The sequence below is a fragment of the Dactylosporangium sp. CA-233914 genome (genome assembly GCF_050942935.1).
Lineage (GTDB): Bacteria > Actinomycetota > Actinomycetes > Mycobacteriales > Micromonosporaceae > Dactylosporangium.
The window spans coordinates 919,324-974,008 of sequence record NZ_CP192030.1 but is presented as its reverse complement, the minus strand read 5'-3'; the positions used below and the strand labels follow the sequence as shown (position 1 = coordinate 974,008).

At 72.1% G+C, this 54,685-nt stretch carries 58 protein-coding genes, 1 pseudogene and 1 riboswitch (2 of these 60 running past the window's edge); of the genes and pseudogenes, 30 read left to right on the top strand and 29 right to left on the bottom strand.

Going from position 1 to position 54,685, the window contains the following annotated elements; all coding sequences use genetic code 11:
• The 3 genes in view from ACQPY0_RS04465 to ACQPY0_RS04455 are tightly spaced (at most 15 nt apart) and all read right to left on the bottom strand, a layout consistent with a single transcriptional unit that may run on beyond the window.
• Window positions 1–683: the 5' portion of an EI24 domain-containing protein gene (locus ACQPY0_RS04465; RefSeq protein WP_432985059.1), read on the bottom strand. It extends 112 nt beyond the left edge of the window; only the first 683 of its 795 coding nucleotides appear in the window; the start codon lies at window positions 681–683; its stop codon lies off the left edge, out of view.
• 15 nt (window positions 684–698) lie between these two features.
• The gene (locus tag ACQPY0_RS04460) at window positions 699–1,340 is read right to left on the bottom strand and encodes a response regulator (RefSeq protein WP_432985056.1); all 642 of its coding nucleotides are present in this window, start codon (window positions 1,338–1,340) and stop codon (window positions 699–701) included.
• On the bottom strand, window positions 1,337–2,497 hold the full coding sequence (locus ACQPY0_RS04455) for a sensor histidine kinase (RefSeq protein ID WP_432985053.1): 1,161 nt from the start codon (window positions 2,495–2,497) through the stop codon (window positions 1,337–1,339). Before ACQPY0_RS04455 ends, ACQPY0_RS04460 begins: the two co-directional genes overlap by 4 nt.
• Window positions 2,498–2,609: 112 nt before the next feature.
• On the opposite strand from ACQPY0_RS04455, the gene ACQPY0_RS04450 reads away from it, so the two are divergent.
• Window positions 2,610–2,948: a hypothetical protein gene (locus ACQPY0_RS04450; protein WP_432985050.1), complete on the top strand. Its 339-nt coding sequence runs from the start codon at window positions 2,610–2,612 to the stop codon at window positions 2,946–2,948.
• Here ACQPY0_RS04450 and ACQPY0_RS04445 read toward each other — a convergent pair.
• The gene (locus tag ACQPY0_RS04445) at window positions 2,925–4,883 is read right to left on the bottom strand and encodes an ATP-dependent DNA helicase (RefSeq protein WP_432994999.1); all 1,959 of its coding nucleotides are present in this window, start codon (window positions 4,881–4,883) and stop codon (window positions 2,925–2,927) included. The two genes, ACQPY0_RS04450 and ACQPY0_RS04445, sit on opposite strands and share 24 nt — an antisense overlap.
• 158 nt (window positions 4,884–5,041) lie before the next feature.
• On the opposite strand from ACQPY0_RS04445, the gene ACQPY0_RS04440 reads away from it, so the two are divergent.
• The 4 genes from ACQPY0_RS04440 (at window position 5,042) to ACQPY0_RS04425 (ending at window position 8,342) form a co-directional block, all read left to right on the top strand.
• Window positions 5,042–5,551: a DUF402 domain-containing protein gene (locus tag ACQPY0_RS04440; protein ID WP_432994997.1), complete on the top strand. Its 510-nt coding sequence runs from the start codon at window positions 5,042–5,044 to the stop codon at window positions 5,549–5,551.
• 73 nt (window positions 5,552–5,624) lie between these two features.
• Window positions 5,625–6,593, top strand: a complete 969-nt coding sequence (locus tag ACQPY0_RS04435) for a hypothetical protein (protein ID WP_432985047.1) — start codon at window positions 5,625–5,627, stop codon at window positions 6,591–6,593.
• A gap of 106 nt (window positions 6,594–6,699) precedes the next feature.
• On the top strand, window positions 6,700–7,326 hold the full coding sequence (locus ACQPY0_RS04430; RefSeq protein WP_432985044.1) for a DUF47 domain-containing protein: 627 nt from the start codon (window positions 6,700–6,702) through the stop codon (window positions 7,324–7,326).
• A 2-nt stretch (window positions 7,327–7,328) separates the two neighbouring features.
• Entirely contained in the window at window positions 7,329–8,342 is a 1,014-nt protein-coding gene (locus tag ACQPY0_RS04425) for an anion permease (RefSeq protein ID WP_432994995.1), read from the top strand.
• A 3-nt stretch (window positions 8,343–8,345) separates the two neighbouring features.
• On the opposite strand, the gene ACQPY0_RS04420 is transcribed toward ACQPY0_RS04425, so the two are convergent.
• Genes ACQPY0_RS04420 through ACQPY0_RS04410 form a run of 3 tightly spaced genes read right to left on the bottom strand, consistent with a single transcriptional unit; the run spans window position 8,346 to window position 11,804 of the window.
• The gene (locus tag ACQPY0_RS04420; protein ID WP_432985041.1) at window positions 8,346–10,454 is read right to left on the bottom strand and encodes a M91 family zinc metallopeptidase; all 2,109 of its coding nucleotides are present in this window, start codon (window positions 10,452–10,454) and stop codon (window positions 8,346–8,348) included.
• Entirely contained in the window at window positions 10,451–10,777 is a 327-nt protein-coding gene (locus tag ACQPY0_RS04415) for a hypothetical protein (RefSeq protein WP_432985038.1), read from the bottom strand. The genes ACQPY0_RS04420 and ACQPY0_RS04415 overlap by 4 nt, the downstream gene beginning before the upstream one ends.
• 49 nt (window positions 10,778–10,826) lie before the next feature.
• Window positions 10,827–11,804, bottom strand: coding sequence for a Gfo/Idh/MocA family protein (locus tag ACQPY0_RS04410; protein WP_432985035.1), 978 nt, complete (start codon window positions 11,802–11,804; stop codon window positions 10,827–10,829).
• Window positions 11,805–11,822: 18 nt separating this feature from the next.
• Between ACQPY0_RS04410 and ACQPY0_RS04405 the strand changes: the two genes are divergently transcribed.
• Both ACQPY0_RS04405 and ACQPY0_RS04400 read left to right on the top strand, forming a co-directional pair.
• Window positions 11,823–12,263 (top strand): hypothetical protein, encoded by a 441-nt coding sequence (locus ACQPY0_RS04405; protein WP_432985032.1) that lies wholly within the window; start codon window positions 11,823–11,825, stop codon window positions 12,261–12,263.
• Between the two features lie 22 nt (window positions 12,264–12,285).
• On the top strand, window positions 12,286–13,050 hold the full coding sequence (locus tag ACQPY0_RS04400; protein WP_432985029.1) for an NUDIX hydrolase: 765 nt from the start codon (window positions 12,286–12,288) through the stop codon (window positions 13,048–13,050).
• Window positions 13,051–13,054: 4 nt separating this feature from the next.
• On the opposite strand, the gene pstB is transcribed toward ACQPY0_RS04400, so the two are convergent.
• The 6 genes from pstB to ACQPY0_RS04370 form a co-directional block, all read right to left on the bottom strand.
• Window positions 13,055–13,831 (bottom strand): phosphate ABC transporter ATP-binding protein PstB, encoded by a 777-nt coding sequence (gene pstB, locus ACQPY0_RS04395; RefSeq protein ID WP_432985026.1) that lies wholly within the window; start codon window positions 13,829–13,831, stop codon window positions 13,055–13,057.
• A gap of 16 nt (window positions 13,832–13,847) precedes the next feature.
• The gene (gene pstA / locus ACQPY0_RS04390; RefSeq protein ID WP_432985023.1) at window positions 13,848–14,930 is read right to left on the bottom strand and encodes a phosphate ABC transporter permease PstA; all 1,083 of its coding nucleotides are present in this window, start codon (window positions 14,928–14,930) and stop codon (window positions 13,848–13,850) included.
• The gene (pstC, locus tag ACQPY0_RS04385) at window positions 14,930–15,835 is read right to left on the bottom strand and encodes a phosphate ABC transporter permease subunit PstC (protein WP_432994993.1); all 906 of its coding nucleotides are present in this window, start codon (window positions 15,833–15,835) and stop codon (window positions 14,930–14,932) included. Before pstC ends, pstA begins: the two co-directional genes overlap by 1 nt.
• Window positions 15,836–15,934: 99 nt before the next feature.
• Complete coding sequence (gene pstS / locus ACQPY0_RS04380; RefSeq protein WP_432985020.1) at window positions 15,935–17,056, bottom strand: phosphate ABC transporter substrate-binding protein PstS; 1,122 nt, start codon at window positions 17,054–17,056, stop codon at window positions 15,935–15,937.
• 256 nt (window positions 17,057–17,312) lie between these two features.
• Window positions 17,313–18,245, bottom strand: a complete 933-nt coding sequence (gene mshD / locus ACQPY0_RS04375) for a mycothiol synthase (protein ID WP_432985017.1) — start codon at window positions 18,243–18,245, stop codon at window positions 17,313–17,315.
• A gap of 41 nt (window positions 18,246–18,286) precedes the next feature.
• The gene (locus ACQPY0_RS04370) at window positions 18,287–18,988 is read right to left on the bottom strand and encodes a winged-helix domain-containing protein (protein ID WP_395899571.1); all 702 of its coding nucleotides are present in this window, start codon (window positions 18,986–18,988) and stop codon (window positions 18,287–18,289) included.
• A 361-nt stretch (window positions 18,989–19,349) separates the two neighbouring features.
• On the opposite strand from ACQPY0_RS04370, the gene ACQPY0_RS04365 reads away from it, so the two are divergent.
• The 6 genes from ACQPY0_RS04365 to ACQPY0_RS04340 all read left to right on the top strand — a co-directional run bounded on the left by ACQPY0_RS04365 (window position 19,350) and on the right by ACQPY0_RS04340 (window position 24,726).
• Window positions 19,350–20,300, top strand: coding sequence for a hypothetical protein (locus tag ACQPY0_RS04365; protein ID WP_432985014.1), 951 nt, complete (start codon window positions 19,350–19,352; stop codon window positions 20,298–20,300).
• A 1,274-nt stretch (window positions 20,301–21,574) separates the two neighbouring features.
• Window positions 21,575–22,345: an LmeA family phospholipid-binding protein gene (locus tag ACQPY0_RS04360; protein ID WP_432985011.1), complete on the top strand. Its 771-nt coding sequence runs from the start codon at window positions 21,575–21,577 to the stop codon at window positions 22,343–22,345.
• A gap of 31 nt (window positions 22,346–22,376) precedes the next feature.
• Complete coding sequence (locus ACQPY0_RS04355; RefSeq protein WP_432985008.1) at window positions 22,377–22,469, top strand: putative leader peptide; 93 nt, start codon at window positions 22,377–22,379, stop codon at window positions 22,467–22,469.
• Between the two features lie 208 nt (window positions 22,470–22,677).
• Window positions 22,678–23,529 carry a sulfurtransferase gene (locus ACQPY0_RS04350; protein ID WP_432985005.1) on the top strand — a complete coding sequence of 284 codons (852 nt, stop codon included), beginning with the start codon at window positions 22,678–22,680 and terminating at the stop codon, window positions 23,527–23,529.
• A gap of 20 nt (window positions 23,530–23,549) precedes the next feature.
• Complete coding sequence (locus tag ACQPY0_RS04345; RefSeq protein WP_432985002.1) at window positions 23,550–23,861, top strand: DUF1416 domain-containing protein; 312 nt, start codon at window positions 23,550–23,552, stop codon at window positions 23,859–23,861.
• A gap of 79 nt (window positions 23,862–23,940) precedes the next feature.
• Complete coding sequence (locus tag ACQPY0_RS04340) at window positions 23,941–24,726, top strand: hypothetical protein (protein WP_432984999.1); 786 nt, start codon at window positions 23,941–23,943, stop codon at window positions 24,724–24,726.
• A 64-nt stretch (window positions 24,727–24,790) separates the two neighbouring features.
• On the opposite strand, the gene ACQPY0_RS04335 is transcribed toward ACQPY0_RS04340, so the two are convergent.
• Window positions 24,791–25,165, bottom strand: a complete 375-nt coding sequence (locus tag ACQPY0_RS04335) for a DsrE family protein (protein WP_432984996.1) — start codon at window positions 25,163–25,165, stop codon at window positions 24,791–24,793.
• Window positions 25,166–25,177: 12 nt separating this feature from the next.
• Here ACQPY0_RS04335 and mtfM point away from each other — a divergent pair, with 12 nt between their 5' ends.
• The 12 genes and pseudogenes from mtfM to ACQPY0_RS04275 all read left to right on the top strand — a co-directional run bounded on the left by mtfM (window position 25,178) and on the right by ACQPY0_RS04275 (window position 32,847).
• Window positions 25,178–25,282, top strand: coding sequence for a small membrane protein MtfM (mtfM, locus tag ACQPY0_RS04330; RefSeq protein ID WP_268241736.1), 105 nt, complete (start codon window positions 25,178–25,180; stop codon window positions 25,280–25,282).
• Window positions 25,279–25,866, top strand: coding sequence for an FABP family protein (locus ACQPY0_RS04325; protein WP_432984993.1), 588 nt, complete (start codon window positions 25,279–25,281; stop codon window positions 25,864–25,866). Before mtfM ends, ACQPY0_RS04325 begins: the two co-directional genes overlap by 4 nt.
• A gap of 25 nt (window positions 25,867–25,891) precedes the next feature.
• On the top strand, window positions 25,892–26,308 hold the full coding sequence (locus ACQPY0_RS04320) for a Fur family transcriptional regulator (protein ID WP_432994991.1): 417 nt from the start codon (window positions 25,892–25,894) through the stop codon (window positions 26,306–26,308).
• Complete coding sequence (locus ACQPY0_RS04315; RefSeq protein ID WP_432984990.1) at window positions 26,305–27,369, top strand: YgfZ/GcvT domain-containing protein; 1,065 nt, start codon at window positions 26,305–26,307, stop codon at window positions 27,367–27,369. The genes ACQPY0_RS04320 and ACQPY0_RS04315 overlap by 4 nt, the downstream gene beginning before the upstream one ends.
• Before the next feature lie 31 nt (window positions 27,370–27,400).
• The gene (locus ACQPY0_RS04310) at window positions 27,401–28,234 is read left to right on the top strand and encodes a 3-keto-5-aminohexanoate cleavage protein (protein ID WP_432984987.1); all 834 of its coding nucleotides are present in this window, start codon (window positions 27,401–27,403) and stop codon (window positions 28,232–28,234) included.
• The gene (locus ACQPY0_RS04305; protein ID WP_432984984.1) at window positions 28,227–29,294 is read left to right on the top strand and encodes an asparaginase; all 1,068 of its coding nucleotides are present in this window, start codon (window positions 28,227–28,229) and stop codon (window positions 29,292–29,294) included. Before ACQPY0_RS04310 ends, ACQPY0_RS04305 begins: the two co-directional genes overlap by 8 nt.
• 85 nt (window positions 29,295–29,379) lie before the next feature.
• Window positions 29,380–29,736 (top strand): annotated as a pseudogene (locus ACQPY0_RS04300) (helix-turn-helix domain-containing protein); the annotation flags it as partial.
• A gap of 59 nt (window positions 29,737–29,795) precedes the next feature.
• On the top strand, window positions 29,796–30,275 hold the full coding sequence (locus ACQPY0_RS04295) for a hypothetical protein (protein ID WP_432984981.1): 480 nt from the start codon (window positions 29,796–29,798) through the stop codon (window positions 30,273–30,275).
• Window positions 30,276–30,343: 68 nt separating this feature from the next.
• On the top strand, window positions 30,344–30,673 hold the full coding sequence (locus tag ACQPY0_RS04290) for a DUF2516 family protein (RefSeq protein WP_432984978.1): 330 nt from the start codon (window positions 30,344–30,346) through the stop codon (window positions 30,671–30,673).
• 7 nt (window positions 30,674–30,680) lie between these two features.
• Window positions 30,681–31,571: an alpha/beta fold hydrolase gene (locus ACQPY0_RS04285; RefSeq protein ID WP_432984975.1), complete on the top strand. Its 891-nt coding sequence runs from the start codon at window positions 30,681–30,683 to the stop codon at window positions 31,569–31,571.
• Between the two features lie 153 nt (window positions 31,572–31,724).
• A complete protein-coding gene (locus ACQPY0_RS04280) occupies window positions 31,725–32,018 on the top strand; it encodes a hypothetical protein (RefSeq protein ID WP_432984973.1) in 294 nt (97 codons plus the stop codon).
• Window positions 32,019–32,109: 91 nt separating this feature from the next.
• Entirely contained in the window at window positions 32,110–32,847 is a 738-nt protein-coding gene (locus ACQPY0_RS04275) for an alanyl-tRNA editing protein (protein ID WP_432984970.1), read from the top strand.
• A gap of 26 nt (window positions 32,848–32,873) precedes the next feature.
• Here the strand turns inward: ACQPY0_RS04275 and ACQPY0_RS04270 are convergent, their stop codons facing one another.
• Entirely contained in the window at window positions 32,874–34,118 is a 1,245-nt protein-coding gene (locus ACQPY0_RS04270) for an AI-2E family transporter (RefSeq protein ID WP_432984967.1), read from the bottom strand.
• A 141-nt stretch (window positions 34,119–34,259) separates the two neighbouring features.
• Here ACQPY0_RS04270 and ACQPY0_RS04265 point away from each other — a divergent pair, with 141 nt between their 5' ends.
• Window positions 34,260–34,598, top strand: a complete 339-nt coding sequence (locus ACQPY0_RS04265; RefSeq protein ID WP_432994989.1) for a GroES family chaperonin — start codon at window positions 34,260–34,262, stop codon at window positions 34,596–34,598.
• On the opposite strand, the gene ACQPY0_RS04260 is transcribed toward ACQPY0_RS04265, so the two are convergent.
• Together ACQPY0_RS04260 and ACQPY0_RS04255 are read right to left on the bottom strand one after the other, a co-directional pair.
• A complete protein-coding gene (locus ACQPY0_RS04260; RefSeq protein ID WP_432984964.1) occupies window positions 34,589–35,974 on the bottom strand; it encodes a PrsW family intramembrane metalloprotease in 1,386 nt (461 codons plus the stop codon). The two genes, ACQPY0_RS04265 and ACQPY0_RS04260, sit on opposite strands and share 10 nt — an antisense overlap.
• A 646-nt stretch (window positions 35,975–36,620) precedes the next feature.
• Window positions 36,621–36,857: a hypothetical protein gene (locus ACQPY0_RS04255; RefSeq protein WP_432984961.1), complete on the bottom strand. Its 237-nt coding sequence runs from the start codon at window positions 36,855–36,857 to the stop codon at window positions 36,621–36,623.
• Window positions 36,858–37,323: 466 nt separating this feature from the next.
• A riboswitch (SAM riboswitch) is annotated at window positions 37,324–37,441 on the top strand.
• An 18-nt stretch (window positions 37,442–37,459) separates the two neighbouring features.
• Between ACQPY0_RS04255 and ACQPY0_RS04250 the strand changes: the two genes are divergently transcribed.
• Window positions 37,460–38,701, top strand: a complete 1,242-nt coding sequence (locus tag ACQPY0_RS04250; RefSeq protein ID WP_432984958.1) for an aminotransferase class V-fold PLP-dependent enzyme — start codon at window positions 37,460–37,462, stop codon at window positions 38,699–38,701.
• Here ACQPY0_RS04250 and ligD (ACQPY0_RS04245) read toward each other — a convergent pair.
• Window positions 38,681–39,568, bottom strand: coding sequence for a non-homologous end-joining DNA ligase (gene ligD / locus ACQPY0_RS04245; RefSeq protein WP_432984955.1), 888 nt, complete (start codon window positions 39,566–39,568; stop codon window positions 38,681–38,683). The genes ACQPY0_RS04250 and ligD (ACQPY0_RS04245) overlap by 21 nt on opposite strands.
• Window positions 39,561–40,490, bottom strand: a complete 930-nt coding sequence (gene ligD, locus ACQPY0_RS04240; RefSeq protein WP_432984952.1) for a non-homologous end-joining DNA ligase — start codon at window positions 40,488–40,490, stop codon at window positions 39,561–39,563. The genes ligD (ACQPY0_RS04245) and ligD (ACQPY0_RS04240) overlap by 8 nt, the downstream gene beginning before the upstream one ends.
• A 96-nt stretch (window positions 40,491–40,586) precedes the next feature.
• Between ligD (ACQPY0_RS04240) and ACQPY0_RS04235 the strand changes: the two genes are divergently transcribed.
• Window positions 40,587–41,534 (top strand): Ku protein, encoded by a 948-nt coding sequence (locus ACQPY0_RS04235; protein ID WP_432984949.1) that lies wholly within the window; start codon window positions 40,587–40,589, stop codon window positions 41,532–41,534.
• Here the strand turns inward: ACQPY0_RS04235 and ACQPY0_RS04230 are convergent.
• The 5 genes from ACQPY0_RS04230 to ACQPY0_RS04210 all read right to left on the bottom strand — a co-directional run bounded on the left by ACQPY0_RS04230 (window position 41,428) and on the right by ACQPY0_RS04210 (window position 46,502).
• A complete protein-coding gene (locus ACQPY0_RS04230; protein ID WP_432984946.1) occupies window positions 41,428–41,979 on the bottom strand; it encodes a hypothetical protein in 552 nt (183 codons plus the stop codon). The two genes, ACQPY0_RS04235 and ACQPY0_RS04230, sit on opposite strands and share 107 nt — an antisense overlap.
• Complete coding sequence (locus ACQPY0_RS04225; RefSeq protein ID WP_432994987.1) at window positions 41,976–43,595, bottom strand: long-chain fatty acid--CoA ligase; 1,620 nt, start codon at window positions 43,593–43,595, stop codon at window positions 41,976–41,978. The genes ACQPY0_RS04230 and ACQPY0_RS04225 overlap by 4 nt, the downstream gene beginning before the upstream one ends.
• A 337-nt stretch (window positions 43,596–43,932) precedes the next feature.
• Entirely contained in the window at window positions 43,933–45,507 is a 1,575-nt protein-coding gene (locus tag ACQPY0_RS04220) for an MDR family MFS transporter (protein WP_432984943.1), read from the bottom strand.
• Window positions 45,504–45,995: a MarR family winged helix-turn-helix transcriptional regulator gene (locus ACQPY0_RS04215; protein WP_432984940.1), complete on the bottom strand. Its 492-nt coding sequence runs from the start codon at window positions 45,993–45,995 to the stop codon at window positions 45,504–45,506. Before ACQPY0_RS04215 ends, ACQPY0_RS04220 begins: the two co-directional genes overlap by 4 nt.
• A 114-nt stretch (window positions 45,996–46,109) precedes the next feature.
• Window positions 46,110–46,502, bottom strand: coding sequence for a winged helix-turn-helix domain-containing protein (locus tag ACQPY0_RS04210; protein WP_432984937.1), 393 nt, complete (start codon window positions 46,500–46,502; stop codon window positions 46,110–46,112).
• Window positions 46,503–46,703: 201 nt separating this feature from the next.
• Between ACQPY0_RS04210 and ACQPY0_RS04205 the strand changes: the two genes are divergently transcribed.
• Window positions 46,704–46,940 carry a hypothetical protein gene (locus ACQPY0_RS04205; RefSeq protein WP_432984934.1) on the top strand — a complete coding sequence of 79 codons (237 nt, stop codon included), beginning with the start codon at window positions 46,704–46,706 and terminating at the stop codon, window positions 46,938–46,940.
• A 155-nt stretch (window positions 46,941–47,095) separates the two neighbouring features.
• Here the strand turns inward: ACQPY0_RS04205 and ACQPY0_RS04200 are convergent, their stop codons facing one another.
• The gene (locus ACQPY0_RS04200; RefSeq protein WP_432984931.1) at window positions 47,096–48,580 is read right to left on the bottom strand and encodes a hypothetical protein; all 1,485 of its coding nucleotides are present in this window, start codon (window positions 48,578–48,580) and stop codon (window positions 47,096–47,098) included.
• Window positions 48,581–48,882: 302 nt separating this feature from the next.
• On the opposite strand from ACQPY0_RS04200, the gene ACQPY0_RS04195 reads away from it, so the two are divergent.
• A complete protein-coding gene (locus tag ACQPY0_RS04195) occupies window positions 48,883–49,719 on the top strand; it encodes a PSP1 domain-containing protein (RefSeq protein ID WP_432994985.1) in 837 nt (278 codons plus the stop codon).
• 175 nt (window positions 49,720–49,894) lie between these two features.
• On the opposite strand, the gene ACQPY0_RS04190 is transcribed toward ACQPY0_RS04195, so the two are convergent.
• The 4 genes from ACQPY0_RS04190 to ACQPY0_RS04175 all read right to left on the bottom strand — a co-directional run.
• Window positions 49,895–51,289 carry a cellulose binding domain-containing protein gene (locus ACQPY0_RS04190; RefSeq protein WP_432984928.1) on the bottom strand — a complete coding sequence of 465 codons (1,395 nt, stop codon included), beginning with the start codon at window positions 51,287–51,289 and terminating at the stop codon, window positions 49,895–49,897.
• Between the two features lie 13 nt (window positions 51,290–51,302).
• A complete protein-coding gene (locus ACQPY0_RS04185) occupies window positions 51,303–52,520 on the bottom strand; it encodes a putative bifunctional diguanylate cyclase/phosphodiesterase (RefSeq protein ID WP_432984925.1) in 1,218 nt (405 codons plus the stop codon).
• Window positions 52,521–52,770: 250 nt separating this feature from the next.
• The gene (locus tag ACQPY0_RS04180) at window positions 52,771–53,982 is read right to left on the bottom strand and encodes a cytochrome P450 (RefSeq protein WP_432984922.1); all 1,212 of its coding nucleotides are present in this window, start codon (window positions 53,980–53,982) and stop codon (window positions 52,771–52,773) included.
• Between the two features lie 131 nt (window positions 53,983–54,113).
• Window positions 54,114–54,685, bottom strand: partial view of a hypothetical protein gene (locus tag ACQPY0_RS04175; RefSeq protein ID WP_432984919.1) — the 3' portion only. It continues 736 nt past the right edge of the window; the window shows 572 of its 1,308 coding nt (coding positions 737–1,308); its start codon lies beyond the right edge, outside the window; the stop codon is at window positions 54,114–54,116.

Genomic DNA, 54,685 nt, shown 5'->3' with positions numbered 1-54,685 from the left:
GGGACCAGCAGGACGAGGAAGACCGGGATGCCGAAGCCGAGCGCCATGGCCCGGTTGGCCCGCAGCAGCTTACGCCGGTCGGCCAGGCGCAGGCCGCGGCGGTTGAACGGGATGCCGGTCAGCTCGACGGTGATGAGCCAGCCGCCGACGATCGCGTTGAGCACCGGCACGACCGTCTGCCCGATCACCGGGACGAACCCGAGCAGGAACAGCGGGATCGCCAGCACGATGCCCAGGGCGATCAGGCGGACGGAGTCCACGAGGTTGGGCCAGAGGGTGCGGTACCACGGAAGGTCCACGGCCCCCGGGGTGCCGCCGAGCCCCTCCTCGATCCTCTCCGAGATGACCTCGTAGAACGGGTCGCCGATGAGCAGCGTGATCGCGGTGAACGTCAGCGCCGAGATGAGCGCCGCCACCACCAGGATCCCGGCCCCGGCGCCGAACTCGACCAGCCCGCGCCAGAAGTCCGACCAGTCGTCGGCGAACCAGGTGACAGCCGAGGCGATCTCGTCGATGTAGATGATGAGGAAGATCCAGGCGGTCACGAACAATGCGCACGTGATGACCGCCGGGATCGCCCCGAGCAGCAGGAGCCGGGGGTTCCGGCCGTATCGCGCGAAGCCCCTGCCCAGCAGCCGCAGCCCCAGCAGGAACTCGGACCCGGTCGTCTTCAGCTGACCCACGGCATTGCAGCCTACTCAGGCGCCGCCAGCCAGGCCGTGCCGGTACGCGTACGCCACCGCCTGCGCCCGGTCCCGGGCATCGATCTTGGCGAACAGGTGGTTGACGTGGCTCTTCACCGTGCCCTCGCTGATGTACAGCCGCCGCGCGATCTCGCCGTTGGACAGCCCGGCCGCGATCAGCTTGAGCACCTCGGCCTCCCGCGGGGTCAGCACGTCCGGCGCCTCCTGCGGCGGCCCGGTCTCGGTCAGCGCGTTGAGCACGTGGTGCTGCACGGCCGGGTCGATCGCCGCGCCGTCCTGCAGCACCCGCCGCATGGCCTCGCGGATCTGCTCGCCGCCGGCGTCCTTGGTGAGGTATCCCCTGGCCCCGGCCCGCAGCGCCTCCAGCACCGAGCGGTCGTCCGAGTACGTCGTGAGCGCGATCACCCGCACGTCCGGCGCCCGCTGCCGAAGCCGCCGCGTCGCCTCGACGCCGTCGCACCGCGGCATGCGCAGGTCCATCAGCACGACGTCGGGGCGCAGCCGCTCGGCGAGCTCGACCGCCTCGGCCCCGTCGCCCGCCGCGCCGACGACATCGATGCCGGGCAGCAGCCCGAGCACGAGCGCGAGCCCTTCCCGCACGACCCGCTGGTCGTCCGCGACCAGGACCCGGATCACGCCGGCAGCTCCAGGGCCACGCGGAAGCCCGTCGGGGCCGGCCCGGCGCGCAGCGCCCCGCCCAGCAGCTCGGCCCGCTCGCGCATCCCGGTCAGCCCGTAGCCCACGCCTTCGTTCGGGATCGTCGTGCCATCGTTTTCGATGATCAGCTCGACGGTGGCCGGCTGGTACGACAGGTGGACCGCGACGCGGGTCGGCGCGGCGTGCTTGGCGGCGTTGGTGAGGGCCTCCTGCGCGACCCGGTACACGGCCAGGCGCTGCGGGGACGGAAGCGGCCGCTCGTCGCCCTCGACGCTGAGCTCGCACGGGATGCCGTGGTCGCGGGCGAACGCCTCGGTCAGCTCGGCCAGGCTCGGCAGCTCGTCGTCGCGCAGCAGGCCGATCGCGCGGCGGGCCTCGTCCAGGCCGGCCCGGCCGAGCTGCTGGGCGCGCTCCAGGGCGGCGGGCAGGCGCGGGTCGTCCGGGGTGCGCACGGCGAGCATGCGGGCGCCCTCCAGCTGCAGCATCAGGCCCGACAGCGAGTGGGCCAGCACGTCGTGCATCTCGCGGGCCAGGCGCTGCCGTTCGCCGAGCCGCGCCGCCTCGGCCTGGGCGGCGCGGCCCCGCTCGAGCTCCTCGACGAGCTGCTCGGCCTGCTCATTGGCCTCGCCCAGGCGGATCGCGAAGACCAGCATGCCGTAGAAGGCGCCGACCATGACCGCGTCGAGGAGCGCGTCGGTCAGCGGCCCGTTGCGGGCCGACGTCACGGCCACGGCGAGCAGGATCAGGGCCACGACGGTGATCGGGATCGACACGTGCCCGCGCAGCAGCGGGGCCAGGAACGACACGCCCACGAAGATGCCCGCGACCGCGGCGCCGTCCGGCTGCAGCCACACCAGCCCGGCCGCCGCGCCGAGCAGGCCGGCCACGACGACGATGTGCGCCCTGGTGCACTGGCGGCCGAGTGTCACCAGGGCACCCACGCCGAAGATGACGAACGCGGCCAGGGCCAGCGCCACCGGGCGCCCCTCGCCGGACAGCGCCGGGCGCGGGTGCGTGGTGCACGCCGACCAGACCACCACGGCCATGATCAGCGGGGCCAGGGGGCGCAGCCAGCGCACGACGGCGGCGCGCTGGGCGCGGCCCGCGTCCAGGGTGGCCAGCGCATTCGTGCTCACACCGCCTATTGAACCCGCATCGGGCGCCGCTTTCATCTAACCGTGGGTGGAGATCGCGGCTCTACCCGCGCGCCGATGCACTCGTTGGGGGTCGGCGAACAGGCTGGGCACCATGACACGTACACCACGAGTGCTCGCCGGCGTCTATCTCGCCCTGAGCGTGCTGACCCTCTTCGCCGCGTTCGCGCTGCGCCGTCACGCCACGCTCGTGAGCGACGCGGTGTGGGTCCGCGGCACAATCGTCGTGGCCAGCGCGATCCTCACCAACGTGTTCGCGGCCCGCGGCGACGTGCGGCGGCTGCGAATCGTCGCGATCGTCATGACGGTGGCGATCGCCGTCATCGTCTCCGTGCCGGGGTTGTTCCCGCTCTGGATGAAGCTCGAGCAGGGGGTCTGCGGCCTGCTGCTGCTCGGCGTGGTTGTGAGCCTACGTCGTCGCCAGGCGGCGTAGGGCGCCTCGGACGACCTCGGGCTTGGTCGTATACCAGAACGGGGGGAGCGACTTGCGCAGGAACGGGCCGTAGCTCGTGGCGTGCTCCAGGCGCGAGTCGAGCACCGCGACCACGCCCTTGTCGCCGCGGGAGCGGATCAGGCGGCCGACGCCCTGGGCCAGGCGCACGGCGGCGATCGGGACGCTCACCGCGGCGAAGCCCGAGCCGCCGACGGCCTGCACCGCGTCGGAGCGGGCCGCCGACAGCGGCTCGTCGGGGCGCGGGAAGGGCAGGCGGTCGATGATGACGAGCTGGCAGGCGTCGCCGGGCACATCCACGCCCTGCCACAGCGACATGACGCCGAGCAGGCAGCTGTTGCGGTCCTCGCGGAACTTGCGGACCAGGATCGGCAGCGACTCCTCGCCCTGCAGCAGGATCGTGATGCCGGGCGTGCGAGCGCGCAGGACCTCCGCGGCGCGCTCGGCCGCCTTGCGCGAGGAGAACAGGCCCAGGGCCCGGCCGCCGAGCGCCTGCACCAGCTCGACCATCTCGCCCGCGGCCGGCTCCGACAGGCCGGAGGTCTGCGGCCGGGGCAGATGCGCCGCCACGTAGAGAATGCCCTGCTTGGCGTAGTCGAACGGCGAGCCGACGTCGAGCGAGGTCCACGCCAGCCCGGCGGTGTCGCGGGCCTCGTCGGCGCGCACGACCGCCTCGCGGGCCTCCTCGGCCTTGCTCTTCGCGCCGGCCGGCGCACGCTCGAGCGCCACGGGCAGGCCCAGGGAGCGGGCGACCGTCTCGAACTGGCCGCCGAGCGCGAGGGTGGCCGAGGTGGCCACGACCGTGCGCTCGCTGAAGAGGTGGTCGGCCAGCGTGCCGGCGACCGTGAGCGGGGCGATGACCACGGCCCGGCGCCCGCGCTCGTCCCGCTCGACCCAGGTGACGTCGTGCTCGGCGTTGGCGAGCATGCGCTGCGCGATCTTGACCAGGTCGGTGATCATCGTCTTGGCCTGCTGCTTGCGCACCGGGTCGGCGTCGTCCGCGCGGACCTCGCCGATCGCCTCGACCGCCTGGCGCCCGCCGCCGTCGAGCAGCGTCAGCGCCTCGGCGAGCACGGTCGGCAGCTCGCCCACGACCCGGCCGGCGGGGACCTCGGCGAGGGCGACGGTGAGCACGTCCCCGGCCTCCATGAGCCGGTCGGCGACGTCGTCGTCGACATAGGCCCGGCAGCGGCGCGCCCCGCGCTCCAGGGTCTCCGGCGTCAGCTCGGCCTGCGAGGCGGAGCTGACCCGGTCGGCGAGTTCGTGCGCCTCGTCGACGACCAGCAGCTCGTGCGGCGGGATGATCTGGCGCCCGGTGAGCATGTCGACGGCGAGCAGACTGTGGTTGGTGACCACGATGTCGGCCTCGCGGGCCCGGGCGCGGCTCGCCTCGGCGAAGCACTCGGGGCCGTAGGGGCAGCGCTGCGCGCCGACGCACTCGCGGGCCGGCATCGACACCAGCTTCCAGGCGCCGTCGTCGACGCCGGGGTCGAGCTCGTCACGGTCGCCGGTCTCGGTCTCCTGTGCCCAGTCGCGCAGCCGGTCGACCTGCTTGCCGAGCCGCCCGGCCTCGCCGAGCCACTTGGTCGGCTTCGCCTCGCCGACGTCGAACAGCGCGTCGTCGGGCTCGTCGGCCGACGTGCCCTCCAGCCGGGCCAGGCACAGGTAGTGGTGGCGCCCCTTGAGCACCGCATAGGTCGGTCGCCGCCCCAGCACCGGCTCGACGGCCTCCGCGAGCCGCGGCAGGTCGTGGTCGACGAGCTGCGACTGCAGCGCCAGCGTCGCCGTCGAGATCACCACCGGCCCGTCGACCAGCAGCGACGGCACCAGATAGGCCAGCGACTTGCCGGTCCCCGTGCCCGCCTGGACGAGCAGGTGCTCCTCCTTCTCCGCCGCCGCCGCGATCGCCTTCGCCATCTGCTGCTGACCCGGGCGCTCGGCACCGTCCGGCACCGCCCCGACGGCGGCGGCGAGAAGATCGGTCACTTCCGGGCGGGCTCGGCGGGTCTGCGGGGAGGCTGTCACGGTGCAGCACGCTACCCCCTGCGTACGACAGAATCGGTCGCGTGGGCCTCATGAAGCGCGTCCGGGTCGTGTACCGCAAGTACGACGGGTCACTGCACTGGAACTACGAGACCGAGTTGCTCGGCGAGGACGAGCACGGCGTGTGGGTCGCGGCCGGCCCGCAGACGAAGATCTTCAAGGGAACAACCCCGAAGGGGCCGCCGGAGTCCCCGCACGTGCTGCTCTTCCCCCGCCAGGCGTGGTGGACCGCCTGCTTCAACGCCGCACCCCACCGCACCGAGATCTACTGCGACATCACCTCGATCCCGCACTGGCCCACCGCCACGGAGGTCACCGCGATCGACCTCGACCTGGACGTACGCCGTAGGCGTAACGGCGACGTGGAGCTGCTCGACGAGGACGAGTTCGCGGTGCATCAGGTGCGTTACGCCTACCCGGCCGAGGTGGTGGCGGAGGCCCGGGCGAGCGCGGACTGGCTGCTGGGCGCGGTCCGGGAGCGGGTCGAGCCGTTCGGGACGGCGTATCACCCGTGGCTGGAGCAGGCCGTGGCGCCCCACTGACGCTCAAAAATCGGATCGCCCACGCGCGCCATTCGACCAGCGTGCGAAATGTACGTTAAGTACCATTTTTCCCATGGACCATGCCCTGGTGACCGCTGCCGCCGGACTCGCGGGCCTCGCGACGTGCGGGGTCCTGGGCGCGATCACCGCCGCCCGGGTCCGCCGAGGCCGGCCGTACCTCGCGAGCGGCCTCTTCGTCGCGCTCGACGGGCCCGTCGACCCGGCCGCCACCGCCGCCCGGGCGGGCTTCGCCGGCGTCGAGGTCGGCGTGCGGGTCGACACCGACACCACCTCGCCCACGCTGCGCCTGACGTGCGCGATGCCGCCCGGCGAGCCGGCTCCGACGTTCGACCAGGCGGTGCTCACCCCGCTCGCCACGCGGGTGGCCGTCAACCCGCTGGGCCGGGTGCACGCGCGGCGGGCCGAGCCGTTCCTGCTCATGGTGCGGGCCGAACCGGAGCCGGACCCGCAGACCGGGGCGGTGCGGGCGACCGGGCTGGAGTACGAGACCCTGGACCGGCTGCTGCGGCCGCACGCGCCGATCCTGACGCAGTTCCTCGGCGGGCGGGTCATCCCGGGCGCGATCACCGTCGTGCTCGCCGGGCCGCACTGGTCGCGCTGCGATCTGCTGGGCGCGTACGAGCGGTACGCCTTCCTGGAGGGGCGCTTCAGCGACCTCGAGCCGGGCGGGCTGCCGGTCGGCGTCGCGCCGGTGGTCAGCGAGCCGCTCGCCGCGCGGCTCGGGTTCGACGCGCGCGAGGAGTGGCCCGAGTTCCCGGCCGAGGCGCGGCACATCCTGCGCTCGCTGGTCCGCTCCGCGCACGCCGACGGGCGCCGGGTGCGCTTCGCCGACGTGCCCGAGCGGCCCCGGCGGGTGCGCAACGCGTTCTGGCAGGAGATGCGCGCGGCCGAGGTGGACGTGATCGCCAGCCGGCACCGCGGCGCCCTGGCCCGATTCCTGCGGCGGCCGGTCCCGCGCATCCACAAGCACCGTGCGGTGCCGGTCCGGTACGCCACGGCACCCGAGGTGAACCCCAGGTAAATGGGAGATGAACCGGCAGCGTGCGGGGGATCTCGGTGGGGCGTCGACCCGCGAGGGGCCTTAGCATTCACGCTTTAGATGTCCCGTTGAGGTAACGAGGTCGACTGTGCGGTTCAGGCTGCGTCCTAATGACGATTCGTTCTATGAGCTCTTCAGCCGCGCGGCGCAGAACCTCGTCAAGGGCACCGACCTGCTCTCGGAACTGGCCGTGCCGGGCGCCGACGTGGCCTCGGTGAGCGAGCGGCTGGTCGAGGTCGAGCACGACAGCGACGCGATCACGCACGAGCTGTACAAGAAGATCAACTCCAGCTTCATCACGCCCTTCGACCGCGAGGACATCTACCGCCTCGGGTCGCTGCTCGACGACGTGATGGACCACCTGGAGGCGGTCGGCAGCCTGCTGTACCTCTACGGCCTCACCAAGCTGCCCGCGCTGCCCCGCGAGATCCACGAGATCGTGAAGGTCCTCGACCAGCAGTCCCGGCTCACCGCCGAGGCGATGCCCCGGCTCAAGGCGATGAAGGACCTCGAGCAGTACTGGGTCGAGTGCAACCGCCTCGAGAACGAGGGCGACAGCGCGTATCGCATGGCCCTGGTCCGGCTCTTCTCCGGCGAGTACGACGCGCTGACGGTGCTGAAGATGAAGGAGGTCGTCGACGAGCTCGAGGCCGCCTGCGACGCGTTCGAGCACGTGGCGAACACCATCGAGACCATCGTGGTCAAGGAGTCGTAGTCATCAGCGCACAGCTCGTCGCGGTTCTCGCGGTCATCATCGTCGCGCTGATCTTCGACTACACCAACGGCTTCCACGACGCCGCCAACGCCATCGCCACCTCGGTCTCCACGCGCGCGCTCAGCCCGCGGACCGGGCTCATCATGGCGGCGCTGGGCAACTTCATCGGCGCGCACCTCGGCGGTCACGTCGCCAAGACGGTGGGCGGCGGCATCATCGACCCGCCGACCGGGATGAGCGGGCTCGGCATCGTCTTCGCCGGCGTCGTCGGAGCCATCGCGTGGAATCTCATCACGTGGTACTTCGGGCTGCCCTCCTCGTCCTCCCACGCCCTCTTCGGCGGCCTGGTCGGCGCCTCGATCTGCGCCGTGTGGTTCGGCGCCGACGCCACCGTGCTCTGGTCCGGCATCCTCGACAAGGTGCTCCTGCCGATGGTCGCCTCGCCGCTTGTCGGCTTCATCCTCGGCGGCCTGCTCATGCTCGCCATCATGTGGCTCTTCCGGCACGGCAACCCGCGCCGGCTGACCCGCGGCTTCCGCCGCGCCCAGACGGTCTCGGCCGCGGCGATGGCCGTCGGTCACGGCATGCAGGACGCCGCCAAGACGATGGGCATCATCGTGCTCGCCCTTTACACCGGCGGTTACCAGAATACCAAGACGGACATCCCGGAGTGGGTGTTTCTGGCCTGCTCGACGGTTCTGGCGCTGGGCACGTACTCCGGCGGCTGGCGCATCATCCGCACCCTGGGCCGCAAGGTGATCGACCTGGACCCGCCGCAGGGCTTCGCGGCCGAGACGGTCGCCGCCGGCGTGCTCTTCACCACCTCCCAGCTGGGCCTGCCGATCTCGACCACGCACAGCATCACGTCGGCCATCATGGGCGTCGGCGCCACGAAGCGGCTCTCGGCGGTCCGCTGGCAGGTCGCCGGCAACATCGTGATCGCCTGGGTGCTCACGTTCCCGGCCGCGGCCCTGATCGCGATCCTGTCGTATCTGCTGACGCGCCCGCTCTTCTGAGGATCAACCGGTCCCGTAGGTGGTGCGCGCCGGCAGCCCCATCTCCGCCCGCAGCCCGTTCTCGGTGAACTCCAGCGGGTGGCGCGGGTCGATGCGGTTCGGGGTCATCAGGCTGTAGTCGTGGTCGATCGGCAGGCCGACCGCCTGGCGCTCGGAGTTGGGCACCGGGGCGCGCCCGGCCCCCACGTGGTCGCGGCCGCTGAGGTCGTTGTACCCGACGAGGTTCTTGGTGCCGTGGTCGTTGTCGTACACGTGCGCGAGCTCGTGGAACAGCACCACCACGGGTGGTGTGCCACCCCTCAGGTCGTCGTACGCCGGGTTGTACATGATCGTCGAGCCGTGCCGGTCGCCGCTCGCGTAGCCGTTGGCGTCGCTCGTCGGGACGATGTGCAGCGGCTGCCCCGAGGCGCGCAGGTCCGCGAGCATCGCCCGCCCGTCCGGGGAGCCGGCCAGCATCTCCAGGTCGGCGCGCACCCGCTGCTGGAACGCGGCGTCACCGCCGACGTCCACGAAGTCGGCGAGGCCGTCGCCCGCCGCGGCGGCGGTCAGCCGCTCGACGTCCGCGGCGGCGTCCTCGCCCTGGCCGAACAGGGTGTCGGTGCCGGCTCCGCCGAGCGCCTGGTCGCGGCCGCCGCCGGAGTACAGCTTGTCGTCGCCGCCCCCGCCCAGCAGGACGTCGTCGCCGAGCCCGCCGGAGAGCACGTCCGCGTCGGCGCCGCCGGCGAGCCGGTCGTCACCGAGGCCGCCCTCCAGGTAGTCCCGGCCCGCGCCGCCGGTCAGCACGTCGTCGCCGCCGAGCCCGTAGAGCGTGTCGGCGCCGTCGCCGCCGTCGAGCCGGTCGTCACCGTCGCCGCCGTCGAGGTAGTCGTTGTCGTTGCCGCCACCGAGCACGTCGGCGCCGGTGTCGCCGGACAGGCGGTCCTCGCCGTCCCCGCCGAGGAGCAGGTCGTCGCCGGCCCCGCCGGTGAGCACGTCGTCGCCGGCGCCACCGGTGAGCAGGTCGCGGCCGTCGCCGCCGTCGAGGGAGTCGTTGCCGGAGCCGGCGCTGAGCGCGTCGTCGCCCGCGCCGCCGAGCAGCCGGTCGTTGCCGGTGCCGCCGACGAGCAGGTCGTCGCCGGCCCCGCCGTCGTCGTCCTCGGCCTCCGCGCTGCCCCAGAGCAGGTCGTCGCCGTCGCCGAGATCGGCCCGCTCGACCCGGTCGACCCGCCCCGCGCCCAGGCTGACCCGGTCGTCGCCGGCCCCGGCCATGACGGCGTCGGCACCGTCCCCGCCGACGAGCACGTCGTCACCGGCGCCGCCGTGCAGCTCGTCGTTGCCGTCCCCGCCGAGCACCGTGACACCCTGCCGGCCGGCCACCACCACGAAGTCGTCGCCGCCGCCGGTGCGCAGCACCAGCCGCGCCCCGGCCGGGACCGTGAACCGCCGCCCACCGGCGCTGACGACCCCGTCGGAGACCCAGACCTGGTCGGCGCCGCCGCCCGTGCCGAGCACGAACACCCCGCCGGTGAGGCGCGCGTCGACGCCCTGCGCCGCCGGCGGCGGCACCCAGCCGGGAATCGCCTTGGACAGCACGCCGCCCCAGCCCTGCGCGAGCCACATCCACTCGTCGCGCCACCGCGCCAGCTCGGCCCGCCCCGCGCCGAGGCCCCGCTCGATGTCGCCGCGCAGCGCATCGGCGTCGGCGATCGCCGCCGCCACGGCCGCCGCCTGCGCCGCGTCGGCCGGCCGGAGGGTGACGCCGCCCCCGCCGCGCCGATGCGCGACGGCGGCCGCGAGCCGCTCCCAGGCGGTGTCGAGCTGGTCCTGCCCGCCGCGCAGCAGCGCCGCGACCCCGTCGAGGGCGACGGCCGAGCTGTCGGCGACCGCCGCCGCCCGCTCGAGCGACTGCACGAACGCGGCGAAGTGCGCCCGGAACGTCTCGGCCGCCGTGCCGGACCACGCCCCGCCCACGACGGGCGCCGCGGCCCGGCTCGTGGCATCGACGGCGGCCCGCATGTCCCCGGCCACGGCCCGCCACGCGAGCGCCGCCCGGCTCAACAGCTCAGGCCGCGCCTGCAGCGCCCAGAGGTCCTCGACGGTGACCGCCTCGAACCGCGTCGTCTCGGTCGTCATGCCGGGGCCCGGCGGGAGTTGCCCAGGCGCTGGTCGGCCCAGCCGTCCGCCTCGCGGTAGGCGAACGCGGCCTGCAGCAGGCCGTCCGCGTCCTCCTCGGCGATGCGGACGTGGGCCGCCAGCGCGTCCTCGGCGAAGCGGTGCACCTCCGCCGCCACATACGCCGTCGAGGGCGACGCCCCCGTGTTGCCGAAGGCGTCGGGCGGCAGCGTCAGGTCGCGCAGCCCGGCGTGATAGTGCCCGCCCAGCGTGCCGGCCGCGTCCAGGCAGGCCACGGCCAGCGTGATCAGTTCATCCGGGTCGGCCCGGAGCTCCTGCGCCATACGCCGCACAGTAATGACGGCCCGACACAGCGTCCGCCCCGTTCAGCCCTCAGCTCGAATAGTCAAGTCCGATTTTTCCGGAAATTTCAGCAAGAAGCCGGAGGATCCCCAGCGTCGAGTCGAGCGGCACCAGCGGACTCTCCAGCAGCCCCTCGCGCAGGCAGCGGTGCACCTCTGCCGCCTCGAACTGGTACCCGGCCCCCTCGTAGGGCAGCGTGAACTCCTCGACGGCACCCCCGCGCCACAGCGTGAAGCCGTGCGGGTGGAAGAAGTCGCGCTTGACGTCGATGCGCCCGAGCGTGCCCGTGACCGTGCCGGTCCGCGCGCTGTCGCCGAGCAGCGAGCAGGTCAGGGCGGCGACGGCGCCGGAGTCGTACCCGAACAGCAGGCCCGTGTTCTCATCGACGCCCCCGGCGCTCATCCGCGCCCACGCCTGCACCGACGCCGGCGCGCCGAGGAACAGGTGGGCGAAGGTGACCGGGTAGATGCCGACGTCGTACAGCGCCCCGCCGCCCAGCTCGCGGTCCCGCAGCCGCGAGGTCTCCGGGAACGGGCCCTGCATGCCGAAGTCGGCGTGGACCGCGACCGGCTCGCCGATCGCCCCGTCGCCGACCAGCTCGACCATCCGCCGGATCGCCGGGATGCAGCGCATCCACATGGCCTCCATGAGGAACACGCCGCCGGCCCGGGCGGTCGCGATCATCTCCTCGGACTCGGCGACGGCCAGCGTGAACGGCTTCTCGCACAGGACCGCCTTGCCGGCCCGCAGCGCGAGCATCGAGGCCTCGTAGTGCGCGGTGTGCGGCGTGGCGACGTAGATCGCGTCGACCTCGGGGTCCTCGACGAGGGCCTGCCATGATCCGTAGGCCCGGGCGACGCCGTGCGCGGCGGCGAAGCGCTCGGCGGCCTCGGTACTGCGGGATCCCACCGCCACCAGATCGGCGTCCGGCAGCAGCCGCAGGTCCTTGGCGAACATGGTGGCGATGTAGCCGGTCGACAGGACGCCCCAGCGGATGCGATCACTCATGGGCCGTAGCTTAGGCAGGTGACCAGTGAAACCACAGACGGCCCGGACGAGGCCCACCGCCGTCCCGCCGGGGTGTCCGACCGGACCGTGGAGGCGCTCGGCAAGCTCAGCGAGGCCCTGGAGACGGTGGAGCGGGCCCGCGGTCGCCTCTACGACCTGCACCAGCTGATCGGCCACGCCGACCTGATGCTCGACGACGTCGTGGCGCTGCTGCGCGAGGCCGGACACGAACCGCTGGCGCAGCGGATCTCCACCGAGCTGCTCGGGCGGAACGTCGCCGCGGGGCGGTGGACGTTCCAGCTCGTGGAAGACTTCGACGACGGGTACTACGCGCTGTTCAAGGATCTTGAGCGGCAGGCCCGCGACGAGCTCGCCGGCGGACGGCGACACCTGTTCGAGGCCGAGATGAAGGAGCGCCGGCGCACCCACGGACTCCGGGGGCATGAGGCGGTTCCATGAGCCGGGCCTTACCGTAAGGCCCATGGTCGAGTACAAACTTCCGCCGAAGCTCGCCGAGCTGGCTCGCCGCTTCGAGGAGGAGGGCGGGACACCGGTGGAGCCCCGGCTGGCGAGCACGGTCGTGCTGCTGCGGGAGCCCTTCGCGGCGTACCTCATCCGCCGGGTGGCGACGATGGCCTTCGCGGCCTCGATGTACGCGTTTCCCGGCGGCGGTGTCGACCCGCGCGACGCGACCGTGCTGCCCGGCTGGGCCGGCCCCTCCCCCGCGGACTGGGCGGCGCGTCTCAAGCTGGACGAGGCGGTCGCGCGCTCGGTCGTCTGCGCGGCCGTGCGGGAGGTGTTCGAGGAGTCCGGGGTGCTGCTGGCCGGGCCCGACGCCGGCACCGTGGTCGGGGACGTGAGCGGGCCGGACTGGGAGGCGGCGCGGCGGGCGCTGATCGCGCGGGAACTGGGCTTCGCCGAGTTCCTCAGCCGCAACGGCCTGGTGCTGCGCAGCGACCTGCTGGTGCCGTGGTCGCGCTGGATCACGCCGGAGTTCGAGCCGCGGCGCTTCGACACGTACTTCTTCGCCGCCCTGCTGCCGAAGGGTCAGGTGACCCGGGACGTGGGCGGGGAGGCCGACGACACCGTGTGGTGTGCGCCGGCGCTCGCGGCCGACGGGCGCTACAAGATGCTGCCGCCTACGAGGTACACCCTGCTGGAGCTCGCCGAGGCGGGCGACCTCAATGGGGTGCTGGCGGCGGCGCCGGCCCGCAACCCGGCCGACGCCATCCGCCCCACCGCGTGACGGCTCAGCCGAAGCGGCCCGTGATGTAGTCCTCGGTCTTCTTCACCGAGGGGTTGGTGAAGATCTTCGCGGTGTCGTCGTACTCGATCAGCCGGCCCGGCTCCCCGGTCTTGTCGATCGAGAAGAAGCCGGTGCGGTCCGACACGCGGGCCGCCTGCTGCATGTTGTGCGTGACGATGACGATCGTGTATTGGTTCTTCAGCTCGGTGATCAGGTCCTCGATCGCGAGCGTCGAGATCGGGTCGAGGGCCGAGCACGGCTCGTCCATCAGCACGACCTGCGGCTCGACCGCGATCGTCCGGGCGATGCACAGCCGCTGCTGCTGACCGCCGGACAGGCCCGCGCCGGGGCGCCCCAGCCGGTCCTTGACCTCGTTCCAGAGGTTGGCGCTGCGCAGCGCCTTCTCCGCGACCTCCTCCAGCACCGACTTCTTGCGCACGCCGTTGAGGCGCAGGCCGGCGACGACGTTCTCGAAGATCGACATCGTCGGGAAGGGGTTCGGCCGCTGGAAGACCATGCCGATCATCCGGCGCACGGCCGTGACGTCGACGTCACGGTCGTAGACGTTCTGCCCGTCGATCAGGAGCTGGCCCTCGATCCGCGCGTTGGGCAGCACCTCGTGCATGCGGTTGATGGACCGCAGGAACGTGGACTTGCCGCAACCCGACGGGCCGATCAGGGCGGTGACCGACTTGGGCTCGATCGTCATCGACACGGAGTCGATCGCCTTGAACGATCCGTAGTACGAGGTGACGCCGTGGGCTTCGATCCTTTTTGCCATGTTGGCGCTCCAGTGATTATCGGGCGAGCTTGTTGCGGCGGGCGAGCAGCTTGGCCGCGACGGTGAGGACCAGGACGAGGACGACCAGCGTGAGGGCCGCCGTCCAGGCCCGCCCGGGAGCGAACTCCGAGGCGACGCCGGCCTGCTCGAAGACGAACAGGGACAGCGAGGACTGGTTGCCGCTGAAGACGTTGAAGTTGATGGAGTTGAGGCCGCCGGCGACGAGCAGAACCGGCGCGGTCTCCCCCGCGGCACGCGCCACCGCGAGCATGACACCGGTGACGATGCCCGGCAATGCGGTCGGCAGCACGATGCTCGTGATCGTCTTCCACTTCGGCACGCCGAGGGCGTAGGAACCCTCGCGCAGCGCCCCCGGCACCAGCCGCAGCATCTCCTCGGTGGAGCGCACCACGGTCGGCAGCATGAGCACGCTGAGCGACAACGCCGCGGCGAAGCCGGAGTAGGCCGCCTTGCCGTCGTTCCACAGCGGGGTGATGGTGAACACCCAGAACGACAGCACGAAGAGGCCCGAGACGATCGACGGGATGCCGGTCATGACGTCGACGAAGAAGCGGATCGCGTTGGCCAGGAAGCCCCGGCCGTACTCCACGATGTAGATCGCGCCGAGGATGCCCAGCGGCACCGTGATGATCGTGGCGATGCCCGCCTGCTCGATGGTGCCGATGATGGCGTGGTAGGCGCCGCCGTTCTCGTCGAAGGCACCGATGTTGTTCATCGAGGTCTGGAAGAAGTTCCCGTCCAGCCGCTTGCTGCCCTTGCTCAGCAGCGTCCAGACGACCGAGAGCAGCGGGAGCAGGGCCAGGATGAACGCGCCGTAGATCAGCACGCTCGCCATGCGGTTGCGCGCCGATCGGGTGCCCTCCACGACGCTCGCCGCGATCCCCATGAGCGCCACGAACAGGATCGCGGCCACGACGCCGGTCAGCACCCAGCCGCCGGCGCCGGTCAGCTTGATGAGTACGAACGACACGGCCACCGCCGCCGCGGCGGCCGCCCAGGGCGTCCACGCCGGCAGCGACTTGACCCGCAACTGGTGCGCGTCGGTCACGCCCAGCCGGGTAGGGGATTCGACGGCCATTACGCAGCGCCTCCGACGAACTCGCGGCGCCGATAGATGATCGCGCGTGCGCCCATGTTGACGATCAGGGTGATCACGAACAGCACCAGGCCGGAGGCGATGAGCGCGCCGCGGCCGACGTCGTTGGCCTCACCGAACCGGTTGGCGATGTTCGAGGCGATCGTGATGCCGCCGGGGCCGAGGAAGTCCCAGTTGATGGCGAAGACGCTGCCCAGCGTGAGGGCGAGGGCGATGGTCTCGCCGAGGGCCCGGCCGAGGCCGAGCATGACCGAGGCGATGATGCCGGCGCGCCCGTACGGGATGACGGCCGTGCGGATCATCTCCCACTTCGTGGAGCCCAGCGCTAGCGCGGCCTCCTGGTTCTCCGGCGGGGTCTGCAGGAAGACCTCGCGGGACAGGGACGTGACGATCGGCAGGATCATGATCGCCAGGACGACCGAGCCGAGCAGCACCGACTTGCCGTAGGGCCCGTTGCTGCCGAAGATCGGCAGCCAGCCGAACACGTCGTGCAGCCACTTCGACAGATCCGTGATCGGCTCGTAGAAGTAGTCGCGGCCCCAGAGTCCGAACACGACGCTGGGCACGGCGGCAAGCAGGTCGATGATGAAGCCGAGCGTGGTGGCCACCCGCCGGTGCGCGTAGTGCGACAGGCACAGCGCGATGCCCAGCGCCACCGGCACCGAGATCAGCAGCGCCAGCGCCGCCGTCAGGATCGTGCCGAACACCGTAGCGGCGATGCCGAACTTCGGCTCTTCGCCGTCGGTGAACCACTCCTTGTAGGTGAAGAAGTTGACGGTGTCCTTGTTGATGGCGGGGATGGCCTTGACGACCAGGAAGACGGCGATCGCCGCGATGATGACGAGCACCATCGAGCCGGCGGCCGTGGCGGTTCCGCGGAAGAGCATGTCACCGCTGAACCGCTTGCGCGGCGGAAGACCGCCACCTCCGCCGGGCGAACCGGCGGAGGTGGCGGGCAGAGTCTGCTGGCTCAACGAGTCTTCCTGTCAGGCCAGGTTCTTGATCGAGGACTCGACCTTGGCCCGGACCGTCTCCGGCAGCGGGGCGTAGCCCAGCTTCTCCAGCGCGGCCTGACCGTCGGTGCTGACCGTGTAGCCGAGGAAGCCCTTGAGCAGCGGGAGCTTGTCGGCGACGGTGCCCTTGCTGCAGACGATCTCGTAGGTCACCAGGACGATCGGGTAGGCCCCGGCCTCCTTGGTGGCGTAGTCGATCGACAGCTTCATGTCGTCGCCGGTGCCGGTGACCTTGGCGCCCGCGACGGTCTTACCGGCCGCCTCGGCCGTCAGCGCGGTGTACTCACCCGCGCCGTTGTAGATCTTGGCGGTGCTGAGGGTGTTGGCCTTGGCGAACGACCACTCGACGTAGCCGATCGAGCCCGGGGACTTCTTCAGGGCCGCGGCGATACCGTCGGAGCCCTTCTCACCCTGGCCGCCCTGAGCCTTCCACACCTTGTCCTTGCCGGCGGTCCACGCGCTGGGCGCGGCCGCGGTCAGGTAGCCGGTGAAGTTCTCCGTGGTGCCGGACGAGTCGTTGCGGTGCACGGCGAGGATCGGGGTCGACGGGAGCGTGGCGCTCGGGTTGTCGGCCTTGACCGCGGCGTCGTCCCACGTCTTGATGGCGCCGCTGAAGATCTTCGCCAGCGTCTCCGGCTTGAGCTGCAGGTCCTTGACGCCGTCGATGTTGTAGGCGACCGCGATCGGGCCGGTCACCATCGGCAGGTTGAGCGCCGGGGCGCCACCGCAGCGGGTGGAGGCCTTCGTGCTCTCCTCGCCGTCCTTCAGCGCCGAGTCGGAGCCCGCGAAGTCGGCCGTGCCACCGGAGAAGGCGGTGATGCCGGCGCCGGAGCCGGTGCCCTGGTAGTCCACCTTGGCGCCCGAGCACTTCGACTGGTAGGACTTGATCCACTCGTCCATCGCGTTCTTCTGCGCGGTCGAGCCCTGAGCGGTAAGCGAGCCACTCGCGCAGGCAACGGAGCCGCCGGCGCCACCGGATGTCCCGTTCGACGGCGACGAGGTCGAGGGTTCGTTGTTGTCCGAGCCGCACGCGGCGAGCGCGAGCGTCGCGGTGATCGCGATGCCGGCGATGAGGCCGTGCCGCTTGAGGTTCACTGCGGTCCCTTCGTCGGGGATGAAACCGAACTTCCGCTGCCCTGCTGAGGTGCCGGAAGGCCGACGCGGGTCGTCGACTGAAAGGGACGCTAAAAGGGGCAGGGAAACACCCCTCTGGAGGTGAGTGAACGGGCGGTGAACAGGTCGCTCTGCGCAGATGACGCCTGGTCGGAGGCGAGTTGGCCATTGAGTGAACTGCCCAGCGGTGATGCAAGGTGTCCGTTTTCGTCCGTGATCACCGCTACGTGGCAAACGGTCACAGGGCGCGCTGGAAGGACACGTCGGCCGCCCAGCGGACGAACCCCAGGCGGTGGTACAGCGCGACGGCCCGGGTGTTGCTCTCGTCGACGTACAGCATCACCTGGGCGAGCCCCCGGTTGCGCAGGTGGTGCAGCCCCGCCAGGGTGAGCGCCCGGCCGAGTCCCCCGCCGTGGGCGTCGGGCGAGACCCCGAGAACGTACACCTCGCCGATCGGCTCGTGCGCGGGCGCCTGCGACTCATCGCCGTGAACCTTGGTCCAGTGGAACCCGAGCAGCCGGTCCTCCCGCTCGGCCAGGATGAAGCCGGCCGCGTCGAACCACGGTTCGCGGATGCGCACCCGCAGGTCGTCCAGGGTCCACTTGCCCTGCTCGGGGTGGTCGGCGAAGGCGGCCGCGTTCAGGGCGAGCCAGGCCTCGTCGTCCTGGCCGGGGACGAAGGCGCGCAGGCGTACGCCTTGCGGAACGACGACCTCGGGAAGCGGCGCGAACAGCGAGCGCCGCAGCTGCAGGAGCACGCGTACGCGGTCGAAGCCGAGCCGGATCGCCAGGGCCGAGGCCGACGGGTGGTCGCCGTGCGCCCACAGCCGCAGCCGGCCGGCGGCGTGCTCGTCAGCCACCTCGATGGCCGCCCGTACGAGGGCACGCCCCAGGCCCCGCCGCCGGTGCAGCGGGTGCACGACCATCTCCGCGGAGGCACCCTCGACGGCGTCGGTCGTGTCGACGTGGGCGTATCCGACAATTTCCTGATTTGTCGCGATCAGAAGGTGTACGGCCGGAGCCTCGCCCCCGTGCCGGAGGTGCAGCACGACGTGCTCGGACAGCGGCAGCGCGCCGTCGGTGTCGCCGGCCACGCGCATCAGGGTCAGAACCTGCTCGACCTGCTCCGGCGAGAGGCGCTCGGCGCGCAGCACCGTGGGCGAAGGAGTCATCCGATCAATCTATCCCTCGCCCCGTAACGCCTCTCGGGTGCTCAGACCCTTACCGGCTCGGAGTCGTGCAGCGGGCGCGACGGCGGGACGACGAACTTGTATCCCACCTGGCGCACGGTGCCGATCATCGACTCGTACTCCGACCCGAGCTTGGCCCGCAGCCGCCGGACGTGCACGTCGACGGTCCGGGTGCCGCCGAAGTAGTCGTATCCCCACACCTCGCGCAGCAGCTGGTCGCGCGTGAACACCCGGCCTGGGTGCTGGGCGAGGAACTTCAGCAGCTCGAACTCCTTGTAGGTGAGGTCGAGCGGGCGGCCCTTGAGCTTCGCGGCATACGTGTCCGGGTCGATCGACAGCTCGCCGGCCTTGATCATCCCGCCGCTCGCTGCCGCGGCCGAGTTGAGCCGCCCGACGGCCAGGCGCAGGCGGGCCTCGATCTCGGCGGGCCCGGCGGTGGCGAGGATGACGTCGTCGAGGCCCCAGTCGGCGTGCAGGGCGACCAGGCCCGCCTCGGTGACGACGGCCAGCAGCGGCACGCCGAGGCCGGTCGCGTGGAGCATGCGGCAGGTGGCACGGGCGTCGGCGAGCTCGGTGCGCGCGTCGACCACGACGGCGTCCGGGCTCGGGCCGCTCACCAGCGTGCGGACGTCTCGGGGGGCGGTGCGCACCGTGTGGGGCAGCAGGTCAAGGCCTGGCAGCACCACCTGGCCCGCAGGGGCCGCGGTCAGCAGCAGAATCTCCACGAGTCACCTCCGTGGCCGCGGCACCCTCGTCGTGAGGGCGCTGTGGCGCCCCCTTCGCGGCAGGGCGGCGGCTCGCTGTCGTCCCGGCAACTCTGACGGGAGGTTGTGGGTGTATCCCGCACGAGAATATCGGACTATCCAGTTTTTGCGACCGCTCGAACCGCAGTTCGAGACAGTTGGCTGAGCCACACCCCACCGTTTCCGCCGACATGATATGCGCGCGGGCTTTGTCCGGTACTCCCGCAGAGGTGAGACGGCGGTGTTTCGCCCTGCCTCCCGCCGAACTGCGAAGGCGGCACACCGGCCCGATCGGCGCACTCCCGCCGGGGTGGATTCGCGGTGGTTCTGGCACGATCGATCCGTGCCCGCACCCACGTCGCCCGACTTCGGCGCCTGGCCCCCGGCCGATTCGGCCGCCCGCCGCCGGCGTCCCCCGGAAGGTGACCCCCGCCCGGACGACGAGCCCGCCGACCGGACCTCCGATCAGGCCGACGCCCTGCCCCCGGTCCGCCGCCTGGTCTCGCTGGGCATCGCGGGCTTCTCGGCCCTGGTCGCGATCGCGCTGATCGTCGGCGCGCAGACCCGCCACGAGTCGTACGCCGTGGTGATGTTCGGCGTCCAGGCCCTCTTCGTCGCCGTCTGGACGATCGCGAGCCGCCCGCCGGCCCCTAGGGTCGTCGGGGCCGTGGGCATCGCCGTGGCCGCCGGCACCGACCTGGCCGCCGTGCTCACCCGCCCCGCCTCGCTGGCCCCCCTGGCCTACGTCACCGCCGCCGGCTTCATCATCGGCGTTGTCGGCCAGCTCACCCGGCCGGCCGGCCGCCAGCGCGTCACCGAGTCCCTGGGCTCCTCGCTGGTCGTCACCCTGGGCGTGGTCTCCTTCGCGTGCCTGGTCGTGCTGGGCCGCAGCCCGAAGGGCACCCAGGCGATCGTCGCCTGCCTGGCGGCCGCGGGGATCGCCCTGTTCATCGCCCGCTTCGCGGACGCCATCGCCCCGCTGCCGCGCATCGCCCCACAGGTCCCGCGCGGCGGCGCCGGGGTCGTCCTGGGCACGATGGTGGGCACGGCCGTGGCGGGCGCGATCGGCAACTACCTGGACGGGCTGAGCCCGCTGCCGAGCGCCCTGGCCGGCCTGGCGACGGCGATCGTGGCGGTGATGGTCGACCTGTCGGTAGGCTACGCGGAGGCGAGCCGCATCATCGACGGCGACGAACCGGCCCTGTGGCTGGCCAGGCACATCCAGGGGCCGATCGGCGCGATGGCCTTCGCCGCCCCGGCCGCCTACGTCGCGAGCACCCTGCTCCTGCTGTAACCGACCGGTCCGCGCGCTCCGGTGCGTGCCGCGGACAGTCGCGTCCGATCCGACATGTCGTGCGCCGCTTCCATAGCGGCGCAGCATGCTGGCGTCCCCCGCCCGGGCGCGGCGCAGCGCGGCGCAACGATGGACACGGCGGCGATACGCCTGCCCGACTTTTCCCCTGTCGGGCGAAAATTCGGATACAGGTGTCCGCAGTGACAGCGGGCCGGGACCAGATAACCGGAAGGCGCGAAGCCCCAAAGCCACAGAGCCAGCCGATAAGACGCAAGCCACGGAGCCAGCAGGCCGACGAAGCCGACAGACGCACAAGGCCGGAAGCCGGAAGCGCCGCAAAGCCGCAGAACCGGAAGCTGACGCAGCCGGGCAGCGCAAGGCAGGGAGCCAGGGAGCCAGGGAGCCAGGGAGCCAGGGAAACTATGGGGCCGACAGCCGCGCAAAGCCGCAGAGCCGGAAGCGGAAGCTGATAGAGCCGGGCAGCGCGCAAGCCACGGAGCCAGAAAACTTATGGGGCCGACAGTGGCGCAAAGACATAGAGACGGAAAGCCGACAGAGCCGACGGGCGCGCAAGCAACAGAGCCAGAAGGCCAACGGAGCCGAGAGCCGCGCAAAGCCACAGAGCCGGAAGCCGACAGCGCCAGGGACGGAAAAGCCGGAGATCTCGCCACCGGAAGCCGCCGAACCGCCCAGCCGGAAAGCAGACGGAGGCAACAGCGGGCGCAAAGCCGGAGATCCCGCCGCCAGAAAAAAGGCCGGGCCACCCGCGCCACCAACCCGCACAGCCGGCACACCGGGCACACGGGGCACAAACGGCACAGCCGGCACAGCCGGCACGGCCGGTACACCACACACCGGGCACACGGGACACACCGGGCACAAACGGCGCAGCCAGCACGGCCGGAACACCACAGCCAGCACGGCCGGAACACCACAGCCGGCACACCGGGCAGAACCGGCACACACCGGGCACAAACGGCGCAGCCAGCGCGGCCAGCACAGACCGGCAAATACCGGCACAGCCCATCACAGACAGCACAGACAGCACAGACGGCGAGGATTGTTCAACCGGCGGTGTCGGATCTATCGCCTGGCGGGTGATAAATCCGACACCGGGTGGCTGGGGGTGGGATGCGGGTGTTCGGGGTGTGGAGGTGTTGTGCGAAGGTCGTGGATTCGCGCCAGAAACTGGTCTGTCCGGTGGGCAGGGTTGTGGCGGTACGAAATCCTCGTGCTTGGGTACACGCGAGGACCACGGGTCGGAGGGAGTGTCAGTGGCGGCGAGGCGAAGGGCCAAGATCGGCATCGTGCTGGTCGTGCTGGCGGCCATTCTGGTCGGGGTGTTCGTCGTGGTCGACCGGATCGCGGCGAACGTCGCCGAGGATCGGATCACCCAGGAGACCAAATCGCAGCTGGCGGCGAACAGCGTGAAGTATGAAGGGGAGCCCGACGTCAGTATCACCGGGTTTCCGTTCCTCACTCAGGTTTTCGCCGGCGAGTACAAGAAGATCACTATCGGGCTGACCAAGCCGCAGCTCGACAACGTCAAGCTCGACACACTCACGATCGAGGCCCGGTCGGTCAAGGCCGACGCCCAGGACCTGCTCAACGGCAAGGGGGACGTGACCGCCGGGGTCGTGGCCGGGAACGCGTTCATGAGCTGGGACAACGTGCGGCCGCTGCTCGAGGTGGCGGGGCTGCCCTCCAACATCGACCCGTCGAACGTCGATCTGCAGGTGGCCAACAACAAGATCGAGATGCGGGTGCCGCTGGCGTATCAGGGGTTCAACGTCACGATCATCGCCAAGGGGGCCATGGTCGTGGAGACCGGCAAGGTCCGGCTCAAGCTGGACTCGGTCACGACCGACCAGGGGAGCCTGCCGCCGCAGGTGAACAACTTCGTCAAGCAGTACCAGAACAGGCTGCAGGTAACCGTGAAGCTGCCTGGCCTTCCGTACAATCTGGTGATCAACTCGGTGCAGACCACCGACACGGGGCTGCAGGTCACGGCGTCCGCCGCGGACGTCAAGCTTGCGGGACAGTGACCGAGCGGACGCTGCGCGGGCACGTTCGGCGATGCTACGCTGCCGGACTATGAGCATGCTGCTCACTCGACGGCGCGCGGTCGACCTGTGCCGCGTGGCCACCTGCCTGTGTTGCCGCGCCTGATGGTGCGGCCCTGCAGCGTGCTCTTGTAACGGCTCGAGGCAGCGGCGCCCCAGACCGATGGGTCTGGCCGGCGAGCTAGCGATATCTCCGCGGGCATTCCAAACAGACTCATCGCCGAAACCGTGATCCGTCCCCCTCGGGTCGCGCGCGGCTTCATGCCCGTGTGGCGACTCGAACCCACCACTCGTTCCTGGGAGAGAGAACACCCATGAGTCGCGAATCCGCCCTGGTCACGGCCGACTGGGCCGAGCAGAACATCGACACCCCCGGTGTGGTGTTCGTCGAGGTCGATGAGGACACCACCGCGTACGACGGCGGGCACATCCCCGGCGCCGTCCGGATCAACTGGAAGACCGAGCTGCAGGACCAGGTCCGCCGGGACTTCGTCAACAAGGAGCAGTTCGAGGCGCTCCTGTCGGCCAAGGGCATCGGCAGCGACGACCAGGTGGTGCTGTACGGCGGCAACAACAACTGGTTCGCGGCCTACGCGTACTGGTACTTCAAGCTCTACGGCCACGGCGACGTGAAGCTGCTCGACGGCGGCCGCAAGAAGTGGGAGCTCGACGCCCGCCCGCTGAACAAGGAAGAGGTCGACCGCCCGGCCACCAACTACGTGGCCGCGCACGACCAGGACCTGTCCATCCGGGCGTTCCGCGACGACGCCGTCAAGGCGATCGGCGTGGCCAACCTGGTCGACGTGCGCTCGCCCGACGAGTACGCCGGCCGCCTCCTCGCCCCCGCCCACCTCCCGCAGGAGCAGTCGCAGCGCCCGGGCCACATCCCGACCGCGATCTCGGTGCCGTGGAGCAAGGCCGCGAACGAGGACGGCACGTTCAAGTCCGACGCCGAGCTGGCCGAGATCTACGGGGCCGCTGGGCTGGACAACAGCAAGCCGACCGTCGCCTACTGCCGGATCGGCGAGCGCTCCTCGCACACCTGGTTCGTGCTCAAGGAGATCCTCGGCCACTCCGACGTGCGCAACTACGACGGGTCCTGGACCGAGTACGGCTCGCTGGTCGGCGTGCCGGTGGCGCTGGGCGACGAGCCCGGCCAGGCGTAAAGGGAAAGAGGGAATCAATCATGAGCACCACTGACAGCTGCGCCGCGCCCGACCAGAGCGCTCCGCTGCCCGCCGGCGTCGACGTCGAGAAGGAGACCGTGATCACCGGAGTCGTGCGCTCGGGCGCCGACCCGGTCGCCGGCGCGTACGTGCGCCTGCTCGACTCGACCGGTGAGTTCACGGCCGAGGTCGTCACCTCGCCGGCCGGGCAGTTCCGGTTCTTCGCCACCCCGGGGACGTGGACGCTGCGGGCCCTGTCCCGCGCGGGCAACGGCGACGCCACCCTCGCCGCCGACCGCGGCATCAACGAGGTCGCCGTCACCGTCGGCTGAGTCCGGCTGAACGTGACGCCGCTCGCCGGGCTCGGGCCCGGCGGGCGGCGTCTCACTATGTGGCTGCGAGGATGACGCGGTGAAGCGTCGCTGGATCGTGACCGGAGTCGTAGCGTGGGCCGTGGTCGTGGCCGGGTTCGCGCTGTACTCGTACTCGAACGATCCTCCCACCGCCCGCGAGCAGACGACGATCGCCGACGCGCTGCCGACCGTCGACGGGGCGCTGGGGCGCATCTACGCCGCGCTGGACCCGGCCGCGTCGGTCGGGGTGCTGGGCGGCTATCGGCGCACCGAGGCGAGCTGCCGGGTGACGTCGGCGCGGGAGGGGACCCGGTTCGACCGGGATCTCATCGTGTACGTCGCGCCGGGCTCCGAGGGCGCCGTCCTCGACCGCGTGAAGGCGGGGCTGCCGACGTCGTTCAAGGCGAATGTCGGGCACAACGCCGACGCCTCGTTCTTCACCGCCGACGCCGGGAACTTCGTGGCGGTGCGGGGCAGCGCGACCGAGCCGGGGGTGCTGCGCTTCAGCGCGGACACCGGGTGCCGGGTGCAGGACGCGGCCGTGACCGAGGCCACACCGCAGTCGGAGGCTGCGAACCGGGCGCCGGTGCAGGGCGTCCTCGACACGCTCGGCAAGCCGGCGACGCAGTGGAGGACGCACCGGCTCACCTGCCCGGCCGGCGGAGCCCTGTGGACCGTCGAGGCGGTCACGTCGGGTGACGGTGCCGCGGCGCGCGCGACCGTGCCGGCGGCGTCGGTCGTGCTGGACAAGCCGAAGCTGTACGCGTATCGCTCCGGTACGGCCGGCGTCGCCCTGCGCCCGGAGGGTGACTCACTCGTCGTGAGCTCGACCGCCGGGTGTTAGCCCTTGGGACGGCGGACCTGGCTTGCCTGACGGGAGCGACGGTCGTGCGCACGGCGGACCGGAGTCAATAGACGAGCGCTTGCGCTCCTTCTTCGAGGGCCTCCTCGACGAACACCGCGGCGCCCGCGATGCGCACCCCGGGGATGACATCGCCCGGGCCGATGTTACGGCGGGCGGCGCACTGCGTGCAGAGCGTGACCATGCCACCGGCCAGGATCGCCTCCAGCAGGTCCGCCAGCGGGGCGGCGTGCGGCAGCTCGAACTCGGCGGCGCGGCCCGGCAGGGCGAACCACGCCGACTCGCCCGTGAGCCACAGCGAGGTCGGGACGCCGCCGGCGACCGCGGTGGCGGCCACCGTGAAAGCCTGGGAGCATCGCTCCGGGGAGTCGGATCCGGCGGTTGCCTTGACGACGAGAGAACGTGCCATGTCTCGCAGCATAGGATTCCGGTGATGGTTACGGAGATCGGGTTCGTGAGCCTGCTGGTCGCCGGGATGGGCGGGCTGGCCGGCGGGCTGATCTACCTCGCGGTTCGGGTGTCGAGGGGGCGTTGGTGACTGACGTGCAGGAGCCGCCGTGGGCGGGGCTCGCCCAGGTCGGTGAGTATCCGTATGAGGAGACGCACAACCTGCGCGAGGGGCCGGAGCTGCACCCGGCCCTGCTGGGCCTGCTGCCGCTGGTCGGCGTGTGGCGCGGGCGCGGGCAGGGCGACTACCCGACGATCGAGGGCTTCCACTACGGCCAGGAGGTCCGGTTCAGCCACGACGGGCGGCCGTTCCTGTTTTACGAGTCGCGGTCGTGGATCATCGACGCCGACGCGAACCCGATCCGCCCCGCACAGCGCGAGGTCGGCTGGTGGCGGCCGGTGATCGTGGACGGGAAGGCCACCGACGAGCTCGAGGTCCTGCTGAGCGCGCCGACCGGGATCGTGGAGCTTTACACCGGTGTGGCGCGCACCACCACCCAGTGGCAGATGGCCACGGACGGCGTCGGGCGGACCGGGACAGCCAAGGAGGTGCGCGGCGGCCAGCGGCTCTACGGCATCGTGGAGGGCGCGCTGCTCTACACGTTCGACATGGCGGCGGTCGGCCAGCCGCTGCAGGTCCACCTCTCCGCGCGGCTGGAACGCGTGGCGGGCTAGATTTGTGGGCGTGGACCTCGCGGAGATGCTCCGGTCGCGCGGGCTGCGGCTGACCGCGCCGCGACAGCTCGTGCTCGAGGCGGTCTACCGGCTGCGCCACGCGACGCCGGACCAGATCCACGCCGAGGTGGCCGAGAAGGCCGCGGGGATCAACATCACCACTGTGTACCGCACGCTCGAGCTCCTGGAGGAGCTGGAGCTGATCACGCACGCGCACCTGTCGCACGGCGCCCCGACCTACCACGCGGTCGACGAGCACCAGCACGCCCACCTGGTGTGCCGTTGCTGCGGCTCGGTGCAGGAGCTGCCGTCGCCGGTCCTGTCCGGCCTCGCCACCGAGCTGGCCGAGAGCCGCGGGTTCCGGCTGGACATCGGGCACGTGGCGCTGTTCGGGCTCTGCGGGGCCTGCGGCCGGAAATCCGGAACTGAGGAGCACCCATGACCGCCGCCGTCCCCGTCGCCGCTCTCGACCCCGCCGACCCGGACGCGGGGGCCGTCGCGCACTACGGCGACCCCGCCCGCGAGCAGCGCGTCCTGGACACCGCGGCGGGCCTGGTCGACCGCTCGCACACCGGCGTCCTTTCGATCCCGGGCGCCGACCGGCTGGGCTGGCTGCACAGCCTCACGACCCAGCACCTGGACCGCCTGGCCCCGATGACCGGCTCCGAGCTGCTGGTCCTCTCGCCGCACGGGCACGTCGAGCACCACGCGGTGCTCACCGACGACGGCGCCACCACCTGGCTCGACACCGCCGACGCGCCCGGGCTGCTGGGCTTCCTGTCGCGCATGCGGTTCCTGATGCGCGTTGAGCCGGCCGAGGTCACCGAGGACTGGGCGCTGCTGTCGATCGCCGGCCCGCAGACCGATGAGGCCCTCATCACCCTCGGCGCCGGCCCGATGCTGCCCCCGGACCTGCTGACGGTCCCGGACGCGAAGTTCGCGACCGGCTCGGTCCCGCCGCGCCCGACGGTCATCTACTCGGTGGAGCCGCTGTCGTCGGGGGGCTGGGTGCGCCGGATGCCCTACGGCGCGGATCTCCTCGTCCCCCGGGCGACCGTCGCCGAGGTGGCCGAGGCGACCGGGCTGCCGATGGCGGGCATCTGGGCGTTCGAGGCGCTGCGGGTCGCCGCCCGCCGCCCGCGGGCCGGGTTCGAGACCGACCACAAGACCCTGCCGGCCGAGGTCGGCTGGACCGGGCCGGCGGTCCACCTGGAGAAGGGCTGCTACCGCGGCCAGGAGACGATCGCCCGGGTCCACCACCTGGGCCGTCCGCCGCGCAAGCTGGTGCTGCTGCACCTGGACGGGATCGCCACGGACGAGCTCCCGGCCCGGCACACCCCCGTCCTGCTCGACGGCGGGGAGCGGCCGGTCGGCTTCGTGGGGACGGCGGCCCGCCACTACGAGCTGGGGGTGATCGCCCTGGCGGTGGTGAAGCAGAACCTGACCCCGGACTCACAACTGCGGGTGGGTCCCTCCACCGCCCGGATCGACCCGGAGTCGTAGGCCCGCCCGGCATGGCAAGATCGGCGGCGTGATGACAACGACGTTGATCACGGTGGCCCCGACCGGCGCGGAATCCCGCAAAGCGGACGTGCCGGCGCTGCCCGTGACGCTGGATGAGCTGGTGGAGACGGCGCGGGACTGCGAGGCGGTCGGGGCGAGCGTGATCCACGTCCACCTCCGCGACGACGCCGCGGAGCCGACGCTCGATCTCGGGCGGCTCAAGGATGCTGTGGCTGCGCTGCGGGAGGCGACCGGGCTCGTCGTGCAGCTGTCGACCGGGGGCGCGGTCAGCGACCCGGAGGCGGACCGGCTGCGGGTGCTGGAGGCCCGTCCGGACATGGCCTCGTGCACGATGGGGACCGTCAACTTCGGCGACGACGTGTTCCTCAACCGCTGGGGGTTCATCGTCGAGCTGCACACGCGGATGCAGGAGCGCGGGATCGTCCCGGAGTACGAGATCTTCGACCTCGGGCAGCTCACCACCCTGCGCCGGCTGCTCGACCGGCACGGATTCCCCGCCGGCGGGCACGTGCACGTCGACCTCGTGATGGGGGTGCCGGGCGGGATGCCCGGGACCGTGGCCGCGCTCGCCGCCTGCGAGGCCGCGCTGCGCGACCTGCCCGAGGGCACCACGTTCTCGGCGACCGGCATCGGGCGAGCCGCGCTGCCGGTGCTGCTGGCCTCCCTCGCCGCGGGCGGGCACCTGCGGGTCGGGATGGAGGACACGGTGACCTACGCCAAGGGCCAGCCGGTCGAGAACAACGCCCAGCTCGTCGCCCGGGCCAGCGGCTTCGCCAGGCTGGCGCAGCGGCCCCCGATGAGCGCCGGCGAGGCCCGCACCATGCTCGGGATCGACCGTGTCTGACCTTTACGCGGGCGGCGCCCTGATCGCCGAGGTCGTGCGCAGCGAGGTGGTGGAGAGCCGGCACCACGGTTCCGTCGTGCTGCTCGGCGCCGACGGGGAGATCGCGGCCTCGGCCGGGGACGTGCTCGGGGCCGTGTTCCCGCGCTCGTCGGCCAAGCCGCTGCAGGCCGTCGGCATGCTGCGCACGGGGCTGCAGGTGGCGCCGGCGGATCTCGCGCTCGTCGCGGCCAGCCATCGCGGGCAGGAAGCCCATATTTCCGGTGTACGCCGCATGCTTCGCGAATCCGAAATTCCGCTCGGCGCGCTCGGATGCCCGCCCGACTACCCGCTCGCCGAGGACGCCCGCGACGCCGTGGTGCGCGCCGGGCACGGCCGCGAGCCGGTGTTCATGAACTGCTCCGGCAAGCACGCCGGCATGCTGCGCACGGCGAAGGCCAACGGGTGGGCCCTGGAGACGTACCTCGACCCCGGCCACCCGCTCCAGCTGCGTCTGACGGCGACGATCGAGGAGCTGGTCGGCGAGCCGGCCCGGGCGATCGGGGTCGACGGCTGCGGTGCGCCGCTGCTCGCCTACTCGCTGCGCGGACTCGCCCGGGCGTTCCTGCACCTGGTGAGCGCGCCCGCCGGCAGCCACGAGCGGGCGGTGGCCGATGCGATGCGGGCGTACCCCGCGCTGGTCTCCGGCGACGATGCGGTTGCCGCCCGAGCGCATGCGGGAGATACCGCCCGAGCGCATGCGGGAAATACAGCCCGAGCGCATGCGGGAAATACAGCCCGAGCGCATGCGGGAAATACAGCCCGAGCGCATGCGGGAGATACAGACGACACACGGCTCATGCGCGCGGTGCCCGGTCTGCTGCTCAAGAGCGGCGCCGAGGGGGTCGCGGCGGCGGCACTGCCCGGCGTGGGCGCGGTGGCGATCAAGATCGACGACGGCGGGGCGCGGGCCCGGTTCCCGGTGCTCGCGGCGGCCTTCGCGCGGCTCGGGGTGAACCTGCCCGGTCAGGTTCCGGTTTTCGGGGGCGGGCGCGAGGTCGGCGTGGTTCGCTCAGTCTGGTGAGTACGGCGGCGGTGACCCGGTTCACGCTAGCTAGCGCTAGCGTTTTGCTTGCAACAGTTAGCAGCCCGCGCTACCGTCGGTAAGCGTGAACGAAGAGCCGCGCGACCTGGGTGGGTTTATCCGTGACCTGCGCCGTAACGCGCGCATCTCGCTCCGCCAGCTCGCCGAGCAGGCCGGGGTGAGTAACCCGTACCTGAGCCAGATCGAGCGCGGCCTGCGCAAACCCAGCGCCGAGGTGCTGGCTCAGCTCGCGAGCGCACTGCGGGTGTCGACCCCGCTGATGTACCTGCGGGCCGGGCTGCTGGAGCGCGAAGGGCACGACGTGCTCGCCGCGATCGCCGCGGACGGTGACCTCACGGTCGCCCAGAAGCAGTCGCTAACCCAGATCTACGAGACGTTCCGCCGGGAAAACGCGCGGAACGCACCGGCCCCGGACGCCGCCGGCGAGGGCAGCGCACCGGAGCCCGAAGCCGAGCCGACACGTTCCCACGAGGAGTCGCAGTGACCACCAACACCAACACGAAGAGCACCACTCGCAAGATCCCGACGCCGCTCTACGCCGCAGCCGGCGCCGGCGACCTCGCCTACCAGCAGCTGCGCAAGCTGCCGGAGCAGGTTGCCCACCTGCGCTCCCGGGTCGAGGAGCTGCGCCCGGCCGTCAATGAGGCCGCCCTCCGCAGCGATCTCAACCGCCTGCGCGGGGCCGCCCGCCGCAACGCCGCCGGCTTCATCGCCAGCGCCCAGGCCGGCGCCCAGGTCGCCCAGGACCGGGCCGTCGCGCTCTACACCGAGCTCGTCGCCCGCGGCGAGAAGGTCGTCAGCACCGCCCGCGGCGCCGAGGCCAAGATCGAGCTGGAGCCGGCCGCGAAGACCGTGACCGCCGAGGTCACCACCACCGAGGAGCCGGCCCCGCCGGTCAAGAAGGTGACCGCCAAGAAGGCGGCGCCCAAGGCCCAGACGCCGGCCGACGTCAAGAAGTAACGGTGTTTCTCGGTAGCCCTCCGGTACCGTCGCGCACGGTCCGGAGGGCTTCGGCATAAGCTCGTGACATGGTGAGCGCCGTCCCGATCTTCTACATGGATGTTGAGTACTACATCTCCGTCACCATCTGGATCTTCTGCCTAGTGCTGGGCGCCGCGGCCTTCCTGCACTGTGTGGTGCAGCGCACCGACGCGTTCCCGGCCATCGGGACCATGTCGAAGTCCATCTGGCTGGCCCTGATCGGCGGCGGCGAGCTGCTCACCGCGCTCTCCCCGACCCTGCAGCTGGGCTACGGGCTGGGCATCTTCACGCTCATCGCGGCCGGGATCTTCTCCGTTTACCTGCTCGACATCCGTCCCGCCCTGCGGGACGCGGTCGACGGCCACGGCTCCTGGTGACGGATCGGTGATGGATTTCCGCTGGCCCCCGCCCCCGGACGGGCGCCCTGATCGGTTCCGGCCGCCCGTGACCCGGGGGCCGCAGACCGGCCGGCCAACCCTGCCCGCCCCGCCGACCGAGCTGGTCGCCACGCCGCACGGCGTCGAGCTGGAGCAGCTCGTCACCGGCGAGGGCGACCCGGTGACCGTGTTCGCCCACGGGCTGGGCAGCGGGATCGCCGAGACCCGGCCGCTGGGCAGCGCCGTGCGGGGGCGGAAGGTCTTCTTCCAGTTCCGCGGGCACGGGCAGTCGGCCGCGCCGGGCGGCACCTGGACGTATGTCGACCTCGCCCGCGACCTTCGCGCGGTCGCCGACCTGTCCGGGGCGACCCGGGCACTCGGCGTCAGCCTCGGCGCGGGCGCGCTGGCCCGGCTGCTCGCCGACAACCCCGGCCGCCTCGAGCGGGCCGTGTTCTTCCTGCCCGCCGTGCTCGACACGCCCCGCCCGGCGGCCGCCCAGGAGCGGCTGACCGGTCTGCTGGAGGCGATCGAATCCGGCGACGCGGCGGCGGTGGCCGACGTGATCTCCCAGGATGTCCCGGTCCATCTGCGCAACTCCCCGCCGGTCTGGGCGTTCCTGCGCCAGCGGCTCGACCAGCTCATGCGCGACGGGCTCGCGGCCGGCCTGGCGAGCCTGCCCGAGCAGGCCGCGGTCGAGGACCGCGCCGGCCTGGCCGCGGTGTCCGCCGACTGCCTGGTGATCGGGTGCCGCGGCGACGAGCTGCACCCGGCGGCCGTCGCCGAGCAGCTCGCGTCGGCCCTGCCGAGGGCGGAGCTGCACATGTACGACCGGCCGGGCATCCTGTGGACCCAGCGCGCCGACCTGCGGAACCGGATCTCCGACTTCCTCAACGCCTGATTCGCGTGTGACCGCGGCGGGCGCCGCTTCCGTATGGCGTCCTAACATGCTCAGTGAGCCTGGCCGGCCGGGCGCACGGCGGCGAGCAGGCCGCCGGGGACGCGCTCGTGGCCCGCTACGCGCCTCTGGTCTACGGGATTATGGCTGCGCCTTGTGGAGCTGCTCGCCACCATCCGTGAGCCGGCCGCCCTGCCCGGCTGGATCACCACGCAACGAGTGCCTCCGGGTGTTGCGCACCCGCCGGCGCGCCGTGCCGACCGAGGGATCGACGCCGTCACGGAGCCACTCGGCGACGACTGGCTCCTGGCCCAGGAGCGCTCGATCGCCCTGCACGTGATCGACGATCTCGGCTGGTTCACGCTGCGCCCGCTGTCGGCCGGGCTGTTCCGGCTGCACTTCACCACGTCGAACGGCTCGCCAGTAGTGACCGAATGGGTGAGCCTCTGACGCGTATCAGAACCGGGTCCGACGGATTCTGTATTGCATGGACTCTTCGGGATACTGGGCGGGGCCGACCCGCCGCATATAGTCGGCTCTCATGGGTGTCACACATCACGGCCGCACGTATCGGCTGGACCTGGCCGACCCGACACTGCGCGAGTGGACCTGCACGGTTCTGCACTCCTCGCCCGAGGACGGCATCGTGCTGGACCGCTCCGCGTTCTACCCGGGCGGGGGTGGCCAGCCGCCGGACCACGGTGTCCTGCTCTGGCAGGGCGTACAGACCCGTATCGTCGGCACCCGCAAGGCCGACGACCTCTACCTGCAGCCCGCCGAGGACGACCCGCTGCCCCCGGTCGGTACGGAGGTCACCGGGGCGGTCGAGGACGAGCGCCGCACGAAGCTGATGCGCACCCACTCGGGCCTGCACGTGCTGTGCGGGGTCGTCTTCCGCGACTTCGGCGCCCTGGTGACCGGCGGGTCGATGGAGCCGGCCGAGGCGCGGATGGACTTCAATCTGCCGGAAGTACCGCCGGACTTCAAGGCGCGCCTTGAGGAGCTGGTCAACGCCGAGGTGGTCGCCGACCGCAAGGTGGTGACGAAGGTCCTCGGCCGCGAGGAGGCGCTGGCGCTGCCCGACATCATCCGCACACAGTCCAACCTGATCCCGGCCGACGAGCAGGAGATCCGGATCGTCGACATCACCGGCCTGGACACGCAGGCGGACGGCGGCACGCACGTGGCGTCGACGGCGCAGATCGGACGCCTGCAGGTCGTGAAGGTGGAGAGCAAGGGCAAGGCCAACCGCCGCGTCCGCGTCCGCCTCACCGACTGACCGCACCGCGGCCGGCCGCGTCCGGCTCAGTCGGACGAGACCACCACGGCTTCGGGCGGGGGCTCGCTGCGGTGCTGGACCAGGTGGCGGATGCCCGTGTTCAGCACCGCGACCAACGGGACCGCCACCAGGGCACCGATGATGCCGGCCAGCACCACGCCCGTCGCGATCGCCACGATCACGGCCAGCGGGTGGACCGACACGGCGCGGCCCATGATCAGGGGCTGCAGGACGTGGCCCTCCAGCTGCTGCACGGCGATCACGCCGATCAGCACCACCAGCGCGGTGAGCGGACCCTCGTCCACCAGCGCCACCAGCACCGCCACCGCGCCGGAGACCGTGGCGCCCACGATCGGCACGAAGGCGGCGAGGAAGACCAGGGTCGCCAGCGGGAACCAGAAGTCCACGTCCAGGAAGAACAGCAGCATGCCGATGCCGAGAGCGTCGATGAAGGCGACGAGCACGGTGGCGCGCACGTAGGCGACCAGCGTCAGCCAGGCCGCCTCGCCCGCGCGGCGGATCGGCTCGCGGGCGGGGGTGGGCAGGATGCCGGTCGTGAAGTACCAGATCCGCTTCCCGTCGCGCATGAAGAAGAACGTGACGAAGAGGATCAGCAGCAGCAGGGCCAGGAACTCGACCGTGGCCGTGGCGGTGTTGACGGCGCTGTCGGTGAGCGTGCCGCGGTTGTCGTTGAGCCACGTGGTGGCCGCGTTGAAGGTGGCGTCCAGCTGGCGGCCGCTGAGGTGCAGCGGGCCGTTGGTGAGCCAGTCCTGGATCTGCTGGACGCCGATCGACGCCTTCTCCGCCAGGGCGGGGAAGCCCGCCACGAACTCGCTCACCACCAGGGTGAGCACGCCGGCGACCGCGGCCAGGCCCATGACCAGGACCAGGAACGCGGCCAGCGACGGGGGCAGTTTCACGCGGCGGCGCAGCACGCCCATCATCGGGGCCAGCAGCGCGGAGAGCAGCAGGGCGATGCTCAGCGGAATGAGGACCGTCCTGAGGCGGCCGACCAGCCACAGCAGGACGGCGGCCGCGGCGATGAGGATCAGCAGGCGCCAGGACCAGGCGGCGGCGATGCGCAGGCCGTGCGGCACCTCGGCGTCGTCCCGGCTGGTCGTGGTGGCGTGTTCGAGCTCGTAGGCCTCGATGACCGGCGGATCCGGCTCGGGCTCCTCGACGTCATGGGCCTCACGCTCGATCCTGGCCAGATCCAGGCGCTGGAGGTAGGCCCGGCGCAGATTCGCCCGGACTCTGTCGAACCGGCCCACGTACTACCTCCCTGACCCACCCTCGCGACCACAACGGACTCCTCACGGTAGACCGGGTCGCGCGACGTTGGCACGTACCCAGGCGGTAGCGTCGCAAGCGTGACAGCACAATCCGCCGCTGGCTTCCAGGCGTCCACCGACGTGCCACCGGCCGCCGCCCCCGCGGACGCGCTGCCGATCCGGCTCCTGCACGACCGCGTGCTCGTCCGGCTCGAGGGCTCGGAGGGCGAGCGCCGGCACATCTCCGGCATCGTGATCCCGGCCACCGCCTCGGTCGGCCGGCGATTGTCGTGGGCAACCGCGGTCGGCGTCGGGCCGAACGTGCGCTCCATCGTCTCCGGCGACCGAGTCCTGTTCGACCCCGAGGAGCGCTCCGAGGTCGAGCTGCAGGGCCGCGACTACGTGCTCCTGCGCGAGCGGGACGTGCACGCGGTCGCAGCCCGGCGCGTCGAGCCGGACTCGACGGGGCTCTACCTGTAGTACGGCTGCCCGGCGAACGCCGGCGGCGGGGGTGGAGCCAGCGAGACGGGGACGGGCACGACCGGGGTCGCGGGGGCGTCGAGCACGCGCACGACGCCATCCGGGAAGGTGATGTGGTATCGCGAGCCGTCCCACACCGCGCGCGGCGACAGCGGATCGCGGCCCACGAACACCTGCCGGTAGGCGTCGAGCGCGGCGAGCAACTGCCGCTCCTCGGCCAGCGCCTCCATCCGCCGTTTCGGCTGCTTGTCCAGGCCGCGGTGCAGGCCGTCGCGCAGCAGCGCCAGCCGGGTCGCGTCGAACTGGAACGCGCGCATGGCCTTCGCGCCCGCGTCGCCGGCGACCCGCTTGGCCCACCGGCGCGCGGAGAGGCGTCGCCCGAGCGTGCCGAGCGCGGCGACCTCCGGGGGCGAGAACCAGCCGGCCCGCGCGTACTCCCCCAGCACGCGCTCGGTCAGCTTGCCCTCGCCGGCGCGCAGCCACAGGGCGAAGCCGACCATGCACAGGAAGATCGGCATCATCACGGCGAAGTAGCCGTAGAGCAGCACCCAGGCACTGGTCGAGGCGGTCACCGACATGAGGTTCCACGCGCCGTGCAGCATCATGGCGACCAGCAGGCCGGCGATCGGAGCGAGGAAGCGGACCGCCTTGGCCGACGAGCGCGAGGCGATGCCCAGCCCGATGCCGGTCATCGAGGTGAACAGCGGGTGGGCGAACCCGGTCATGAGGATCCGCACAATGAAGATGCCCACCAGCGCGGCCGCCCCGGTGACCGGCCCGGACTTGTCGGCGGCCTCGCCGTAGCCCTTGAAGCCCAGGTACAGAATGTTCTCGACCATCGCGAACCCGGTCGCGGAAAGTCCACAGTAGACGATCCCGTCGATCAGGCCCGAGTAGGCGCGGGGCCGGCGCCAGAACAGCAGCACCGGCCCGAGCGCCTTCATGCTCTCCTCGATCAGCGGCGCGACGAGCACCGCCACGAGCGACTCGGAGAGGCCGGCCTTGTCGGCGAAGTACGCGCCCGCGGTGTTGACCACGAGCGCGACGGCCGTGGCCACGCAGGCGCCCCAGCCGAAGACGAAGACGAGATACTTCACGGGCTCCGGCTCGTACCGGTCCAGCCACAGGAAGCACGAGACGAGCACCGGCACCGGGATGACGGCGGCCCCGACGCCGACGACGAGCGCGGTCCACCCTCCGTTGAAGCCGAAGAACGTGAGTACGGCGACGCCACACGCCGCGATGAAGCTCGTGACTCCGATCAGCGTCCACAGCCGCCGCCGGTCGGAGCGCTTGGCGGGCGGGGCGGCGGCGAGCGCGAGGGCGGCTGTCGCGTACTCCTGCTGGCCGGTCCGCGGCTCTGACGCCTCGGTCACGTTGGGCACCGCGACCCCGGCCAGGGCGGGCGGCCACGACAGGGGCCCGCCGGACGCCGCCGGTTCTCCGGGCCGCCCCGGCGCGAGACCACCGGGACCCGGCGGTGCCGACGGTTGCCCGGCCGGCGCCTGAGGCACGACTGGCTGCCCGGGCGTCGGCGAACCCCAGGTCGAGGGAGCCGATCCGGTGGCCGCCGAGTCCCACGCCGCCGGGCCTGAGGTCGGCACACTCGAGGTTGGCGCGGCCGGCGAGGGCCGGCCCCAGTCCGCCGGGCCGGACGTCGGCGCGGCGGGCGAGGACCGCCCCCAGCCCGCGGGCCCAGAGGTCGGCGCGGCCTGCCCCCATTCAGCCGGGCCCGAGGTCGGCGCAGGCTGCCCCGAATCGGCCGGGCCCGAGGTCGAGGGCTGCCCCGAATCGGCCGGGCCGGACGACGACACGGCTGGCGACGGCCGCCCCCAGCCCGCAGGGCCAGACGACGCCGCAGGCTGCCCCCATTCAGCCGGGCCCGAAGTCGGCGCAGGCTGCCCCGAATCGGCCGGGCCCGAGGTCGAGGGCTGCCCCGAATCAGCCGGGCCGGACGACGACACGGCCGGCGACGACTGCCCCCAGCCCGCAGGCCCAGACGACGCCGCAGGCCGCCCCCATTCAGCCGGGCCAGAGGTCGCGGGCTGCCCCGAATCGGCCGGGCCGGACGTCGGCGCGGCGGGCGAGGACTGCCCCCAGCCCGCAGGCCCAGAGGTCGGCGCAGGCTGTCCCCAGCCCGACAGGCCCGGCGTCGGCGCGGCCGGCCGGCTCCATTCCGAAGCCGGCGGAGTCCTGCCGGGCGAACCCCAGGGTCCAGCACCGGGCGACACGCCCGGGGCGCCCCCGGGGGACGCCCACGCTTCGCCTCCCGCGGCCGGCGGCGCACTGCCGGGCGACACGCCCGGCACGCCCTCGGATGACACGCCCGGAGCGCCTCCAGGCCAACCAGCCGGGGCACCCCCAGGCGATGTCCACGCTCCGCCTCCCGCGGCCGGCGGCGCACTGCCGGGCGACACGCCCGGGACGCCCTCGGATGACACGCCCGGAGCGCCTCCGGGCGAGGCCCATGAGGAGCCGGGGGCGGCCGGGGCGGGGCCGGACGGAGAGGCCCAAGGGCCCGCGTCCGAGGACGGGGGCGGGGGCGGGGTGGGAGCGGACTCGTCCGGCGGCTGGGTGGCGGGCGCCTCGGGGGTCCCTGAGCCGTCCGCGGCCGGTCCGGATCCCGAGGGCGGGGTGGCAGGCGGCCCGGAGGTGGGCGAGGACGGCGTCCCATTCGGCGGGAGTTCGCTCATGGGGCAACTTTATCCGCGGTACTGTCAGGACAGGTCATGAGTGCCAGCGCACAAGCCCCGGCTTGCTGGCCGGCAACCCTCGCGTTCGCGGCGGGGTGCCCCGGGTGATGACCCGGCCTGGCGCGTGGTGCGTCCGGGCAAGCGCGAGCGAAGGGGATCCCTGCACCCATGTCCGAGATTTTGACTCCCGGCGAGGTCAAGCTGCGCGACGGCCGGTCCGTCGGCTTCGCCAACCTCGACGTCGCCGCGACCGCGCCGTGCCTGCGGGTCGTCGCGGACGCCGTCGCCGATCTGCTGCCCTACTACGGCAGCGTCCACCGCGGGGCTGGCGCGCTGTCGGAGCGCTGCACGCGCGAGTACGAGCAGGCCCGCGAGACCGTCGCCGACATCCTCGGGCACGGGCCCGACGACACGGTGATCTTCACGCGCAACACCACGGACGCGTTCAACCTGCTCGCGCGGGCAGTGCCCGAGGGCACCACGGTCGTCGCGTTCGATGCCGAGCATCATGCCAACCTGCTGCCCTGGCGCGACGCGGTCCGGGTGCCCGCGCCACGCTCGCCGCAGGAGGCGATCGAGGCGCTTGCGCGGGTGCTGCACGGCCTGAAGGGCCGCAACGTCCTGGTCAGCGTCACCGCGGCGAGCAACGTGACCGGGGAGGTTTGGCCGGTGGCCGAGCTGGCCGAGGTCGCGCACCGGCACGGCGCCCGGATCGCCGTCGACGCCGCGCAGCTCGCCCCGCACGCCCCGGGGAGCCTGGCCGGCCTGGGCGCGGACTACATCGCGTTCTCGGGGCACAAGCTCTACGCGCCGTTCGGGGCCGGTGTCCTCGCCGGGCGCGCGGACTGGCTGGACGCCGCCGAGCCGTACCTGGCCGGCGGCGGCGCGAGCGCCCACGTCGCCGACGACGGCACCGCCCGCTGGGCGACCGGCCCGGCCCGCCACGAGGCCGGCACCCCGAACCTGCTCGGCGCGGTCGCGATCGCCACGGCCCTGCGCGCGCTGCGGGACCGCGACCTCGCCACGACCGAACAGGCCCTCCTGCGACGCCTGCGGGCCGGCCTCGCCGCGCTCCCGCACGTCGAGGAGCTGCGCCTGTTCCCGGCCGACGCCGAGCGGGTCGGCATCGTGTCGTTCACGGTCCCGGGCCGCGACCCGGGCGAGCTGGCCGTGACGCTGGGCCGGGACCACGGCATCGGCGTCCGCACCGGCCTGTTCTGCGCCCACCCCCTCACCCGCCGCCTCCTGGCGGAGGCCACCGGGCGCCTCGAATCGGGCATATCCGAAAAATCCGAAAAGTCGCGGCGCGGAGCGCCCGACTTTTCGCAAAGCGCTCAGGCGGTGCGGGCCAGCTTCGGCATCGGTACCACCGAAGAGCACATCGATCGGCTACTCGCCGCCCTGCAGTAGGTCGCCCCGGCTCGCCACGCGGTCCAGGACGACCGAGGGGGTCAGGCCGGCGGCGGTCAGCTCGCCGGCCTCGACCTCGGACCAGGACAGGGGCGCGCTGACCGTCGGGGCGGGGCCGGCCCGCAGGGAATACGGCGCGATCGTCGTCTTGAACGCGTTGTTCTGGCTCCAGTCGATGAAGACCTTGCCGGGCCGCAGCTGCTTGGCCATCTTCGCCACGACGAGCTTCGGGTGGGCCTTGGCCAGCTCCTCGGCCACGGCCTTCGCGTAGCCGCTCACCTCGTCGGCGGACTCGTCGCCGGGCAGCGGTACGACCAGCTGCATGCCCTTCTTGCCGGACGTCTTCGCGGCGGGCCGCAGGCCGTCGGCGGCCAGGCGCTCGCGCAGGATCAGGGCCACCTCGTAGCACTCCGGCAAGCCGGCGGGCGGGCCGGGATCGAGGTCGACGACGAGCTGGTCCGGGTCGAGCGCGCGGCCCTCGGCGTCGACGCGCCACTGCGGAGTGTGCAGCTCCAGCGCCGCCAGGTTGGCCAGCCACACCACGGTGGCGAGTTCCTCGACCACGATGAAGTCGATCTTCTCGCGATTCCGCGAAGAGCCAGGGACCGGGAGTCGTACGGTGCGGACCCACTCGGGCGTCCCGGCCGGCGCGTTCTTCTCGAAGAAGCCGAGCTCGTCGACGCCGTTGGGGTAACGGGTGCGGGTGAGGGGCCGGCCCGCGAGGTACGGCAGCAGGAGCGGGGCGATGCGCGTGTAGTAGTCGAGGACCTCGCCCTTGGTGAAGCCGGCGCGCGGATACAGCACCTTGTCGAGGTTCGAGATCTCCAGCTGGCGGCCGGCCACCTCGACCCGCAGGCGGTCAGGCATCGCGCACCTCTTCGGGGGCGAGGTCCGGGCGGATGCGCAGGAACCGCGGGAAGCGCAGGCGGCCGTCGCGCGTGCGGTGCCCGAACTTCACCTCCACGACCAGGTGCGGGTGGACCCAGAGGGCGCCGCGGGCATCCTCACGGGGTACTGATGCGCCGAAGGGATTTTGGCTTGTCGACAGGGGCCCGAGGGCCGAGAGCAGCGAACGCTCGGCCGCGCCGGAGATGCCGCCGCCGACCCGCCCTCGGTAGGCCAGGCCGCCCGCGACCGGGACGCCGACCAGAAGCGCCCCGAGCGCGCGCTTGCCCGGCCGCCACCCGCCGACGACGAACTCGCAGCTCTCCTCGAGCTTCACCTTGATCCAGTCGGGGGTGCGGATCCCCGAGTGGTACAGCGAGTCGGCTCGCTTCGCCACCACGCCCTCGAGCCGGTTCTCGCGGCTGGCCGCCACGGTCGCCGCGCCGTCGTCGAACGACGGGGGCACCATGGCGCGGGGGCCGAGCGGAAGGCTTTCGAGGCGTTGGCGGCGGATACGGTACGGCGAGGCGATGGTCTCCTCCCCCTCCGCGCGCAGGGTGTCGAAGACGAGGTACGTCACCGGGACGGACGCGGCGAGCCGGGCCGCGCGATGCGGCTCGCGCACGTGCATGCGCTCCGCGAGCACCTGGAACGACGGCTGCCCGGCCTCGTCCATCGCGACGACTTCACCGTCGAGCACGGAGTCGCGCAGGCCGCGCCCGATGCCCGCGAGCTCCGGGTACGCGGCCGTGACCTCGGCCCCGCTGCGGGCGAAAAGCCTGGTCGCACCGTCCTTGACGACCGCGATCGCGCGGATGCCGTCCCACTTGAACTCGTACATCCAGCCGGGCCCGGTGGGCAGCACGCCGGGCGAGGCGAGCATCGGAGCCGGCGGGCTGGCCATGCCCCACACGATAGTTCGCCTGCGAGTTCCTCGCGGTGCGCTCGAAACGATGCGATTCTGATGGTTGAAGGCCGACACCTGCGGAAAGGGATTCGCATGCGCGCGATCTGGAAGGGCGCGGTCTCCTTCGGGCTGGTCTCGATCGCCGTGCGGCTGTACTCGGCGACCGAGGAGAAGGACATCCGATTCCACCAGGTGCACCGGGACGACGGCGGGCGGATCAAGTACAAGCGCGTCTGCTCCGTCGACGGCGAAGAGGTCGCGTACGACGACATCGCCAAGGGCTACGACCTCGGCGGCGGCGAGATGGTGATCCTCACCGACGACGACTTCTCCGACCTGCCGCTGACCACGAGCCGGGCGATCGAGGTGCTGGAGTTCGTCCCGACCGAGCAGGTCGACCCGATCCTGTACAACAAGGCGTACTACCTGGAGCCGGAGCAGACCGCCGCCAAGCCCTACGCCCTGCTGCGCGACGCCCTGACCAACACCGAGCGCGTCGCGATCGTGAAGGTCGCCCTCCGCCAGCGTGAGCAGCTGGCCACCCTGCGCGTCCGCGAGGACGTCCTGGTCCTCAACACGATGCTGTGGCCGGACGAGATCCGCGCCGCCAAGTTCGACATCCTCGACGAGGACGTGACGGCCCGCCCGGCCGAGCTGGCGATGGCCGGCTCGCTGATCGAGTCGATGGCCGCCGACTTCGATCCGTCGTCCTACACGGACAACTACCGCGAGGCCCTGCAGGAGGTCATCGACGCCAAGGTCGCCGGCCGCGAGGTCGTCCAGCCCGAGGAGGCCGAGGAGGCCCCGGCGGCCGCGGTCGACCTGATGGCCGCGCTGCGCGCCTCGGTCGAACGGGCCCGCGCGGCTCGCGGCGAGGAGCCGGCCGCCTCCCCGGCCGGCGAGGAAGAGGAGGAAGCCGCAGAGCCGACGCCGATCAAGAAGGCCCCGGCGAAGAAGGCGACAGCGGCGAAGGCCGCGAAGAAGGCGGCGCCGGCCAAGAAGGCCCCGGCGAAGAAGACGGCTGCGAAGAAATCCGCGTGAAGTAGACCGTCGCCGACGCCCGGTCGAGCAGCAGACCGTCGCCGACGTCCTCCCAGTGCGGCGACGGCGGGGCGAACGGGCGCAGGTCGGCCGGGACATCCGGGGTGGGCGCGGCGGAACCCTCGGGCGCGGCGGCCGCGCGGTCGGGGGTGATGGCCGCGAAGCCGTTCATCTCGTAGTCCATCGGGCCGATCTGCGGGCAACTGCGGGCCCGCGCCTCGTGCTCCTGCCAGTGAACGGACTGGATCGGCTGCAGCTGCGGGTACATGTGCTCGATGCGGACCTTCTCCGTGAACACCGCGGTCTTCGGCGGGCGGGTCGGGTCCTCGCAGCCGGCGAGCCCCGGCACCCAGTCGCGCAGTGCCAGGGCCACGCCACAGGCCGCGATCACGCACGCGGACAGGGCCGCGGTGATGATCAGGGCGAGCTTCGCCGGGCGGGTCACCCGTTGATCTGTACCACCTCCAGGGTCCCGCCCGCATAGTCGGCACGGACCCGCTTCTTGTCGAACTTGCCCACGCTCGTCTTCGGCACCGCCTCGATGAACGACCAGCGCTCGGGCAGCTGCCAGCGGGCGACCTTGCCGGCGAGGAACTCGCGCAGGATCTCGGCGTCGGCGGTGGCACCCTCCCGGAGCACGACCGTGGCCAGCGGGCGCTCGCCCCACTTGTCGTCCGGCACGCCGACCACGCAGGCCTCGAGCACGGCCGGGTGGGCCATCAGCGCGTTCTCCAGGTCGACCGAGCTGATCCACTCGCCGCCGGACTTGATGACGTCCTTGGCGCGGTCGGTGAGGGTGAGGTATCCGTTGGGCGTCAGCGTGCCCACGTCCCCCGTGCGCAGCCAGCCGTCCTCGAACTTGTCCGGGTCCGGGCCGTCCTCGCCGATGTACTGCGCGGTGATCCACGGCCCCCGCACCTGCAGCTCGCCGACCGCCTTGCCGTCGCTGGGCATGACCTCGCCGCCGGGGCCGACGATCCGGCCCTCGACGCCGGCCGGGATGCGGCCCTGCGTGTAGCGGTACGCCCACGCCTGCTCGCCGGAAAGCCCGTACGGCTCCCGGGCCACCGAGCCGAGCGGGGACATCTCGGTCATGCCCCAGGCGTGGATGACCTGGATGCCGTACCGGTCCGCGAACGCGTGCATCAGCGCCGGCGGGCACGCCGAGCCGCCGATGACGACCTCCTTGAGCGACGACGTGTCGGTCGGGTTCGCATCGAGGTACGCCAGCAGGTCCGTGAAGATCGTCGGCACCGCGCCCGCGAACGTCGGCCGCTCCACCTCGATGATCCTGGCCAGCGGTGCGGCCTGCAGGAACCGGTCGGGCATGACCAGGTGGGCACCGCTCATCAGCGCGGCGTACGGCAGGCCCCAGGCCATGGCGTGGAACATCGGCACGATGCACAGGTCGCGCACCTGCGGCCCGAGGCCGAAACTCTCCGCCATGCACACCTCCATGGAGTGGAGGTAGATGGAGCGGTGGGAGTAGGCGACGCCCTTGGGATTCCCGGTGGTACCGCTGGTGTAGCACAGCGCGGCCGCGTCGTCCTCGTCCACCACCGGCCACTCGTACGTGTCCGGCCGGCCCCGCAGCAGTTCGTCCCAGGCGTGGACCTGCACACCCTCCTTCGAAAGCGCCGCCGGATCCCCGCCACCGACCACGATGACGTGCCGCACCGTACTCAGGTGCGGCAGCACGCCGGCCAGCAGCGGGATCAGCGTCGTATCGACGATCACGACCCGGTCCTCGGCGTGGTTGGCGATGTAGATCAGCTGCTCGGGGAACAGGCGCAGGTTGAGGGTGTGCAGCACGGCGCCCATACTCGGCACCGCGAGGTACGCGACCAGGTGCTCGGCGTTGTTCCACATCAACGTGCCGACCCGCTCGTCGCCGGTGACGCCGAGCTCGCGCAGGGCATGAGCGAGCCGCGCGGACTGCCGGCCAACCTCGGCGTAGGTCGTGCGACGGGCGCCCTCACCGGTCCAGGTGGCAACCTCAGAGTCACCGTGGACGGTGCTACCGTGCTGCAGAATTCGGGAGATCAGGAGGGGCGTCTTCATCATCGTGCTGCGCATGACCTGCACGCTAATGTGCTCTGTGCCACATTGAAACCCCGAGCTTAACCGGCCGGTAACCACATCTACGCAGACCACCCTCGTCCGCATTTGTCGCTTATTGCGGTGATTTATCGGTCCTTGCCGCGACAAGTCGGGGCGATGCCGGGTGGCCGGTTCGGCGACCAGGGCTCGACCCCCGCCCGGTGACGACACCATGGTCACATCGGCGGCGACCGCGCTCCCCCTCCGGCCCGCGCTGGGCTGTGGCGGGCGCAGGAAACGCCACGGCGCGCGGCCCCGGAAGGACCGCGCGCCGCGCTGTTGACCCTGCGAGCGTGCCCTAGAAGGCCGCGATCTTCGCCTCCATGTCGGCCGCCGCGGCCTCCTCGGCGTCCGCCGGGGTGGTCGCCTCCACCGGCGTGGCGCCCTGCAGCGCCTTGTTCGGCAGGGCGAACGTGATCAGCGTGCCGAGCAGCGCCACGACCGCCGCCGCCAGGAACACCGGGTGCAGGGCGTTGACGAAGATGTGCTCGACCATCTCCAACTGTGCCGCGGGCAGGGCGCGGACCTGTGCCGGGGCGTTGATCGACACGCTGGTGCCGGCGTCGCGCATCTGGGTGGCCAGCTGGTTGTTCATGACCGCGCCGAGGGCCGCCACGCCGACCGAGCCGCCGAGCGAGCGGAAGAAGGTCGCCGCGGAGGTGCCGGCGCCCATGTCGCGCAGGTCGAGGGCGTTCTGCACCGCCAGGATCAGCGGCTGCATCGCCAGGCCCAGGCCGACGCCGATGACGGTCATGTAGATGAACGCCTGCCACAGCGGGGTGTTCACCTCGAGGCTGGTGAACAGGAGCAGGCCGGTGCCCATGACGACGGTGCCCGCGACCGGGAACCACTTGTACCGGCCCACGCGCGAGATGATCCGCCCGGCGACGATCGACGTCGCGATGACGCCGGCCATCATCGGCAGCATGAGCAGGCCCGAGCGCGTCGGGGTGGCGCCCTTGACGATCTGCAGGTACAGCGGAACATAGATGATCGAGCCGAACATCGCGAAGCCCAGCACGAAGGTGCCCACGTTGGCCAGCGAGAACGTGGCCCGCTTGAACAGCCGCAGCGGCAGGACCGGCTCCTCGGCGCGCCCCTCGACGAAGATGAACAGCGCGGTCAGCACCGCGAAGGCGGCGAAGAGGCCGAGGATCACGGCGGAGTCCCAGGCGTACTCGTTGCCGCCCCACGACAGCGCCAGCAGCAGGGCGCTGCAGCCGGCCACCATCAGCGTCGCGCCGATGTAGTCGATGCGGTGCTCGCGGCGGGTGTGCGGGACGAGCCGCAGGACGCGGGCGCACACGAAGAGGGCGAAGATGGCCAGCGGCACGTTGATGTAGAAGATCCAGCGCCAGTCGTTCTCGGCGAAGTAGCCGCCGACGAGCGGCCCGGCGACGGAGGAGATGCCGAAGACGGCACCGAAGAGGCCCTGGTAGCGGGCCCGCTCGCGGGGCGCGACGACGTCGGAGACGATCGTGAACGCGAGCGTCATGAGGCCGCCGGCGCCGATGCCCTGCAGGGCGCGGGTCGCGATCAGTTCGGTCATGTTCTGCGACAGCCCGGCCAGCAGCGAGCCCGCGAGGAAGGTCGCGATCGCGAACAGCAGCACCGGGCGGCGGCCGTACAGATCGCTGATCTTGCCGTAGAGCGGCGTCGAGGCGGTGGAGGCCAGCAGATACGCCGTGACGACCCACGAGTAGTGGTCGAGGCCACCGAGGTCGCCGACGATCGTCGGCAGCGCGGTGCCCACGATCGTCTGGTCGAGCGCGGCGAGCAGCATCCCGGTCATGAGGCCGCCCATCAGCAGCAGGATCTGCCGGTGGGCGAGGGTCGGCCGGGTCTGTTGCTCCGGCGGCGCGACGGTGGTCATCGAGCGTCCCTTTCCGAGGTTGTGCCAGTCTGCGGGAGTCGTTCGGCGATCGAGGCGTTGAGCCGGGTGAAGAGCTCGGCGAAGAGCCGCCGCTCGTCCGGCGCCCACCCGGCGAGGAGTTCCTGCCAGATGACGAGCCAGCGCTCCCGGTTCTCGGCGAACACCTCGCGCCCGAGGTCGGTGACCTCGACCAGGCTCGCCCGCTTGTCGGACGGGTCCGGCAGCCGGGCCACGAGCCCGGCGCTCTCCAGCGCGGTCACCTGCCGGCTGACCGTGGAGAGATCGAGGCTGACCTCGACGGCGAGCGCCGAGAGCCGGAACGGTCCGTCGACCGCGATCCGATTCAGCAGTACGTACGCGGGGCGCTCGAGGCCACGGCCGGCCTCGGTCCACTTGAGCGTGGCGAAGAGCCGCTCGGACAGCCGGATGAACCGGCCGACCTGCCGCCCGATGGCGGCGTGCTCGCTATCCTCCGCGGTCTGATGCACGCGCGTGGCTCCCCCGTTGGTCGATACTTGCTTGTCACAAGCATCGGCACCAGGGGCGCGCGGCGACAACTCAATTGCGCGTGATACGCATTACTCCCCGTCGAACTGGGGAAACTAGTCCTCGCGGCCGAATTCGTAGCGATCGGACGGATAGGCCTTGTCGCCGACGACGAGCACGGGCACGCCTTCCTGCATGCTGTGCTCCTTCTTCTCCTGCGGCGTGGGCATGCGGGCGGTCACGACCTCGCCCGGGTGCAGCCAGATCCGCTCGCGGGGCTGGATCGAGCGGACGCGGCTGCGATATCCGCGCTTGCTCTCGACAAGTCCCTCGCTGCGCAGGTGGGCCATGGCATCACGGATCGTGTCGCGTCCGACGTCGTGCTCCTCGGCCAGGTACTTCTCCGAGGGCAGCAGGCTTCCCGGCGGCAGTTCACCGCTGATGATCTGCTGCCGAATCGCGTCCGCGACCTGCCGATACAGGGACAGACCGGAACTCCGGGAGATCATGCTCGCGACCCTACGAAGCTCAATCGACGCACTTTCGCCTGGCCTTAGGGCCAGATGGCCATCTGGTGTATAGTCTCCGGTGAGCGCGGGGCCGGGCTGGGCGGTCAGGTCCCGCGTTCACCCCCGATCCGGGGTGCGGCGGCCGTCCCAACTGCTGCGAGCCGCGCGTCCGCCGCACCCCCTCGCTCTTTGGAGGAAGCCATGACGGTGGAAGAGGAAGAGCTCAGCCCGATCGTGACGCTGGACCTGCGCGCGCTGAACGCGGTCATCACCGAGGACGAGGGCGACCTGATCATGCTCGTCGACGACGGTGACGTGCAGATCGAGTTCAGCTCGGGCATGAACGGCAAGTGGGACCACGCCATCGTCGGCAGCCAGCGCCTGGCCTCGGTGGCGCTCGAGTTCGCCGCCCACCTCCGCCGCCTCAGAACGGCCTGAGCACTCCTCCACCCGCTTCGACCGCCGTCCCAGGAGCTCTCCGGGACGGTCTTTGCGTTTCGGAGGTACATCTCCAACGTAGACCGGGCCGGCCGGGGCAGAAAAACGCCGCCCGGGCAGCTCCCTGCGGAACTGCACGGGCGGCGAAGGGGTTCTCAGGCCGCCGAACGGCGCCGCGACAGGACCACGAACATGCGGCCGGCGACCACCAGCAGCAGGCCGGCGCCCACAACCAGCGCGGCCCGGGAGCCCGTGACCGGCAGGCTGTCGCCGCCGCCGTTGCCGCCGCTCACGCCGCCGTAACCACCGTTGTCGTCGCCACCGGCGCCGTAGCCGCCGCCGGACTTCGGGGCGGCCGCGGCGGCCTCCAGGGCGCACACGCCCAGGTCCAGGATCGTGGCCTGGTCGGTCCGGTCGCCGTACCCGCCCGACTTCCACTTCGTGCGGACGATCAGCTTCACGCGGACCGAGTACGCCTTGGCGTACAGGCCGGTCGCGCTCGACTGCTGCTCCAGCGACCCCAGTTCCACCCGCAGGACGACCGCGCGGGCCGGGTGGGCCGGGTGGCCCTCGGTGTCACGGACGGTCGACTCGCCGCCGCCGACCAGCGGCAGGCCCGGCAGCAGGCCCGCGAGCAGCGACTCCGGAATCGCGGTCGCGCCCTGCAGGGTGCCCGACAGGGCGCTCGTCGCGCCGCCGAGCAGGTCCAGCAGGGGCAGAGCGCCGACGACCGGCAGGTTCTCGGTGCGGCCCAGGTCCTCGGCCACCGCGCGGGAGTTGCCGTCGACCGGGAGGACCACGTCGACGTGGGAGCCGGCCGAGGAGACCTTCAGCGCGTCGCGGCCCGGCACGCGGACCTCCAGAACCGGGGCCTGGTAGTCGACGGTCTTCTTGGCACCGGCGGAGACCGTCAGGCTCGCCGGGCTGATGACGCGGACGCCGATCGCCGACGGCCCGCCGGCCAGCAGCGTGAAGTCCGCGATGCCGCCGGTCGCGGTCGCCTTCGCGGCGGCCTTCCCGCCCTGCGTGCCGACACCCGTGGACGTGGCGCTCTGGATCGCGCCGAAGCGCAGCAGCGCCCGGCCGCCCCGCGCCGGCAGGACCGACAGGCCGCCGAGGCGGGCCTCGGCGGTGACGCGCGGGCCGGCCGACTCGGTGCACTTGGCGGCGTCCTGCCAGGTCGCGTGGGCGCGCAGGCCGCCGGTGCCCGCGGTGAGCACGCCGAGGTTGACGCCGGCGACCGGCACGGTCGCGGGCTGCTCGTGCGGGGGCGGGGCCTGCTGGTAGGCACTCGGGCCGATGAGGCCGGGCGGGAGGACGCCGCTGCTCTGGATGTACCGCGCATCCGCCGCCGCCCGGGCCGGCCCGCCGGCGAAACCGGAGTGTGCGGTCGCGGCGCGCAGCTCCGGTAGCGGCGGCAGGTTCAGCCCGATACCGCGCAGGTCCAGCCCGCCGACCGCGAGCGTGTTCGCGGCGGCCGTGGCGCCGAACCCGTTCGGGCAGCCGGAGCTTTCCGCCGTGCCCGCCGTGGCAGGAGCCGCCAACGCGACCGGGCTCACTGCTCCGAGCACCCCCGCGGCGGCGAGGGCGACAAGGTAGCGGGCTGATTTTGGGCGCGCGGAAGCTACAGGTGCCGTCATGACGTGAGGTCCTCCGAGACCGGGGAGTACGGGCGTCCGGTTCCGGGTTCGATCAGGACGAAGCCGCATCGAGCCGGGACCGGGCGCGTGGCCCGCCGTAGGGCGTGCCACTGCTGCCCCCAACGAGGCCTTCCCGGACGGAGTTACGGCGATTTTTACCGGCTCATCCGCACTAGTAACGACGAAAGCGACGAGATAGGTACGGGGTTGCTCAAAAGTGTCGAGTCGGACTTTTACCCACTTTTACCGTCATCTCATCGCAGCCGTAGGCGCCCGCCGTGACCCGCGTTACTGTGATCGCCATGGGCATGCTGTGCGCGGTGAGCTTCAATCGCTACGGACGGCTGTTCTACTTCGACCCGGGCGAGCTGCGGCCCCAGGTGGGTGACCGCGTGCTGGTCCCCACCGACGACGGCCCCGAGGTGGCCGAGTGCGTGTGGGCGGCCCAATGGGTCTCCGAGGAGACCGAGGGCTTCCCGCGCCTGGTGGGCGTCGCCGCCGACGACGACCTGCGCCGCGACGAGCTGCTGCGCAAGCGCAAGGCCGAGGCCAAGGTCGCGGCGAAGCGGCTGATCCGCGACCACGAGCTGCCGATGAAGGTCGTGGCAGTAGACCACGTCCTGGACCCCCAGGGCGGGCAGGGCGCGCGGACGACGATCTACTTCACCGCACCCCACCGGGTGGACTTCCGCTCGCTGGTGCGCGACCTCGGCGCCACACTGCACTGCCGGGTGGAGCTGCGCCAGCTCTCCGCGCGCGACTCGGCGCGAGTCCAGGGCGGCATCGGCTCGTGCGGGCGCGACCTGTGCTGCGCCACGTTCCTCAACGACTTCGAGCCGGTCACCATTCGCATGGCCAAGGACCAGGACCTGCCGCTCAACCCGCTGCGCATCTCGGGCGCGTGCGGGCGGCTCATGTGCTGTTTGAAGTACGAACATCCTTTGTACAGCTCATTCCAGGCCACGGCGCCGCCCGTCGGCGCGCGTGTGTCGACACCCGACGGCGACGGGCGCGTGGTCGGCCACAGCGTCCCCCGTGACGCGGTCATCGTCCGCATGGACGCCGACGGCTCGCGGTGCTCGTGCAGCCGGGCCTCGGTCTGCGGCTCCCGCCAGGCCTACGAGGAGCGCCACGGCTGACCCGAGGCGGGGCGTGCCCCACGCGAGCGCGCCGCTCACGAAGCCCGTCCGCCCGTGACGAAGGTGCTGGTGGCTGACCCAGTGGGAGCTCGACATCCATGGAGCGGCCGGCGAGCCAACGCCGCCGTCGCCGATCTACCTCAAGCTGCAGGCACCGAGGCGATCGTGCGCTGGCTCAGCCGCACGGGGACCCGCTCAGCGTGAACGCCGCCGGATTCGGGTTGCTGCCCGACCAGGTGCCCTGCAGCCCGAAGGTGAGCGGCGAGTTGGGCGCGAGCACCGGACGGTTGCCGTCCGACCCGACGACCACGGCCGAGCCGGACTGGGACACGACGGCGTTCCAATAGCCGGTGACTTTCTGCCCGGCCGAGTACTCGAAGCGCAGCGACCAGCCCTGCACCGGCGTCGACCCGGTGTTCGTGATCGTCACGTCGGCGACGAAGCCCGGGGTCCACTCGCTGCGCTTGACGTAGGTGACCTTGCAGGTGCGCTGCTCGGCCACGGTCGTGGCGACGGTCGCCGGTGGGTTGGCGGGGGCGCTGCTGGCGCCTGTCGGGCGGGCGGACGGGCTGCGCGACGGCGTGGGGCTCGCGGTGCTGGTCGCGACCGAACGCCCGGGCGACGCCCCGGCCGTCGGCGCCGGGGTGGTGGGGGCGTGGGTCGCGGCGGGGTCGAAGGGCAGCCCGGTGTCCCGCGCGGCGAGCGGCGTGTTCTGGGAGTCCGGCGCGATCAGCAGGACGACGACGGCCAGCGGTACGACCGCGGCGGCCAGCGCGGCGCCGAGCCGGACGCGCCAGGTGGGGCCCGCCGCACCCGCGGCCACGGCGGCGGGGACGGTCGCGGTGATCCGGGTGCCGGCGCCGGGCCGGGACCAGATGTCGAGACGGCCGCCGCACGCGCGCGCCTGCTCCTGCATCCCGGCCAGTCCGTGACGGTCCTCGCGCCGCAGGTCGGCGAGGTTGTCGGGCACCACGAAGCCCGCGCCGTCGTCGCGAACCTCCAGGGTGATGCCGTCGCCGTCGCGCCCGAGCGTCACGGCCACCGTCTCGGCCCGGGCGTGCGCGGCGACGTTGCCCAACGCCTCGCGCAGGATCCAGCCCAGCTCGATGCCGGCCCGGGGCGCGGCGGTGTCGCCCGCCTCGTCCAGGCCCGCGCTGTGCAGGATGACCCCGATGCCGGTGGCGGCCGACCACTCCTGGCTGATCGCGGCGACGAGGTCCGGCAGCGCCGCGCCGGCCGAGCCGGTGCCCAGGTCCTCGATGCTGCCGCCGGGCCGCGTGGCGGCGCGGATCCGCCGGCCGCGGGCGAACCAGCGGCGCCAGCCGTACATCGCCGCGGCCGGCAGCACCCCGGCGAGCCCGACCGCGGCCCGCGCCAGCAGGTCGTCGGCGAAGAACAGCAGCGGCACCGCGAGCAGGGCGCCGGGCCAGCCCAGCAGCGCGCCGCCGGCCGCGGCGGCGGCGATCAGCAGGATCGCGGCGGGCAGCGGCACGAGCGCCGACGCGGCGGCGGCCGCCACGACGGCCACGGCGAGGGACGCGCCGAGGCGAAGACGGAGGTGGTCACCCATGGCCCGTCGAGTATCACACCTCCGGGCCCCAGATCTCCGACTCGTATCGCGACAGATCGCCTACCGGCAGCCAGCGCTGCAGCTCAGCGGCGGGCAGCGGGCGGGCGTAGTGGAAACCCTGCGCCTTGTGACAGCCGAGCAGTGTGAGCTCGCGGGCCTGGGCCTCGCTCTCCACGCCCTCCGCCACCGTGTCCAGGTTGAGGATCTGGCCGAGGCGCAGCACCGCCTGGGCGACTGCCCCGCCCCGGGACGTGCCGTCGAGCTCGGCGACGAAGCCGCGGTCGAGCTTGAGCACGTCGACCGGGAGCCGGGCGAGGTAGCGCAGGGAGGAGTACCCGGTGCCGAAGTCGTCCAGCGCGATCCGTATCCCGGCGTTGCTGAGCACCGCCAGCTGCGCGACCGAGGCCGGCTCGCCGATCACCGCCCCCTCGGTCACCTCCAGCACCAGGTTGCCGGGGAAGAACCCGGTCCGCTCGAGGATCGCCAGCACCTGCGCCGCGAACCCGTTCTCGTCGAGTTGCCGCGGCGAGACGTTGACGTTGAGCTGCAGGGCCGGCAGCCGCCGCTGCCAGCGCGCCGCCTGGGCCGAGGCCTCGTGCAGCACCCAGCGCCCCAGCTCGGCGATGACCCCGACCCGCTCCGCCAGCGGCACGAACGCGTCCGGATCCAGCAGGCCGCGCTCGGGGTGCGCCCAGCGCACCAGTGCCTCGACGCCGGCGAGGTCGCCGTCGGGGAGGTTCACGATCGGCTGGTACAGCACGCGCAACTGCCCGTCCGCCACCGCCCCGCGCAGCTCGTCGGCGAGCGGCGTGCCGGCGGGCTCCGGCCCGTAACAGGCCCACGGGTTGCCGTCGGGGCGCTCCCGGGCCTGCCGCAGCGCGAGCGCGGCTCGGTGGAGCAGGTCGTCGGGGCCGTACTCGCCCGGCGCGGCGACCGCGATGCCGATCCGTGCGGGGGCCGCAGAGGCGATCCGCCGGGCCACGGCCTCGGCGTTGTCGACGCTGCGGATGTCCTGCAGCACCGCGGCCAGGTCGTCACCGATCCGCCCGACCGGGTCGCCGGTGAACAGGCTGCGGCGCATGACCTCGCCGATCTCGGCCCAGTGCGCGGCGACGTCCTCGTCCGCGCCGCCGGTCCGGTCCGCGGCCGCGTCCAGCCCGACCAGGAGAACGGCCGTGCTACGGCCGGCACGCGCGCCGCGGGTCAGCGCCTCGGCGAGCGCCTCACGCATTCGGAAAAATCCGACTTGTCGCCCGGAAGTGACAGTCCACGTCGGCGATATCGGCCGCCACGGCGCGAAGCTGACGAAATCCGCCGTTCTTCCGCGCCGATGCTGACGAACCCGGCGGCCGCCGCCGTGGCCAGCGGATCTTCTCGCCCCAGGGCCTGCTGGCCGCCGCCCAGCAGCGCGATGTCGGAAGAAGAGCGGGTCGTCGGCGCTGAGGCGACCGTGCGCGGCAAGGTGTACCAACGAGGATGGCTCAGCGCGCGGCGGCCGCCCGGCTCGCGGTCACGGCCACGGGCAGCCGGGTCGGGCTGACCATCACCCACGGGTTGCGGAACTCGGCGGGCTCGGTGGCGTCGATGGTGATGTCGTCGTAGCGGTCCAGCAGGATGTCCATGGCGATCCGCGCCTCCAGCCGGGCCAGCGGGGCGCCGAGGCAGAAGTGCAGCCCGTGACCGAAGCCGAGATGAGGGTTGGGGGCCCGGCGCGGGTCGAACCGGGCGGGGTCGGCGAAGACCCGCTCGTCGCGGTTGGCGGCCGCGAGCCAGGTGATGACCACCGCTCCGGCCGGGACGGCGGTCTCGCCCACCATGGCGCCGGTGTTCGTCCGGCGGGCCAGCCGCGGGAACGGCGTGTACAGCCGCACGACCTCCTCAATCGCGCCGGGCAGCAGCGACCGGTCGGCCCGCACCTCGGCGGCGTCGTCCGGGTGCGCGTCGAGGCACTGCACCGTGTTGCCCAGGGTCGCCGTCGTCGTGATGTGCCCGGCGAGCAGCAGGAGCCCGGCGAATCCGACGATCTCCTCGTCCGACAGGCGATCGCCGTCGGCCTCGGCGAGCACGAGCCGGCCGATCAGGTCCTCGCCCGGCCCGGTCCGGCGGGCGCGGATGTGCTCCAGCAGGTACGCGTTCATCTCCCGGAACGCCGGCGCGACCGCGTCCACCGCCTCCCGGCTGGTCAACGGCGGCAGGGACTCGTCGGGTCCGGCCTCGGAGCGCTCGAAGAGGCGATCGGCCCAGGTGCGAAACAGCGGTCGGTCCGCCGCGGGGATGCCGAGCAGCTCGGCGATCACGATCACGGGCAGCGGATAGGCGAGGTCCTCGATGAGGTCGATGCGTCGCTCGCCGGCCCGCGCGTCCAGCAGCCCGGTCGTCACCTCGGCGATGCGCGGCGCCAGGCCGGCCACCGTCCTCGGGGTGAACGCCTGGCTGACCAGGCGGCGCAGGGTGTCGTGCCGGGGCGGGTCCATGCGCACGAAGTTGCCGCGCTGGAACAGCTCCAGGTCCTCCTGCCGGGGAAGCAGGTCGCCCAGGTCGGAGGAGAACGTCGCGGTGTCGGCGAGCACCGCGACGATTTCGGGGTGCCCGAGGACGGTGCAGCACCGCCGCTCGTCGTCGTAGTACGCCGGACCGCGCCGGCGCGCCTGCTCCAGCCAGGCGTGCAGGTCGGACAGGGTGAGGGTCGGCATGGCGCATCACACTCCCGCGTGCGTCAGGGTCACGGGCCGCTCGCCGTCCGCACGGCCCTACCCGGCGGGCCCCGCACCAAACCGGCGAAGGCCGCCCCGGGCGGCGCCCGGGACGGCCTTCGCTTGGGTGATCAGCCGCGCAGACCGGCCATGCCGGCGGCGCTGATCTTGGAGAACCGCAGGGACTGGCCCGGGTCGGCGTTGCCGCCGGGGGCGTTGTCCTGCTCGTAGTTCGAGTTGTGGTACCCCTTGGCACCGATGTTGCCGTAGAACCGCTTGTAGTTGATGTCGCTGCGGGGGTCGCCGAACGGCACCATCGAGTAGCCGTCGCCCACGCCGTCGGGCTGGCCGGTGGCGTCGCCGTCCTTGGCGTGGAACAGCGCGTAACGCTGGGTCTGCTTGGCGACCTGGGCGGTCGGGTCGAAGATGTCCTCGACGCGCTTGCCCTCCCAGTCGTAGCGCCAGCGGTGCTGGTGCTGCGCCACGTGCGCCCAGTAGACGTCCATCTCGATGACGACGAGGCCGGGGTCGGTGACGTCGAGGTAGTGCTGCATGAGCCGCTTGCCGGACTCGCCGCGGACCTGGGTCGGCGCGATCGGCGCACCGGTGATGCGGTCCTGGGTGACGGTGACCATCGGGCCGTCCTGCAGGAAGTTGTAGGCCGGGGAGTGGTTGTGGGTGTACATGTGGATGCCCCACTGCC

Excerpts from the sequence above, each read along its gene's own strand:
- ACQPY0_RS04450 (WP_432985050.1), top strand. The coding sequence starts at position 2,610 with ATGACACGTACACCACGAGTGCTCGCCGGCGTCTATCTCGCCCTGAGC.
- ACQPY0_RS04445 (WP_432994999.1), bottom strand. The coding sequence starts at position 4,883 with ATGGCGAAGGCGATCGCGGCGGCGGCGGAGAAGGAGGAGCACCTGCTC.
- ACQPY0_RS04440 (WP_432994997.1), top strand. The coding sequence starts at position 5,042 with ATGAAGCGCGTCCGGGTCGTGTACCGCAAGTACGACGGGTCACTGCAC.
- ACQPY0_RS04435 (WP_432985047.1), top strand. The coding sequence starts at position 5,625 with ATGGACCATGCCCTGGTGACCGCTGCCGCCGGACTCGCGGGCCTCGCG.
- ACQPY0_RS04420 (WP_432985041.1), bottom strand. The coding sequence starts at position 10,454 with ATGACGACCGAGACGACGCGGTTCGAGGCGGTCACCGTCGAGGACCTC.
- ACQPY0_RS04415 (WP_432985038.1), bottom strand. The coding sequence starts at position 10,777 with ATGGCGCAGGAGCTCCGGGCCGACCCGGATGAACTGATCACGCTGGCC.
- ACQPY0_RS04410 (WP_432985035.1), bottom strand. The coding sequence starts at position 11,804 with ATGAGTGATCGCATCCGCTGGGGCGTCCTGTCGACCGGCTACATCGCC.
- ACQPY0_RS04400 (WP_432985029.1), top strand. The coding sequence starts at position 12,286 with ATGGTCGAGTACAAACTTCCGCCGAAGCTCGCCGAGCTGGCTCGCCGC.
- pstB (WP_432985026.1), bottom strand. The coding sequence starts at position 13,831 with ATGGCAAAAAGGATCGAAGCCCACGGCGTCACCTCGTACTACGGATCG.
- pstA (WP_432985023.1), bottom strand. The coding sequence starts at position 14,930 with ATGGCCGTCGAATCCCCTACCCGGCTGGGCGTGACCGACGCGCACCAG.
- pstC (WP_432994993.1), bottom strand. The coding sequence starts at position 15,835 with ATGCTCTTCCGCGGAACCGCCACGGCCGCCGGCTCGATGGTGCTCGTC.
- mshD (WP_432985017.1), bottom strand. The coding sequence starts at position 18,245 with ATGACTCCTTCGCCCACGGTGCTGCGCGCCGAGCGCCTCTCGCCGGAG.
- ACQPY0_RS04355 (WP_432985008.1), top strand. The coding sequence starts at position 22,377 with ATGCTACGCTGCCGGACTATGAGCATGCTGCTCACTCGACGGCGCGCG.
- ACQPY0_RS04350 (WP_432985005.1), top strand. The coding sequence starts at position 22,678 with ATGAGTCGCGAATCCGCCCTGGTCACGGCCGACTGGGCCGAGCAGAAC.
- ACQPY0_RS04345 (WP_432985002.1), top strand. The coding sequence starts at position 23,550 with ATGAGCACCACTGACAGCTGCGCCGCGCCCGACCAGAGCGCTCCGCTG.
- ACQPY0_RS04335 (WP_432984996.1), bottom strand. The coding sequence starts at position 25,165 with ATGCTGCGAGACATGGCACGTTCTCTCGTCGTCAAGGCAACCGCCGGA.
- mtfM (WP_268241736.1), top strand. The coding sequence starts at position 25,178 with ATGGTTACGGAGATCGGGTTCGTGAGCCTGCTGGTCGCCGGGATGGGC.
- ACQPY0_RS04320 (WP_432994991.1), top strand. The coding sequence starts at position 25,892 with ATGCTCCGGTCGCGCGGGCTGCGGCTGACCGCGCCGCGACAGCTCGTG.
- ACQPY0_RS04315 (WP_432984990.1), top strand. The coding sequence starts at position 26,305 with ATGACCGCCGCCGTCCCCGTCGCCGCTCTCGACCCCGCCGACCCGGAC.
- ACQPY0_RS04310 (WP_432984987.1), top strand. The coding sequence starts at position 27,401 with ATGACAACGACGTTGATCACGGTGGCCCCGACCGGCGCGGAATCCCGC.
- ACQPY0_RS04290 (WP_432984978.1), top strand. The coding sequence starts at position 30,344 with ATGGTGAGCGCCGTCCCGATCTTCTACATGGATGTTGAGTACTACATC.
- ACQPY0_RS04275 (WP_432984970.1), top strand. The coding sequence starts at position 32,110 with ATGGGTGTCACACATCACGGCCGCACGTATCGGCTGGACCTGGCCGAC.
- ACQPY0_RS04250 (WP_432984958.1), top strand. The coding sequence starts at position 37,460 with ATGTCCGAGATTTTGACTCCCGGCGAGGTCAAGCTGCGCGACGGCCGG.
- ligD (WP_432984955.1), bottom strand. The coding sequence starts at position 39,568 with ATGCCTGACCGCCTGCGGGTCGAGGTGGCCGGCCGCCAGCTGGAGATC.
- ligD (WP_432984952.1), bottom strand. The coding sequence starts at position 40,490 with ATGGCCAGCCCGCCGGCTCCGATGCTCGCCTCGCCCGGCGTGCTGCCC.
- ACQPY0_RS04235 (WP_432984949.1), top strand. The coding sequence starts at position 40,587 with ATGCGCGCGATCTGGAAGGGCGCGGTCTCCTTCGGGCTGGTCTCGATC.
- ACQPY0_RS04225 (WP_432994987.1), bottom strand. The coding sequence starts at position 43,595 with ATGAAGACGCCCCTCCTGATCTCCCGAATTCTGCAGCACGGTAGCACC.
- ACQPY0_RS04220 (WP_432984943.1), bottom strand. The coding sequence starts at position 45,507 with ATGACCACCGTCGCGCCGCCGGAGCAACAGACCCGGCCGACCCTCGCC.
- ACQPY0_RS04210 (WP_432984937.1), bottom strand. The coding sequence starts at position 46,502 with ATGATCTCCCGGAGTTCCGGTCTGTCCCTGTATCGGCAGGTCGCGGAC.
- ACQPY0_RS04205 (WP_432984934.1), top strand. The coding sequence starts at position 46,704 with ATGACGGTGGAAGAGGAAGAGCTCAGCCCGATCGTGACGCTGGACCTG.
- ACQPY0_RS04200 (WP_432984931.1), bottom strand. The coding sequence starts at position 48,580 with ATGACGGCACCTGTAGCTTCCGCGCGCCCAAAATCAGCCCGCTACCTT.
- ACQPY0_RS04195 (WP_432994985.1), top strand. The coding sequence starts at position 48,883 with ATGGGCATGCTGTGCGCGGTGAGCTTCAATCGCTACGGACGGCTGTTC.
- ACQPY0_RS04190 (WP_432984928.1), bottom strand. The coding sequence starts at position 51,289 with ATGGGTGACCACCTCCGTCTTCGCCTCGGCGCGTCCCTCGCCGTGGCC.
- ACQPY0_RS04185 (WP_432984925.1), bottom strand. The coding sequence starts at position 52,520 with ATGCGTGAGGCGCTCGCCGAGGCGCTGACCCGCGGCGCGCGTGCCGGC.
- ACQPY0_RS04180 (WP_432984922.1), bottom strand. The coding sequence starts at position 53,982 with ATGCCGACCCTCACCCTGTCCGACCTGCACGCCTGGCTGGAGCAGGCG.